Source organism: Arthrobacter sp. 9E16 (assembly GCF_002929435.1).
Taxonomy (GTDB): domain Bacteria; phylum Actinomycetota; class Actinomycetes; order Actinomycetales; family Micrococcaceae; genus Arthrobacter_B; species Arthrobacter_B sunyaminii.
Genome location: NZ_PJIU01000001.1, coordinates 437,649 through 494,407 on the forward strand (window position 1 = coordinate 437,649; position 56,759 = coordinate 494,407).

At 64.5% G+C, this 56,759-nt stretch carries 53 protein-coding genes, 1 tRNA gene and 1 pseudogene (1 of these 55 only partly in view); 17 read left to right on the forward strand and 38 right to left on the reverse strand.

The features are described 5' to 3' along the window. The 17 genes and pseudogenes from CXR00_RS02045 to rpoB form a co-directional block, all read right to left on the reverse strand. Nucleotides 1–3,110 (reverse strand): annotated as a pseudogene (locus CXR00_RS02045) (hypothetical protein); the annotation flags it as partial. 226 nt (nucleotides 3,111–3,336) lie between these two features. Next, nucleotides 3,337–4,527 carry an elongation factor Tu gene (tuf, locus tag CXR00_RS02050; RefSeq protein ID WP_104052739.1) on the reverse strand — a complete coding sequence of 397 codons (1,191 nt, stop codon included), beginning with the start codon at nucleotides 4,525–4,527 and terminating at the stop codon, nucleotides 3,337–3,339. 224 nt (nucleotides 4,528–4,751) lie between these two features. Next, complete coding sequence (gene fusA / locus CXR00_RS02055) at nucleotides 4,752–6,866, reverse strand: elongation factor G (protein WP_104052740.1); 2,115 nt, start codon at nucleotides 6,864–6,866, stop codon at nucleotides 4,752–4,754. 117 nt (nucleotides 6,867–6,983) lie between these two features. Then, entirely contained in the window at nucleotides 6,984–7,454 is a 471-nt protein-coding gene (rpsG, locus tag CXR00_RS02060; protein ID WP_104052741.1) for a 30S ribosomal protein S7, read from the reverse strand. A 1-nt stretch (nucleotide 7,455) separates the two neighbouring features. Further along, nucleotides 7,456–7,830: a 30S ribosomal protein S12 gene (gene rpsL / locus CXR00_RS02065; RefSeq protein WP_104052742.1), complete on the reverse strand. Its 375-nt coding sequence runs from the start codon at nucleotides 7,828–7,830 to the stop codon at nucleotides 7,456–7,458. A 310-nt stretch (nucleotides 7,831–8,140) separates the two neighbouring features. Continuing rightward, nucleotides 8,141–8,932, reverse strand: coding sequence for an IclR family transcriptional regulator C-terminal domain-containing protein (locus CXR00_RS02070; protein ID WP_104052743.1), 792 nt, complete (start codon nucleotides 8,930–8,932; stop codon nucleotides 8,141–8,143). A 28-nt stretch (nucleotides 8,933–8,960) separates the two neighbouring features. After that, entirely contained in the window at nucleotides 8,961–9,665 is a 705-nt protein-coding gene (locus CXR00_RS02075; protein ID WP_104052744.1) for a 3-oxoacid CoA-transferase subunit B, read from the reverse strand. Next, entirely contained in the window at nucleotides 9,662–10,345 is a 684-nt protein-coding gene (locus CXR00_RS02080) for a 3-oxoacid CoA-transferase subunit A (protein WP_104052745.1), read from the reverse strand. Before CXR00_RS02080 ends, CXR00_RS02075 begins: the two co-directional genes overlap by 4 nt. A gap of 8 nt (nucleotides 10,346–10,353) precedes the next feature. Further along, nucleotides 10,354–11,565 (reverse strand): thiolase family protein, encoded by a 1,212-nt coding sequence (locus CXR00_RS02085; protein WP_104052746.1) that lies wholly within the window; start codon nucleotides 11,563–11,565, stop codon nucleotides 10,354–10,356. Next, nucleotides 11,562–11,972, reverse strand: coding sequence for a 4-carboxymuconolactone decarboxylase (gene pcaC / locus CXR00_RS02090; protein WP_104052747.1), 411 nt, complete (start codon nucleotides 11,970–11,972; stop codon nucleotides 11,562–11,564). The genes CXR00_RS02085 and pcaC overlap by 4 nt, the downstream gene beginning before the upstream one ends. Before the next feature lie 5 nt (nucleotides 11,973–11,977). Continuing rightward, nucleotides 11,978–12,790, reverse strand: a complete 813-nt coding sequence (locus CXR00_RS02095) for an alpha/beta fold hydrolase (protein WP_104052748.1) — start codon at nucleotides 12,788–12,790, stop codon at nucleotides 11,978–11,980. Then, a complete protein-coding gene (locus CXR00_RS02100; protein ID WP_104052749.1) occupies nucleotides 12,787–14,208 on the reverse strand; it encodes a lyase family protein in 1,422 nt (473 codons plus the stop codon). The genes CXR00_RS02095 and CXR00_RS02100 overlap by 4 nt, the downstream gene beginning before the upstream one ends. Before the next feature lie 2 nt (nucleotides 14,209–14,210). Beyond that, nucleotides 14,211–14,777 (reverse strand): protocatechuate 3,4-dioxygenase subunit alpha, encoded by a 567-nt coding sequence (pcaG, locus tag CXR00_RS02105; protein ID WP_104052750.1) that lies wholly within the window; start codon nucleotides 14,775–14,777, stop codon nucleotides 14,211–14,213. Then, complete coding sequence (pcaH, locus tag CXR00_RS02110; RefSeq protein ID WP_104053680.1) at nucleotides 14,777–15,595, reverse strand: protocatechuate 3,4-dioxygenase subunit beta; 819 nt, start codon at nucleotides 15,593–15,595, stop codon at nucleotides 14,777–14,779. Before pcaH ends, pcaG begins: the two co-directional genes overlap by 1 nt. Before the next feature lie 120 nt (nucleotides 15,596–15,715). Continuing rightward, entirely contained in the window at nucleotides 15,716–16,954 is a 1,239-nt protein-coding gene (locus CXR00_RS02115) for a 4-hydroxybenzoate 3-monooxygenase (RefSeq protein ID WP_237685629.1), read from the reverse strand. A gap of 97 nt (nucleotides 16,955–17,051) precedes the next feature. Next, nucleotides 17,052–20,942: a DNA-directed RNA polymerase subunit beta' gene (locus CXR00_RS02120; protein ID WP_104052752.1), complete on the reverse strand. Its 3,891-nt coding sequence runs from the start codon at nucleotides 20,940–20,942 to the stop codon at nucleotides 17,052–17,054. A gap of 96 nt (nucleotides 20,943–21,038) precedes the next feature. Then, complete coding sequence (gene rpoB / locus CXR00_RS02125; protein ID WP_104053681.1) at nucleotides 21,039–24,539, reverse strand: DNA-directed RNA polymerase subunit beta; 3,501 nt, start codon at nucleotides 24,537–24,539, stop codon at nucleotides 21,039–21,041. A 489-nt stretch (nucleotides 24,540–25,028) separates the two neighbouring features. Here rpoB and CXR00_RS02130 point away from each other — a divergent pair, with 489 nt between their 5' ends. After that, nucleotides 25,029–26,249 (forward strand): acetyl-CoA C-acetyltransferase, encoded by a 1,221-nt coding sequence (locus CXR00_RS02130; protein WP_104052753.1) that lies wholly within the window; start codon nucleotides 25,029–25,031, stop codon nucleotides 26,247–26,249. Nucleotides 26,250–26,392: 143 nt separating this feature from the next. Here CXR00_RS02130 and rplL read toward each other — a convergent pair whose 3' ends face one another. The 8 genes from rplL to CXR00_RS02170 form a co-directional block, all read right to left on the reverse strand. Then, nucleotides 26,393–26,767, reverse strand: a complete 375-nt coding sequence (gene rplL, locus CXR00_RS02135) for a 50S ribosomal protein L7/L12 (RefSeq protein ID WP_104052754.1) — start codon at nucleotides 26,765–26,767, stop codon at nucleotides 26,393–26,395. Nucleotides 26,768–26,845: 78 nt separating this feature from the next. After that, on the reverse strand, nucleotides 26,846–27,409 hold the full coding sequence (gene rplJ, locus CXR00_RS02140; protein ID WP_104052755.1) for a 50S ribosomal protein L10: 564 nt from the start codon (nucleotides 27,407–27,409) through the stop codon (nucleotides 26,846–26,848). A gap of 285 nt (nucleotides 27,410–27,694) precedes the next feature. Beyond that, nucleotides 27,695–28,786 (reverse strand): GNAT family N-acetyltransferase, encoded by a 1,092-nt coding sequence (locus CXR00_RS02145; RefSeq protein WP_104052756.1) that lies wholly within the window; start codon nucleotides 28,784–28,786, stop codon nucleotides 27,695–27,697. A gap of 107 nt (nucleotides 28,787–28,893) precedes the next feature. After that, the gene (gene rplA, locus CXR00_RS02150; protein WP_104052757.1) at nucleotides 28,894–29,601 is read right to left on the reverse strand and encodes a 50S ribosomal protein L1; all 708 of its coding nucleotides are present in this window, start codon (nucleotides 29,599–29,601) and stop codon (nucleotides 28,894–28,896) included. A gap of 140 nt (nucleotides 29,602–29,741) precedes the next feature. Beyond that, entirely contained in the window at nucleotides 29,742–30,173 is a 432-nt protein-coding gene (rplK, locus tag CXR00_RS02155) for a 50S ribosomal protein L11 (RefSeq protein WP_104052758.1), read from the reverse strand. 129 nt (nucleotides 30,174–30,302) lie between these two features. Then, nucleotides 30,303–31,094: a transcription termination/antitermination protein NusG gene (nusG, locus tag CXR00_RS02160; protein ID WP_104052759.1), complete on the reverse strand. Its 792-nt coding sequence runs from the start codon at nucleotides 31,092–31,094 to the stop codon at nucleotides 30,303–30,305. 101 nt (nucleotides 31,095–31,195) lie between these two features. Further along, complete coding sequence (gene secE, locus CXR00_RS02165; RefSeq protein WP_104052760.1) at nucleotides 31,196–31,477, reverse strand: preprotein translocase subunit SecE; 282 nt, start codon at nucleotides 31,475–31,477, stop codon at nucleotides 31,196–31,198. An 81-nt stretch (nucleotides 31,478–31,558) separates the two neighbouring features. Beyond that, a tRNA-Trp gene (locus tag CXR00_RS02170) sits at nucleotides 31,559–31,631 on the reverse strand. A 320-nt stretch (nucleotides 31,632–31,951) separates the two neighbouring features. Between CXR00_RS02170 and CXR00_RS02175 the strand changes: the two genes are divergently transcribed. Then, nucleotides 31,952–33,172, forward strand: coding sequence for a pyridoxal phosphate-dependent aminotransferase (locus CXR00_RS02175; protein WP_104052761.1), 1,221 nt, complete (start codon nucleotides 31,952–31,954; stop codon nucleotides 33,170–33,172). Between the two features lie 22 nt (nucleotides 33,173–33,194). Here the strand turns inward: CXR00_RS02175 and CXR00_RS02180 are convergent, their stop codons facing one another. Together CXR00_RS02180 and CXR00_RS02185 are read right to left on the reverse strand one after the other, a co-directional pair. Further along, nucleotides 33,195–33,848 (reverse strand): response regulator transcription factor, encoded by a 654-nt coding sequence (locus CXR00_RS02180; protein ID WP_104052762.1) that lies wholly within the window; start codon nucleotides 33,846–33,848, stop codon nucleotides 33,195–33,197. After that, entirely contained in the window at nucleotides 33,845–35,197 is a 1,353-nt protein-coding gene (locus CXR00_RS02185; protein WP_104052763.1) for an ATP-binding protein, read from the reverse strand. Before CXR00_RS02185 ends, CXR00_RS02180 begins: the two co-directional genes overlap by 4 nt. Nucleotides 35,198–35,331: 134 nt before the next feature. Here CXR00_RS02185 and CXR00_RS02190 point away from each other — a divergent pair, with 134 nt between their 5' ends. From CXR00_RS02190 to CXR00_RS02210, 5 genes are all read left to right on the forward strand, one after another. Further along, nucleotides 35,332–36,654 carry a PspC domain-containing protein gene (locus CXR00_RS02190; RefSeq protein WP_181032453.1) on the forward strand — a complete coding sequence of 441 codons (1,323 nt, stop codon included), beginning with the start codon at nucleotides 35,332–35,334 and terminating at the stop codon, nucleotides 36,652–36,654. Beyond that, nucleotides 36,651–36,950: a hypothetical protein gene (locus CXR00_RS02195; RefSeq protein WP_258060247.1), complete on the forward strand. Its 300-nt coding sequence runs from the start codon at nucleotides 36,651–36,653 to the stop codon at nucleotides 36,948–36,950. Before CXR00_RS02190 ends, CXR00_RS02195 begins: the two co-directional genes overlap by 4 nt. A 4-nt stretch (nucleotides 36,951–36,954) precedes the next feature. After that, the gene (locus CXR00_RS02200) at nucleotides 36,955–37,194 is read left to right on the forward strand and encodes a PspC domain-containing protein (protein ID WP_104052767.1); all 240 of its coding nucleotides are present in this window, start codon (nucleotides 36,955–36,957) and stop codon (nucleotides 37,192–37,194) included. Between the two features lie 128 nt (nucleotides 37,195–37,322). Then, the gene (locus CXR00_RS02205; protein ID WP_104052769.1) at nucleotides 37,323–38,351 is read left to right on the forward strand and encodes a 6-phosphofructokinase; all 1,029 of its coding nucleotides are present in this window, start codon (nucleotides 37,323–37,325) and stop codon (nucleotides 38,349–38,351) included. 42 nt (nucleotides 38,352–38,393) lie between these two features. Continuing rightward, the gene (locus CXR00_RS02210) at nucleotides 38,394–39,113 is read left to right on the forward strand and encodes an N-acetyltransferase (RefSeq protein ID WP_104052771.1); all 720 of its coding nucleotides are present in this window, start codon (nucleotides 38,394–38,396) and stop codon (nucleotides 39,111–39,113) included. A gap of 28 nt (nucleotides 39,114–39,141) precedes the next feature. On the opposite strand, the gene CXR00_RS02215 is transcribed toward CXR00_RS02210, so the two are convergent. From CXR00_RS02215 to CXR00_RS02230, 4 genes are all read right to left on the reverse strand, one after another. Then, nucleotides 39,142–39,543 (reverse strand): ankyrin repeat domain-containing protein, encoded by a 402-nt coding sequence (locus tag CXR00_RS02215; RefSeq protein WP_104052773.1) that lies wholly within the window; start codon nucleotides 39,541–39,543, stop codon nucleotides 39,142–39,144. Between the two features lie 54 nt (nucleotides 39,544–39,597). Continuing rightward, on the reverse strand, nucleotides 39,598–40,689 hold the full coding sequence (locus CXR00_RS02220; protein WP_104052775.1) for a folate-binding protein YgfZ: 1,092 nt from the start codon (nucleotides 40,687–40,689) through the stop codon (nucleotides 39,598–39,600). Nucleotides 40,690–40,752: 63 nt separating this feature from the next. Beyond that, on the reverse strand, nucleotides 40,753–41,352 hold the full coding sequence (locus tag CXR00_RS02225; protein WP_104052778.1) for an FABP family protein: 600 nt from the start codon (nucleotides 41,350–41,352) through the stop codon (nucleotides 40,753–40,755). 219 nt (nucleotides 41,353–41,571) lie between these two features. Then, the gene (locus tag CXR00_RS02230; protein WP_146067196.1) at nucleotides 41,572–42,321 is read right to left on the reverse strand and encodes a hypothetical protein; all 750 of its coding nucleotides are present in this window, start codon (nucleotides 42,319–42,321) and stop codon (nucleotides 41,572–41,574) included. A gap of 144 nt (nucleotides 42,322–42,465) precedes the next feature. On the opposite strand from CXR00_RS02230, the gene CXR00_RS02235 reads away from it, so the two are divergent. From CXR00_RS02235 to CXR00_RS02280, 10 genes are all read left to right on the forward strand, one after another. Then, nucleotides 42,466–43,176, forward strand: coding sequence for a response regulator transcription factor (locus CXR00_RS02235; RefSeq protein WP_104052782.1), 711 nt, complete (start codon nucleotides 42,466–42,468; stop codon nucleotides 43,174–43,176). Between the two features lie 93 nt (nucleotides 43,177–43,269). Further along, nucleotides 43,270–44,235: a mycothiol synthase gene (gene mshD, locus CXR00_RS02240; protein ID WP_258060293.1), complete on the forward strand. Its 966-nt coding sequence runs from the start codon at nucleotides 43,270–43,272 to the stop codon at nucleotides 44,233–44,235. 92 nt (nucleotides 44,236–44,327) lie between these two features. Beyond that, complete coding sequence (locus CXR00_RS02245; RefSeq protein ID WP_104052786.1) at nucleotides 44,328–46,553, forward strand: RNA degradosome polyphosphate kinase; 2,226 nt, start codon at nucleotides 44,328–44,330, stop codon at nucleotides 46,551–46,553. Nucleotides 46,554–46,558: 5 nt separating this feature from the next. Next, nucleotides 46,559–47,569, forward strand: a complete 1,011-nt coding sequence (locus CXR00_RS02250) for an NUDIX hydrolase (protein ID WP_258060248.1) — start codon at nucleotides 46,559–46,561, stop codon at nucleotides 47,567–47,569. Nucleotides 47,570–47,646: 77 nt separating this feature from the next. Next, nucleotides 47,647–48,174 (forward strand): ferritin, encoded by a 528-nt coding sequence (locus CXR00_RS02255; RefSeq protein ID WP_104052788.1) that lies wholly within the window; start codon nucleotides 47,647–47,649, stop codon nucleotides 48,172–48,174. A 40-nt stretch (nucleotides 48,175–48,214) separates the two neighbouring features. Beyond that, nucleotides 48,215–48,754 (forward strand): DUF1648 domain-containing protein, encoded by a 540-nt coding sequence (locus tag CXR00_RS02260; protein ID WP_104052790.1) that lies wholly within the window; start codon nucleotides 48,215–48,217, stop codon nucleotides 48,752–48,754. Nucleotides 48,755–48,770: 16 nt separating this feature from the next. Next, nucleotides 48,771–49,574, forward strand: coding sequence for a thymidylate synthase (locus CXR00_RS02265; RefSeq protein WP_104052792.1), 804 nt, complete (start codon nucleotides 48,771–48,773; stop codon nucleotides 49,572–49,574). Nucleotides 49,575–49,585: 11 nt separating this feature from the next. Beyond that, complete coding sequence (locus CXR00_RS02270) at nucleotides 49,586–50,272, forward strand: dihydrofolate reductase (protein ID WP_258060249.1); 687 nt, start codon at nucleotides 49,586–49,588, stop codon at nucleotides 50,270–50,272. 9 nt (nucleotides 50,273–50,281) lie between these two features. Then, nucleotides 50,282–51,421 (forward strand): aspartate-semialdehyde dehydrogenase, encoded by a 1,140-nt coding sequence (gene asd, locus CXR00_RS02275; protein ID WP_104052794.1) that lies wholly within the window; start codon nucleotides 50,282–50,284, stop codon nucleotides 51,419–51,421. A 108-nt stretch (nucleotides 51,422–51,529) separates the two neighbouring features. Next, complete coding sequence (locus CXR00_RS02280) at nucleotides 51,530–51,964, forward strand: hypothetical protein (RefSeq protein WP_104052796.1); 435 nt, start codon at nucleotides 51,530–51,532, stop codon at nucleotides 51,962–51,964. Here the strand turns inward: CXR00_RS02280 and CXR00_RS02285 are convergent, their stop codons facing one another. The 7 genes from CXR00_RS02285 to CXR00_RS02315 all read right to left on the reverse strand — a co-directional run. After that, nucleotides 51,965–53,038: a UDP-N-acetylmuramate dehydrogenase gene (locus tag CXR00_RS02285; protein ID WP_104053685.1), complete on the reverse strand. Its 1,074-nt coding sequence runs from the start codon at nucleotides 53,036–53,038 to the stop codon at nucleotides 51,965–51,967. A 5-nt stretch (nucleotides 53,039–53,043) separates the two neighbouring features. Next, entirely contained in the window at nucleotides 53,044–53,475 is a 432-nt protein-coding gene (locus CXR00_RS02290; RefSeq protein WP_104052797.1) for a MaoC family dehydratase, read from the reverse strand. A gap of 4 nt (nucleotides 53,476–53,479) precedes the next feature. Then, on the reverse strand, nucleotides 53,480–53,929 hold the full coding sequence (locus CXR00_RS02295; RefSeq protein WP_104052799.1) for a MaoC family dehydratase N-terminal domain-containing protein: 450 nt from the start codon (nucleotides 53,927–53,929) through the stop codon (nucleotides 53,480–53,482). Then, on the reverse strand, nucleotides 53,926–54,156 hold the full coding sequence (locus tag CXR00_RS02300) for a hypothetical protein (protein ID WP_104052801.1): 231 nt from the start codon (nucleotides 54,154–54,156) through the stop codon (nucleotides 53,926–53,928). Before CXR00_RS02300 ends, CXR00_RS02295 begins: the two co-directional genes overlap by 4 nt. A gap of 69 nt (nucleotides 54,157–54,225) precedes the next feature. Continuing rightward, nucleotides 54,226–55,155, reverse strand: a complete 930-nt coding sequence (locus CXR00_RS02305) for a DUF2797 domain-containing protein (RefSeq protein WP_181032454.1) — start codon at nucleotides 55,153–55,155, stop codon at nucleotides 54,226–54,228. Between the two features lie 94 nt (nucleotides 55,156–55,249). Beyond that, a complete protein-coding gene (locus CXR00_RS02310) occupies nucleotides 55,250–55,816 on the reverse strand; it encodes a type 1 glutamine amidotransferase domain-containing protein (protein WP_104052807.1) in 567 nt (188 codons plus the stop codon). A 116-nt stretch (nucleotides 55,817–55,932) separates the two neighbouring features. Continuing rightward, nucleotides 55,933–56,759 carry the 3' portion of a ParA family protein gene (locus tag CXR00_RS02315; RefSeq protein WP_181032455.1) on the reverse strand. The gene runs 469 nt beyond the window's last position, so 827 of the gene's 1,296 nt are visible here — the last part of the coding sequence; the start codon falls outside the window, past its right edge — the gene reads right to left on this strand; it ends in the stop codon at nucleotides 55,933–55,935.

Sequence of the window (56,759 nt, forward strand, 5' to 3'; positions counted from 1 at the left end):
GCCAGGGGCAGCAAAGCCAGCACCGCAATACTCCCCCACTGAGCAACCGGCACCAGCTGACCCAGTCCCACACCGCCGAACCGGTCCTGCAACACCGTCCGCACCACCTGCTGAACGGCCACCGAAACAGCCACCGCAACAAACACCCCGTGCACGCTCAACTCCAGGTCCGCAACAACCAGCGCCGCCAACACCGTCAGCATCACCTGGGCTGCCAGCACGTACCGGCCCCGCACTTCCGCCCGCGCCCACCGCACGGCCATGAACCCGCAGTACGCCAAAGCCGCACCGACAAGCACCTCATACCCGCGCAGCCCCAGCACCCCGGCACCAACCAGCGCAGCCGCAGCAAACCCGCCAGGGCCCACCCACTCCAACCAGGAACTCGCAGCGAAGAACCGCCGCAGCACCACCGACGTCAGCACATTGACCGCCAGCGCACCGAACACCACGCACAACGTGAGCACAGTCCCCGGATCCTCCACGAACCGCAGCCACACCGTCAGCACCGGCACCAGCCCGGCCGCGCCGCCCAGCACGGCATCCGCAAACCGAACCGGACGGCCGGAAACCAGCCGTGCCGTTGCCGCTGCCTGCATAAAGAGAGTCATCCCGATGGCAATTCCCAGCAGCAGCACGTACGTGGACTTTTGGACCGGAACAGCAATGAGGAAGTAGGCCAGGGGCAGCAAAGCCAGCACCGCAATACTCCCCCACTGAGCAACCGGCACCAGCTGACCCAGTCCCACACCGCCGAACCGGTCCTGCAACACCGTCCGCACCACCTGCTGAACGGCCACCGAAACAGCCACCGCAACAAACACCCCGTGCACGCTCAACTCCAGGTCCGCAACAACCAGCGCCGCCAACACCGTCAGCATCACCTGGGCTGCCAGCACGTACCGGCCCCGCACTTCCGCCCGCGCCCACCGCACGGCCATGAACCCGCAGTACGCCAAAGCCGCACCGACAAGCACCTCATACCCGCGCAGCCCCAGCACCCCGGCACCAACCAGCGCAGCCGCAGCAAACCCGCCAGGGCCCACCCACTCCAACCAGGAACTCGCAGCGAAGAACCGCCGCAGCACCACCGACGTCAGCACATTGACCGCCAGCGCACCGAACACCACGCACAACGTGAGCACAGTCCCCGGATCCTCCACGAACCGCAGCCACACCGTCAGCACCGGCACCAGCCCGGCCGCGCCGCCCAGCACGGCATCCGCAAACCGAACCGGACGGCCGGCACCCAGCAGGTAAACGGACAGCACCTGGTTCACCAGTACGGCGGCAATAAACAGGGTCAGGGTCCACGCCCACACGGTCTGCCCGTCCAGACTGGCACTTTCCATTCCCGCCACGGACAGGACAGGCACCAGGCCGGTAGCGGCGCACCGCGCGCCGACGATAAAGTCCTGGCGCTGCACGCCGGACGAGGAGACAGCGCGCAGGACCAGGAAGGCCACTACCAACACGCCCAGCAGGACGGCCGTCCACAGCGATCCGTCCCAAGGGTCAAAGAGCCGGGGAATAAAGCCGGGCAGTGCCGCCGCTGCAACCGTTGCGGCGGGAATAAAAGGAACCTTCCAAGCTGCAACCATGAACGTGATCAGTACCAGCACGGACGTGGCGGTGAACGCGGCCAAGCTCCCGCTGCCGCCTTCGAAGGATGCTGCGATTCCTGCAGCAACTGCGGCAGCGGCTTGTTGGCACAGCAGGAGAACCAGATCGACGCCGAAGAATCGTTTTCCGCCAACGGCATTATAGTGACGGCGCCACGCCGCCAGTCCCGCCGTTTGGAGCGCCAGGAGCAGGGAAAGGACAAGGAGCGCGGTTCCAAGATCATCGCCAACCTCGTAGGACAGCACTGTCAGTCCTGCCGTGGCCGAGATCCGGAAACCGTAGCTGTTGATCAGGCGTTCCCGCCGCGGGCTCTGCAGGAACAGAACGGCGTAGTAGCAGGCGAACGACAGGAACAGGATGGAGAACTGCCATCCTCCCAGCTCTGCGGCTGTTAGGACCGCCACGGCTGCCGTGGCCGGAACCAGGAAGCGGTGGGAGCGGACAAAGGCGTCCAGATACAGGTTGTTCAGCCACGCCGGGCGGCGCATGGCCACCAGGGAGATCGCCGTCGCCAACAGGACAGTGAAGAGAAAGTACCAGACAATTCCGGAGCGCAGGGCGGCGCCTGAGGCCAGCGCTGTCGAGAGCAGGAAGGTTATGGACAGGTAGGCAACAACCCTGCTGTCCAGCTTTGCAGCTGCATAGCCAAACGCCATGGTTCCGACAAGCGAGGTGGCCAGCCAGGCCAGGGGCGCATCGCGGAGCACAAAGTTGTTCAATGCCAGGCCCACCACAGGGATGAGAGCCAAACCGGTTCCGGTAAAGGCCACGCCGGCTGGCCGCAGCCGCCGGCTTCGCGCATGCACAGCCAGCCCGCCCGCGTAAAACATGCCGGAAACAATGCTCACGCCCGCAAACCGTGCGGTCTGCGATATTGCCAAGCCGATGAAGAGTGAGGCGGCGGCAACCAGCAGGAGGCAGGCAGCGTACAGGGTGATGTTGATGTTGCGCAGGTCCCTGCGGTGTTTGCGGGCTTCCTCTTCCGCCTTCAGGGCCGCAAGTTGCTTGGGACCGGGAGTCACAGCCATAGGAGGCGCAGGCCGGGCGGGAGTCACAGCCGTAGGAGGCGCAGGCCGGGCGGGAGTGGACAGGGACGGAACCGGTCCGGCCCGGAGCGCCTCGGGCGGCGGACCGTCCAGGCGGGGAGTTTCCGGCGGTTTGGCAGTCTCCGGCGGTTTGGCAGTCTCCGGTGGTTTGGCAGTCTCCGGTGGTTTGGCAGTCTCGGGCGGCCTGGGAATTTCCAGGACGGGCTGCCGCAGCGCAGTCTCGCTGCCGGCCCCGTGCGCCGCAGAAGCGATGGTGTAGCCCGCCCGGTAACCTTCGTTGAAAGCCTTGCTGAGAGCCTCTGACGCCGCCGGCGCCGCCTGTGCCTGTGCCTGTGCCGGCACAGCAGGTTCCGAAGCCTGCGAGCCGTGGCCGCGGCAGAACCAGCCTATGGCGAAGCCGATGCCCATGAGCACCAGGACCGCCCCAACAACTATCTCCATTGCCCGTCAACCCCCATTAAGCGATGCAAATCTGCTTCACATCATAGAGGCCTTGTCGTTGGCTTCAGGACAGAGTGCACCGCGGATGGGGATAACTCCCCTGCCTGCCGGCCCACCGCCCGGTTAAAGCAAGATGTCCCCGCTGCGTGAGCAGCGGGGACATCTTTTCAGTTCGTATCCTTACCCGGAGGCAGGATCCTCACCGTGGATTCAGCAAGTAAGGAAATTACTTGATGATCTTGGTGACACGGCCTGAACCAACGGTGCGGCCGCCTTCGCGGATAGCGAAGCCGAGGCCTTCTTCCATGGCGATGGGCTGGATGAGCTCAACGGTCATCTCAGTGTTGTCGCCGGGCATAACCATTTCCGTGCCCTCGGGCAGGGTGATAACGCCGGTTACGTCCGTGGTGCGGAAGTAGAACTGCGGGCGGTAGTTCGAGTAGAACGGGTTGTGGCGTCCGCCTTCATCCTTGGACAGGATGTAGACGTTGGCCTCGAAGTCGGTGTGCGGGGTGATGGAACCCGGCTTCACGACAACCTGGCCGCGCTCTACGTCTTCGCGCTTGATGCCGCGGAGCAGGAGACCACAGTTCTCGCCTGCCCATGCTTCGTCAAGCTGCTTGTGGAACATCTCGATACCGGTAACCGTGGTCTTCTGGACCGGACGGATGCCGACGATCTCGACCTCGGAGTTGATGGCAAGGGTACCGCGCTCGGCGCGGCCCGTGACAACGGTTCCACGACCGGTGATCGTGAAGACGTCCTCGATCGGCATCAGGAACGGCTTGTCCTTGTCGCGGATCGGGTCCGGCACGTTGTTGTCAACGGCTTCCATGAGCTCTTCGACGGAAGCAACCCACTTCGGGTCGCCTTCCAGAGCCTTGAGGCCGGAGACGCGAACGACGGGAGCGTTGTCGCCGTCGAATTCCTGGGAGCTCAGCAGTTCGCGAACTTCCATTTCAACGAGGTCCAGCAGTTCCTCGTCGTCGACCATGTCGGACTTGTTCAGTGCGACCAGCAGGTAGGGAACGCCAACCTGGCGGGCCAGCAGAACGTGCTCGCGGGTCTGGGCCATCGGACCGTCGGTAGCGGCAACCACGAGGATTGCGCCGTCCATCTGAGCTGCACCAGTGATCATGTTCTTGATGTAGTCAGCGTGACCGGGGGCGTCTACGTGTGCGTAGTGGCGCTTCTCGGTCTGGTACTCGATGTGCGAGATGTTGATGGTGATACCGCGCTGGCGCTCTTCAGGTGCAGAGTCGATAGCAGCGAAATCGCGCTTTTCATTCAGATCAGGGTACTTGTCAGCAAGCACCTTCGAAATGGCAGCGGTCAACGTCGTCTTTCCATGGTCAACGTGACCAATGGTGCCGATGTTGACGTGCGGCTTAGTCCGCTCGAACTTTGCCTTCGCCACGGGTTCCTCCTAGAAAGGTTGAAGACTCAATCTCCAACAGCGCTTCTCGCTGCTGAAACTGATGTAAGTCTACTGGGGGCTGTTTATTTGATGAAATTGCCGTATATCCGCAGCAGCCTGGCGAGGCCGCTCAGTCTGGCTATGCAGCGGGCTTCCGGCCTGGGCCTTGGCCCGCTGCACACAGCTGGTGTTCCGAAGTTGCCCCCGGAACACCAACCAGGGTTTTATTCGCCGCGCGTCTTCTGGATGATCTCGTCGGCTACTGCCTTCGGGACCTCCGCGTAGCTGTTGAACGACATGGAGTACACGGCGCGTCCCTGCGTCTTTGAACGCAGGTCGCCGATGTAGCCGAACATGCCGGACAGCGGTACGTGAGCACGGATGACCTTTACGCCTGCGGCGTCTTCCATGGACTGCATCTGGCCGCGGCGGGAGTTGATGTCACCGATAACTTCACCCATGTATTCCTCAGGGGTGCGGACTTCAACATCCATCAGCGGTTCGAGCAGTACAGGGTTCGCCAGGCGGGCGGCTTCCTTGAAAGCCTGTCGTCCGGCGATCTTGAACGCCATTTCCGAGGAGTCAACGTCGTGGTAGGCGCCGTCAAGCAGGCTTGCCTTGACACCGACCACGGGATAACCGGCGAGCACACCTTCGGTGAGCGCGCTCTGGATACCCTGGTCAACGCTGGGGATGTATTCACGGGGAATACGGCCACCGGTGACCTTATTGTCGAACTCGTAGAACACGCCTTCCGACGTGTCCATCGGCTCGATCGCGATCTGGACCTTTGCGAACTGGCCCGAACCACCGGTCTGCTTCTTGTGCGTGTAGTCATGCTTGGCCACAGCGCGCTTGATGGTTTCGCGGTAGGCAACCTGGGGCTTGCCCACGTTTGCCTCGACGCGGAATTCGCGGCGCATGCGGTCAACCAGGATGTCCAGGTGCAGCTCGCCCATACCGGCGATGATCGTCTGGTTGGTGTCTTCGTCGAGGGAGACCTGGAAGGTCGGATCCTCTTCGGAGAGCTTCTGGATGGCCGTGGAGAGCTTCTCCTGGTCACCCTTGGTCTTCGGTTCGATGGCCACGGAAATCACGGGCTCCGGGAAGCTCATGGATTCCAGCACGATCGGGTTCTGAAGGTCGCACAGGGTGTCACCCGTGGTGGTGTCCTTCAGGCCAATCGCAGCGTAGATGTGACCGGTGGTGATCTCTTCGACCGGGTTTTCCTTGTTGGCGTGCATCTGGAAGAGCTTTCCGATGCGCTCCTTCTTCTGCTTGGTCGCATTCATGACCTGGGCGCCGGAAGCAGCGTGACCGGAGTACACGCGGATGTACGTCAGGCGGCCGAAGAACGGGTGCGTGACAACCTTGAACGCCAGGGCCGAGAACGGAGCGTTGGCATCAGCGGCGCGTTCGAGGATGACCTCTTCGTCGCGGATGTCGTGGCCCTTGATGTTCGGGACGTCCAGCGGGTTCGGCAGGTAGGCGACGACGGCGTCAAGCATCGGCTGTACGCCGCGGTTCTTGAACGCGGAACCGCACAGCACCGGGTAAACCAGCGAGTTGATGGTCAGGTGGCGGATGCCGGCCTTGATTTCCTCGGTGGTGAATTCTTCACCTTCGAGGTACTTGTTCATCAGTTCGTCGCTGGCTTCGGCAACGGTCTCGATGAGCGCGGCGCGGTACTCTTCAGCCTTTTCGGCCAGATCGGCCGGGATGGGCTCGACCTCGTACTTGGCACCCATGGTGACGTCACCCTTGGAGTCGCCGCGCCACGTCAGTGCACGCATCTCGACCAGGTCAACGACGCCTTCAAACTCGCTCTCGGCACCGATGGGCAGCTGGATAACCAGCGGCTTCGCGCCGAGGCGGTTGATGATCGTGTCCACAGTGAAGTAGAAGTCAGCGCCAAGCTTGTCCATCTTGTTGACGAAGCAGATGCGCGGAACGTTGTACTTGTCAGCCTGGCGCCAAACAGTCTCGGACTGCGGCTCCACGCCTTCCTTGCCGTCGAAAACGGCTACAGCGCCGTCGAGCACGCGCAGGGACCGCTCAACCTCGACCGTGAAGTCAACGTGACCCGGGGTGTCGATGATGTTGATCTGGTTGTTGTCCCAGTAGCACGTGGTAGCTGCGGAGGTAATGGTGATACCCCGCTCCTGCTCCTGTGCCATCCAGTCCATGGTGGACGCACCGTCGTGGGTCTCACCAATCTTGTGGTTGACACCGGTGTAGAACAGGATGCGCTCGGTGGTGGTGGTCTTGCCGGCATCAATGTGGGCCATGATGCCGATGTTGCGGACCTTGTTCAGGTCGGTAAGCACGTCAAGTGCCACGGTTTCTCCCTTAGTTGGTTTTTGCCGGTTCGACTGCGTTTATCTGCTTCGGGCCCCGCACCCCGCCGTAAGCGGAATGCAGGGCCTTGAAGGAGTGGCCGCCGTCGGCCTGGCTTATTACCAGCGGTAGTGTGCGAAGGCCTTGTTGGATTCAGCCATCTTGTGGGTGTCTTCGCGGCGCTTGACTGCTGCACCAAGACCGTTGGAAGCATCCAGGATCTCGTTGCGCAGACGCTCGGTCATGGTCTTTTCGCGGCGGGCCTTGGAGTAGCCGACCAGCCAGCGCAGGGCCAGTGCAGTTGCACGGCCCGGCTTGACCTCAACCGGAACCTGGTAGGTGGCGCCGCCGACGCGGCGGGACTTGACCTCAAGGCTGGGCTTGATGTTGTCCATGGCCTTCTTCAGGGCTGCAACGGGGTCTCCCCCGGTCTTCTCCTGAGCGCCTGCGAGTGCACCGTAAACAATGCGCTCAGCGGTGGACTTCTTGCCGTCGACGAGAACCTTGTTGATCAGCTGAGTGACCAGCGGGGAGCCGTAGACGGGATCCAGTACGAGCGGCCGCTTGGGGGCCGGACCCTTGCGGGGCATATTACTTCTTCTCCATCTTCGCGCCGTAACGGCTGCGAGCCTGCTTGCGGTTCTTGACACCCTGGGTGTCGAGTGCGCCGCGAACGATCTTGTAACGAACACCGGGCAGGTCCTTCACACGACCACCGCGAACGAGGACGATGGAGTGTTCCTGCAGGTTGTGACCAACACCGGGGATGTAGGCGGTCACTTCAATGCCACCGTTCAGGCGCACGCGGGCAACCTTACGCAGTGCAGAGTTCGGCTTCTTCGGGGTGGTGGTGTAAACGCGGGTGCAGACACCACGGCGCATCGGGCTGCCCTGGAGGGCAGGAGCCTTGGTCTTGGAGACCTTGGGTGACCGGCCCTTGCGGACCAGCTGCTGAATCGTAGGCACTTTCGTGTTCTCCGTTTTTTCTCGAGATAAGTTCTCTTGGTTGCTCCGCCCCGCTGTCAGCTGTTGGAACAGCCGAGGCGACGCGCTTTAAGTCGTCGTTTCCGCAATGCCCCGAGAAGCTCCGATAGTCTCGCCGAAAGCGACCGTAGGCGTGCAAAAGTGTGGCATTCGTTGCACAGGAACCCTGCAACCCGGAAACAGGCCCGCTACGATAAGCGTCCTTCATCCACTGCCACACAAACAATTGATTATTAGTCTAACAGACTTAAGCTTCCCCGCCTGACGATGCGGCAAGAATCACATCCTGAGGCTAGCTCCCGGCAACCAGCGCGGCGGTAATCTTCGCCGCAGTCTGCTGCAGGTGCGGCAAGACCTCCGCAACAGCTTCCTCCAGAGTACTCCCGCCTGTCCCCAACGAAGCCTGCATGGAGGTATTGATGGCTGCAATCACATCCCCGCCCGGCCCTCGGACCGGGACGGCAACGGAGCGCAGCCCCGCTTCGAGCTCCTGGTCCACGACGGCCCAGCCGGCTTCCCTCACCCTGGTTATCTCTTCCCGGAGGTCCGTGACGGAGGTGAGGGTCCGTTCCGTCAGCGGCCGGGGCTGGACCTGAGCCAGGTACTGCTCCAGCTCCGCGTCCGGCAGGCCGGCCAGCAGGACCCGCCCCATGGAGGTGGCATAGGCGGGGAACCGGGTACCGACGGCGATGCCAACGCGCATCAGCCTCCGGGTATGGATTCGGGCGACGTAGACAATGTCCTGGCCGTCAAGGATGGACGCGGACGTGGACTCAGAGATGGTGCGGGAGAGGTCTTCCAGTAGGGGCTGCGCCAACTGCGGCAGGGTCTGGCCCGAGAGGTAGGAATATCCCAGGCCCAGCACCTGGGCGGTCAGCTCAAAATTGCGGCCGTCAGTGCGCATGTACCCCAAATCCACGAGGGTCAGCAGGAACCGCCGGGCGGTGGCACGGGTCAGCCCGGTCCGGCGGGAAACCTCGCTCAGGGTCATGCTGACGTGGTCGGCATCGAAGGACCGGATCACGCTTAGGCCGCGCGCCAGCGACTGGACGTGCTGGCCGCTTGCGGCGGAGGTCTCGCTCATTTCTCCCTCGTGGATAACGGTGCCGGCCTTAGGTGCCGGCCGGATCGCGGATCAGCGGAACATCCATCACGGCGGCAAGCTCCTCGAAGCTGATGCCGTGGGTTTCCCGCACGTGCACGCCGTCCTCCTTCAGCAGGAAGACCGCTTCATTAGTGTAGACGCGGGTCACGCAGCCCACTCCCGTCAGGGGGTAGGTGCACTGGCGGACGAGTTTGCTCAGGCCTTCCCGGGTGAACAGGGACATCATGACGTAGACGTCCTTGGCTCCGGTTGCCAGGTCCATGGCCCCGCCCACGGCGGGAATGGCGTCGGCGGCGCCGGTGTGCCAGTTGGCCAGGTCTCCTGAGGCCGAAACCTGGAAAGCGCCAAGCACGCAGACGTCCAGGTGACCGCCGCGCATGATGGCGAAGGAATCGGCGTGATGGAAGTACGCCGCTCCCGGCAGCTCGGTGACCGGGATCTTTCCGGCGTTGATCAGATCGCCGTCGATCTGGCTGCCCTGCGCTTGGGGCCCCATTCCCAGCATTCCGTTTTCGGTGTGCAGGGTAATCTTCTGCTCCGGCACCAGGTAGTTCGACACCAGGGTGGGCTGGCCGATCCCGAGGTTGACGTAGGAACCGGGTGCGATGTCCCGCGCCACCAGTTCCGCTAGCTGGAACTTATCCAGGCGGTCCCCGGTTTCCGTCCCGTCTGCTGTGCCTTCTGCTCTCGTGCCTTCAGTTGAAATGTTCATGCTGCTGCCGGCTCCTTTTCCTCTGCCACGCGCACCAGCGTGTTCACGTAAATACCCGGTGTGACGACGTGCTCCGGATCCAGGTCCCCCGGGTCCACGACGTCGCGGACCTGGACAATGGCGTTCGTCGCCGCGGCGGCCATGATGGGACCGAAGTTGCGGGCGGTCTTGCGGTAGACGAGGTTCCCTGCCCGGTCGGCACGCAGTGCCTTGACCAGCGCAAAGTCCGCCGAAAGCGGGGATTCGAAAACGTAGCCCCGGCCGTCGATGATCCGGGTCTCCTTGCCCTCAGCGAGCATCGTTCCGTACCCGGTGGGCGTGAAGAAGCCGCCGATGCCCGCCCCTGCGGCCCGGATCCGCTCGGCAAGGTTGCCCTGCGGCACCAGCTCGAGTTCGATCTCCCCCGCACGGAACTTCGCGTCGAAAATCTGGGAGTCGGACTGCCGCGGGAAGGAACAGATGATTTTCTTCACCCTGCCGGCGCCAATGAGCGCTGCCAGGCCGTGTTCACCGTTGCCGGCGTTGTTATTCACCACTGTCAGGTCCGAGGCTCCCTGCCGGAGCAGCGCCTCGATCAGTTCCACGGGCTGTCCGGCCTTGCCGAAGCCGCCGATCATGACGGTTGCCCCGTCGGTGATGGACGCAACAGCTTCGTCGACGTCCTGCACGATGTTGAGCACAGTTTCCCCTAGTTCGCGGTGGTTGTTGAGTTTTCGAGCACTACGGCCAGTCCCTGGCCGACGCCGATGCAGATCGCCGCGACGCCCCACCGCTCGCCGGAGGCTTGGAGCCGGCGAGCCAGCGTTCCCAGGATGCGGGTGCCGGAGGCACCGAGCGGGTGTCCGATGGCCACCGCACCTCCCCACGCATTGACGATGTCCGGGTCGATGTCCCAGGCATCGAGGCATGCCAGGGACTGGGCGGCGAAGGCTTCATTGAGCTCGACGGCGCCCACGTCACCCCAGCTGATCCCGGCACGCTTAAGGGCGAGATTAGCGGCTTCGACCGGCGCGTAGCCGAAGTACTGCGGTTCGTTGGCGGCGGCGCCGCGCCCGGCAATGCGGGCCAGCGGGGGCAGCCCGAGAAGACGCTCGGCTGCCTCGCTTCCCAGCCAGGCGGCCGAGGCACCGTCATTCAGCGGCGAGGCGTTGCCGGCGGTAACAGTGCCGCCGGAGGCATCGTTGCCGGCGGGGCGGAACACGGTGGCGAGGGTGGACAGTTTCTCCACCGTCGAACCGGCACGGATGGATTCATCCCGGTCCAGGGCAACACCGTCGACGGCGACGGTCAGGTTGGCGTAGTTGCCTTCGTCCCAGGCCTTGGCGGCCAGCACATGGGACTTTGCCGCAAACTCGTCCTGGCGGTCCCGGGTGATGTTGTACTTTTCGCGCAGCTGCTCGGTCGCTTCGCCCAGCGACACGGTCCACTCCGCGGGCATGGCGGGGTTCACGAGCCGCCAGCCCAGCGTGGTGGAGGCGAGCGTCTGGTTCCCTGCGGGATAGGCCTTCTCGTTTTTCGGGAGTACCCAGGGCGCACGGCTCATGGACTCCACGCCGCCGATGAGCATAAGGTCGGCTTCCCCGGTGTTGATCTGCCGGGACGCGATGATCGCGGCGTCAAGGGAAGAGCCGCAGAGCCGGTTCACCGTGGTTCCCGGGACCGACGTGGGCAGCGAAGCCAGCAGTGACGACATCCTGGCGACGTTGCGGTTCTCCTCGCCTGCGCCGTTGGCGTTGCCGAAGACCACTTCGTCCACGGCCGCGGGATCCAGGTCAGGTGCGCGGTCCACGGCCGCACGGATGACCCGTGCTCCCAGGTCATCCGGCCGCACTCCGGCCAGCGCACCGCCGAATTTGCCGAACGGCGTGCGGACTGCGTCGTAGATGTACGCCTGATTCATCGCTTCTCCAGCCCGTCGAGTTCTGCGAAAACCTGCTGCGCCGTCTTGAATGCCGAATTGGCAGCCGGAACGCCGCAGTAGATGGCCGACTGCAGAATGATTTCCTTGATTTCGGCCCGGGTCAGCCCGTTGGTCAGCGCTGAGCGGACATGCATGGCGAACTCCTCCGTGTGCCCGTGGGCAATCAGTGCGGTGAGCGTGATCGCGCTGCGCATGGTCCGGGGCAGTCCGGGCCGGGTCCAGATACTTCCCCACGCATACTTGGTGATGAGCTCCTGGAAGTCCTCGGTGAATTCGTCCTTGGCGGCGTTCGTGCGGTCCACGTGGGCAGCACCGAGCACCTCGCGGCGGACGGCCATCCCCTCGTCGTAGACGTCCTGCTGGGTCTTGTCTGCATCCTCAATCATGGAACCTACAGTCCTTCCTGATATGCGGCACCAAAGAAGCTGCGCAGCAGGTGAGCGGTTTCTTCCGGCTTTTCGGCGGGAAGCAGATGGGCGGCGCCGCCGACGGCGGCACTGGTGCCGTTGGGCGTGCGCTCGGCAACGTACTCGGCGAACGACGGCGGGGTGACCGCGTCCTGCTCGCCCGCCAGCGCAAGCAGGGGAAGGGTGATGTCGCCGAGCCTGCCGCGGACGTCGAATTCGGCCAGGGCCTCACAGCAAAACGCATAAGAGAACCGGTCTGCGTCCTGGAGGGAATGCAAAAGGGCAGCGGAGGCGGCCGGTTCACGGTCGATAAAGCCGGGGGCAAACCAGCGCTCAGCGGAGCCGGCCAGGACTGCGGGAGTGCCCTGGTTCCGGACCGTATCGGCGCGCTCTGCCCAGCCTTCGGCGTCGCCGATTTTTGCGCCGGAGCACAGAATCGCCAGTCCCTCGAATTCCGGGGAGTGGTCCAGCCCCAACTGCAGTCCCACGGCCCCGCCCAGGGACACTCCGGCGTAGTACACGCTCTGCTGCGCTGTGATGTCGCCGCCGGCACGTGCTGCGGCAACCAGGGCCGCAACACTGTCGGACAGGTCGGCCACGCTGAACGGCTCGGTGGCTGCGGGGCTGAGGCCGTGTCCGGGAAGGTCCCAGGCGATCACGGTGAAGGGTTTCAGCACGGCTGCGGCCGGGGACCACAGCGCCGCGGCGGAGGTCCCCAGCGACGGGCCGGCGATGAGGACGGGAGCATTCGCGCCGGCGGCGCTGAGGAGGCTGGCTTTGAGGACGGGCTGGCTCACCGGGAGCTCCTTACGGGATAGGCGGCAAGAATGCGGTCAATCAGGGCGGAGGCCTCGCCCACGTAGTTGGCGGGATCCAGCTGGGCGGCAAGCTCGGCATCGCTCAGCACATCGGCGGATACTGACTCGCGCAGCATTTCGCCCAGAGAGCTCCCCGTGGTCTGGGCGGCGGTGACCAGCTCCTGAAGGCGGGCCTTGCCGCTGCCGGGTCCGCCGTCGTCGTCCAGCAGCGGGGCAACCGTGGCCATCAACCGTTCACTGACCACCAGCGGTCCGGCGGCGAGCAGGTTGTCCCGAAGCACTGCGGTGTTTACGGTGAGCCCTTCGGTGAGTTCAGCGAGTTTCTCCGCAGCGCCCGAGGCCAGCCGCAGCAGGGAGCGCAGTGCCTGCCACTCGGTGTGCCAGGAGCCGCCGGGGCGCTCGTCGTCCGCAGCTCCGGCCGCGGTCTGGAGCGCCGCCCCGCAGCCCGGACCGGCCAGCGCGGCGCTGCGGATGAGCACGGACAGCACCGGGTTCCGCTTCTGCGGCATGGCCGAGGATCCCCCGCGGCCAGCCGCCCGCGGCTCGGAGACCTCCGCTACCTCGGGCCTGCTCATCAGCAGGACGTCATTGGCGATCTTGCCGGCGGCAGACAGCAGGTCCTGCAGGGCGGCAGCCACCGCAGTGACGGGCAGCCGGTTTCCCTGCCATGGTGCGGCCGGCGCTGCCAGTCCCAGCCGGAGTGCCAGTTCGTCGGCAAGCTCCAGAGGCGTTGCCGCTGATCCGCTGGCATCCACGACGGTGCGCAGGGCCGCAAGCGTGCCCGAGCCGCCGCCCCACTGCAGGGGCAGACGGGATGCTGCTGTTTCGAGGGCCTCCGCCGCCTGCCCGATCCCGTGCAGCCACTGGGCGGCGCGGAGACCGAAGGTGGAGGGCAGTGAATGCTGGGTGAGGGTCCGGGCCACGCAGAGGGTATGCCGGTGCTCGACGGCGAGACCGGCCAGAGCAGACATGGTCCGCCGGGTATCGGAGGCAATGCCTGCCAGCGTGTCCGCGGAGACCAGCATCAGGGCCGTGTCCAGGACGTCCTGGCTGGTGGCTGCAGTGTGCACCGCTTCGGCGGCAGCGGGCGAAATATCGCGCACCTTGGCGCGCAGGTCAGCCAGCAGGGGGATCACCGGGTTGCCTCCCCCGGCGGACCGGGCTGCCAGGGACGCCGGGTCGTAGAGGTCGGCGCGGAAGGCGGGGGCGGCCTCGTCGGGCAACTGCGGTGCAATGACGCCCGCGCCGGCCAGGACGCGCAGCCATTGGAGTTCGACGTCCAGCAGTTTCTGAACAATCCGGCGGTCACCAGTCCGGCCCGCACCGGTGGTGCCTGCCCACACCGGGGACAACAGCCCGTAGTCTGCGGTGTCCGCTGCGCTTACTGATCCGGTCATCGTTAGGCTCCGGGGAAGGACAGGAAAACGGTTTCATCCCGGCCCTGCAGGCTGATGTTCCAGCGCAGACCGCCGTCCGCCTCACGGGTGGCGATCAGGGTCCGGCGGCGTTCCTCGGGCAGCGAGGAGAGCAGGGTATCCCGGGCCAGGGCCTCTTCGTCGTCCGGCAGGTACATCCGGGTGTGCAGCTTGTTCAGCAGGCCGCGGGCAAAAATGACGAAGGAAATGAAGGGTGCCGCTCCTTCTTCCGCGGGACCGGGGTTCACCGTGGTGAAGGTGTAGTTGCCGGCATTGTCGACTGCGGTGCGGCCCCAGCCGGTAAAGGTGTAACCGTCACGGACCAGGGAACCTGCCCGCTGCGGGATGTTGCCGTCGGCGTCGGCCTGCCAGATTTCCAGCAGGGCGTCCGGGATGGGATCCCCGGCGCCGTCGGTCACGGTACCCTGCAGCCGGACGCTCCCGGGCACGCCCGGGGACAGCAGCTGGTTGTCCTTCTCGAAGGGGAGGGCATAGCCGTAGAACGGGCCGATGGTCTGGCCCGGCGTGGCTGTCAGCTTCTGCTCGCTCATTACTCTGCGTCCTCTTCTTCCATCCAGGTGCGGTTGCTGCCGGTGAGCACGATGTCCCAGTTGTAGCCGGTGGCCCACTCGTGCGAGGTGATGTTGTGGTCGTACGCGGCCACGAGGCGGTTCCGTGCTTTCTGGTCGGTGATCGACTGGTAGATCGGATCCAGGGCGAACAGCGGATCCCCGGGAAAATACATCTGGGTGATCATGCGCTGGGTGAAGTCGGTGCCGAAGAGCGAGAAGTGGATGTGCGCCGGCCGCCAGGCGTTGTAATGGTTCTTCCACGGGTACGGTCCGGGCTTGATGGTGGTGAACTCGTAGAAGCCGTCCTCAGTAGTGAGGCAGCGGCCGACGCCGGTGAAGTTGGGGTCGATCGGAGCCGGGTGCTGATCCCGCTTGTGGATGTAGCGTCCCGCCGAGTTCGCCTGCCAGATTTCCACCAGCTGGTTACGGACCGGATGCCCGTCGCCGTCGAGGACGCGTCCGCGGACAATGATCCGCTCCCCCAGCGGTTCGCCGTTGTGCTGGATGGTCAGGTCACTTTCCAGGGCGTGGACATCCTGGTGTCCGAAGGCCGGGGACCACAGCTCGATGGTTTCGGGGTCCGCGTGGTGCGGATCCTTGGTGGGGTGGCGCAGAAGGGAGCTGCGGTACGGCTGGAAGTCCACGCGGGGCTGGGTCTCCTCCGTGCCGCCGTCGTCCACCGTTTTGCGGTAGGCGGCATGGATCGAATCGATCTCCGCGGAAATCTGGTCCTGCGAGGCTTCCGCAGCATCCAGCCGTTCGATCACATGGCTGTCCTGGAACAGGCCTTCTTCCATTTCCATGGTTCTCCCTTGTCGATGTTTCCCCTCTGCCCGTACCGCTGCCAAGCATCTTGAGGATGGGACCACCCTACGTCAATGTTCACTTTGTGTACAGGTGTTCACTATACGAACTTTCTATTTCGGGGTTGTCGCCGGCCAGCCTGTGTAGGCCTCCGCAAGGTAGGCGCTGCCGTGCCGGGAGGCAACGACGCCGGCCAACTCCCCCAGCGCACGCTTGCGTTCAAAGGGGCTGGCATCGGCCCGGGTATGCAGCATGGAAGTCATCCAGTAAGAGAAATTCTGGGCCCGCCACACCCGTGCCAGTGCGCGCTCGCTGTATCCGTCCAACAGGTCTGTTTTTCCGGTGGCATACAACGATTCAACGGCCTCAAACAGAACCTGGACGTCGGCCAGGGCAAGATTGAGCCCCTTGGCTCCCGTGGGCGGCACGGTGTGTCCTGCATCGCCGGCAAGGAACATCTTCCCGTAGCGCAGCGGCTCGCAAACATAGCTGCGGAACTTCAACAGCGTCTTTTCAAAGATCGGACCGCGTTTGAGCTCAAAGCCGTCGGGGCCGTCCACCCGCCGCTGGAGCTCATCCCAAATCTGCTCCTCGGACCAATCGTCGGGGTTCTCATCAGGGTCGGCCTGAAAGTACATCCGCTGGATAGTCTGGCTGCGCTGGCTGATCAGCGCGAAGCCCCGGCCGGAGTTGGTGTAGATCAATTCAGGTGCACTCGGCGGTGCCTCTGTAAGGATCCCGAACCAGGCAAAGGGGTACTCAATGAAATTCTCCCTGCGCTGTCCGGCCGGGATGGCCCGCCGGCAAATGCCCTGCGAACCGTCCGCGCCCACCAGGATGTCGCAGTGGACCTCGAAGGCGGCACCCTCCGCGTCGGTGAACCGGATTTTGGGCGTATCGGAGGAAAGGTCAAGAACCTCAGTGTCGGAGACCGCCCACCGCACGTCCCCGCCGTCGCGCTCCCTGGCAGCAGCCAGGTCCACGAACACTTCATTCTGCGGATAGAGCCAAACGGACTCCCCCACCAGATCCTGGAAATCTATCCGGTGGCTGACGCCGCCGAAGCGAAGGTCAATACCGTCGTGGCGGTGCCCGTCGGTGAGGACCCTGTTGCTGACACCGCCTTCGGTGAGCATCCGCACCGACCCGTGCTCCAGGATTCCGGCACGGTGCGTGGTGCGGATGGTGTGATAATCCCGTTTCTCCACCACAATGCTCTCAATGCCGGCTTGAGCCAGCAGATGCGAGAGCATCAGTCCGGCAGGACCGGCGCCCACGATGCCGACCCGGGTCTTGAGAACGGTGCGTGCTGCGCCCATGCAGTACTCCTTGGAAAGCTGCCTGTCGGCCATTCCCAAAGTCTGGCACAAACGCGAAAGGTCCCGCACCAAACGGTGCGGGACCTTTCCTTACTGCGGCATGCCGTGTGGCGGGCCGCAGCGTTGCAGGTTAGCGGAAGTCGCTGCCCATGTCGTAGTCATCCAGCGGGATGGCATGGAACTCGGGGCTCAGGCCGCCGTCCACTCCGGCGTAGTCGAAGTCGCTGAAGGCGCTCGGGCCGGTGAACAGGTTGGCCTTTGCTTCTTCGGTCGGCTCGACAGTGACCTCGGTGTAACGGGGAAGGCCCGTTCCGGCCGGGATCAGCTTACCGATGATGACGTTTTCCTTGAGGCCGAGCAGCGGATCGCTCTTGCCTTCCATGGCCGCCTGCGTCAGGACGCGGGTGGTTTCCTGGAAGGAAGCAGCGGACAGCCAGGACTCGGTGGCCAGCGACGCCTTGGTGATACCCATGAGCTCGGGACGGCCGGAGGCCGGCTTCTTGCCCTCGGATACCACGCGGCGGTTCTCGTTCTCGAAGCGGCGGCGCTCGGCCAGCTCACCCGGGAGCAGATCCGAATCGCCGGACTCGATCACGGTCACGCGGCGCAGCATCTGGCGGACGATGACTTCCACGTGCTTGTCGTGGATGCCTACACCCTGGCTGCGGTACACGCGCTGGACTTCGTCCACCAGGAATTCCTGTGCCTTGCGCGGGCCGAGGATACGGAGGATCTGCTTGGGATCCACCGCACCGAAGACCAGCTGCTGGCCAACCTCAACGTGGTCGCCGTCGGCAACCAGCAGGCGGGCACGGCGCAGGACCGGGTACGCGATTTCCTCGGAGCCGTCATCGGGAGTGACAACCAGACGCATCTGGCGGTCGGTCTCTTCGATGGTGACCCGACCCGCGGTCTCGGAGATCGGAGCAACACCCTTGGGTGTGCGTGCTTCGAAGAGCTCCTGGATACGGGGCAGACCCTGGGTGATATCTTCCGCGGAAGCAACACCACCGGTGTGGAAGGTACGCATGGTCAGCTGGGTGCCCGGCTCACCAATGGACTGTGCGGCGATGATGCCGACGGCCTCGCCGATGTCCACGGTCTTACCCGTGGCCAGGGAGCGGCCGTAGCACAGTGCACAGGTACCGACGGCGGACTCACAGGTGAGTACGGAGCGGACCTTGATGTTGGTAACTCCGGCTTCGAACAGCTTCGCGATGAGGACGTCGCCCACATCGTCGCCGCCCTTGGCCAGGACATTGCCCTGGGGGTCGACGACGTCGGTGGCCAGCGTACGGGCGTACGCCGAGTTCTCGACCTCTTCGTGCAGCTGCAGTTCACCGTTGGAGTCCGGCACTGCGATGGTGACATTCAGGCCGCGCTCGGTGCCGCAGTCTTCCTCGCGGACAATGACGTCCTGGGAGACGTCCACCAGACGACGGGTCAGGTAACCCGAGTTGGCGGTACGCAGAGCGGTATCGGCAAGACCCTTACGGGCACCGTGGGTGGCGATGAAGTATTCCAGCACCGACAGGCCCTCGCGGTACGAGGACTTGATCGGGCGGGGAATGATCTCACCCTTAGGGTTGGCCACCAGACCACGGATACCGGCAATCTGGCGAACCTGCAGCCAGTTACCACGGGCACCGGAAGACACCATGCGGTTGATGTTGTTTTCCTTGGGCATGTTCGCACGCATGGCCGCAGCAACTTCGTTCGTTGCCTTGTTCCAAATGTCGATGAGCTCCTGACGGCGCTCGTCTTCTGCGATCAGGCCCTTGCCGTACTGGCTTTCAACCTTGGCAGCCTGTGCTTCGTAAACCTCCATGATGGCCGGCTTGTCGATCGGCGCGGAGATGTCCGAGATGGCAACGGTGACGCCTGAGCGGGTGGCCCAGTAGAAACCGGCGTCCTTCAGGTTATCCAGCGTTGCCGCCGTCATCACCTTCGGGTAGCGCTCTGCCAGGTCGTTCACGATCGTGGACAGCTGGCCCTTGTCTGCAACCTTCTCAACCCACGGGTAATCCGCCGGCAGGGTCTGGTTGAAGATGACCTGGCCCAGGGAGGTCTGGATGAGGGCAGGAGTGCCTTCTTCCCAGCCTTCCGGAGCCGGACGGTCGGCGGAGGGCACAAAGCCTTCCAGACGCATGCTGACCTGAGCGTTCAGGTCCAGCTCACCGAGGTCGTACGCCATCAGGGCTTCGGACGGTGTCGTGAAGAACCGGCCCTCGCCTGCTGCGCCTTCCTTCTTGGTGGTGAGGTGGTGCAGGCCGATGATCATATCCTGCGAAGGCAGGGTTACCGGGCGGCCGTCCGAGGGCTTCAGGATGTTGTTCGAGGACAGCATCAGGATGCGTGCCTCGGCCTGGGCCTCCGGGCTCAGCGGCAGGTGAACTGCCATCTGGTCACCGTCGAAGTCAGCGTTGAACGCGCCACAGACGAGCGGGTGCAGCTGAAGCGCCTTGCCTTCAACGAGCTGCGGCTCGAATGCCTGGATACCCAGGCGGTGCAGGGTGGGTGCACGGTTGAGCAGCACCGGGTGTTCGGTGATGATCTCTTCCAGCACGTCCCAGACCTGCGGGCGGAAACGCTCGACCATACGCTTGGCGCTCTTGATGTTCTGTGCGTGGTTGAGGTCAACCAGGCGCTTCATCACGAACGGCTTGAAGAGCTCCAGGGCCATCTGCTTGGGCAGACCGCACTGGTGCAGCTTCAGCTGCGGACCAACAACAATGACGGAACGGCCGGAGTAGTCAACGCGCTTACCCAGAAGGTTCTGGCGGAAACGACCCTGCTTGCCCTTGAGCATGTCGGAGAGCGACTTCAGCGGGCGGTTGCCCGGTCCGGTGACCGGACGGCCGCGGCGGCCGTTGTCGAACAGGGAGTCAACAGCTTCCTGGAGCATGCGCTTTTCGTTGTTCACGATGATCTCGGGGGCACCGAGATCCAGCAGGCGCTTCAGGCGGTTGTTGCGGTTGATGACGCGGCGGTACAGGTCGTTGAGGTCGGACGTCGCGAAACGGCCGCCGTCGAGCTGGACCATCGGGCGCAGTTCCGGCGGGATGACCGGGACAGCGTCCAGGACCATGCCCAGCGGGCTGTTGGTGGTGGTCAGGAATGCGTTGACAACCTTCAGGCGCTTCAGGGCACGCGTCTTGCGCTGGCCCTTGCCGTTCTGGATGATGTCGCGCAGCAGCTCGGACTCAGCCTGCATGTCGAAGTCCTCAAGGCGCTGCTTGATGGCTTCGGCACCCATGGAGCCTTCGAAGTACAGGCCGTAGCGGTCCCGCAGTTCGCGGTACAGGCCTTCGTCGCCCTCCAGGTCGCCGACCTTGAGGTTCTTGAAGCGCTCCCAAACCTGCTCGAGGCGCTCGATGTTGTTGTCGGCGTCGCGGCGGACCTTGGCCATCTGGCGGTCGGCGGAGTCGCGGGCCTTCTTCTTGTCTGCTGCCTTGGCGCCTTCACCCTCAAGGCGAGCAATTTCGCCCTCAAGGTCCTTGGCGATGGCAGCAATGTCAGCGTCGCGCTGGTCGACGAGGTGCTTGCGCTCCAGGTCGTGCTCGGCCTGCAGGTTCGGAAGTTCCGCGTGGCGGTTTTCTTCGTCCACCGAGGTGATCATGTAGGCAGCGAAGTAGATGACCTTTTCGAGGTCCTTCGGAGCCAGGTCCAGCAGGTAGCCCAGGCGGGACGGAACACCCTTGAAGTACCAGATGTGGGTCACGGGAGCGGCAAGCTCAATGTGGCCCATGCGCTCGCGGCGCACCTTGGCACGGGTGACCTCGACGCCGCAGCGCTCACAGATGATGCCCTTGAAGCGAACTCGCTTGTACTTACCGCAGTAGCATTCCCAGTCGCGGGAAGGACCGAAGATCTTTTCGCAGAAAAGACCGTCCTTCTCCGGCTTCAGGGTTCGGTAGTTGATGGTTTCCGGCTTCTTGACCTCGCCGTAAGACCAACCGCGGATTTCATCCGCGGTGGCAAGGCCGATTCGCATAAGGCCGAACGTGGAATCGTTGGACATGGGTCCCTGTTCTCTCTTGTTCTCTAAATCTGAATGTCTCGGGTACGGGAAGGGGCTGCCGGAGGCCGGCCCGCTGATGCGGGCCGGCCGGCTCGGCTAAACCTCTTCTACGGAGCTGGGCTCTGCGCGGGACAGATCGATACCCAGTTCTTCCGCGGCCCGGAAGACTTCTTCATCCGAGTCACGCATTTCAATCGTGTTGCCCTCGGTGGAGAGTACTTCCACATTCAGGCAGAGCGACTGCATTTCCTTGATGAGCACCTTGAAGGACTCGGGAACACCCGGCTCCGGGATGTTCTCGCCCTTGACGATGGCTTCGTAGACCTTCACGCGGCCATGGATGTCATCGGACTTGATCGTCAGCAGCTCCTGCAGCGTGTAGGCGGCGCCGTACGCTTCCAGGGCCCAAACTTCCATTTCACCGAAGCGCTGGCCACCGAACTGTGCCTTACCACCCAGCGGCTGCTGCGTGATCATGGAGTACGGACCGGTGGAGCGTGCGTGGATCTTGTCATCAACAAGGTGGTGCAGCTTCAGGATGTACATGTAACCCACGGAGATGGGCTCCGGGAACGGCTGGCCGGAGCGGCCATCGTACATGCGGGCCTTACCGGAGGCGCCGATCAGGCGGTTGCCGTCACGGGTCACGTTGGTGGAATCGAGCAGGCCGGTGATTTCATCTTCACTGGCGCCGTCGAACACCGGGGTGGCGACCGTGGTGGGGCCGGATTCGCGCGGCAGTTCCGGCAGGTTCTTGACCCAGTCGGGGTTGCCGTCGATCTTCCAGCCCTGCTTGGCAGCCCAGCCGAGGTGGATTTCCAGGACCTGGCCGACGTTCATTCGACCCGGAACACCCAGCGGGTTCAGGACGATGTCAACGGGGGTTCCGTCTTCCATGAACGGCATGTCCTCGATCGGAAGGATCTTGGAAATGACGCCCTTGTTGCCGTGGCGGCCGGCCAGCTTGTCGCCGTCCGTGATCTTGCGCTTGTGCGCCACGTAGACGCGCACCAGCTGGTTCACGCCCGGGGGCAGCTCGTCGTCGTTGTCGCGGTCGAAGATGCGGACACCGATGACCGTTCCGGACTCGCCGTGGGGCACCTTCAGGGAAGTGTCGCGGACTTCGCGGCTCTTCTCGCCGAAGATGGCGCGCAGCAGACGCTCTTCCGGGGTCAGTTCCGTTTCACCCTTGGGGGTGACGCGGCCAACCAGGATGTCGCCGGCTTCAACCTCGGCACCAATGTGGATGATGCCGCGCTCGTCCAGCTGGGAGAGCACTTCCTCGGACACGTTCGGGATGTCACGGGTGATTTCCTCGGCACCAAGCTTGGTGTCGCGGGCATCAACTTCGTGCTCCTCGATGTGGATGGAAGTCAGGACATCGTCGGAGACCATGCGCTGCGAGAGGATGATGGCATCTTCGTAGTTGTGGCCTTCCCATGACATGAATGCCACGAGCAGGTTCTTACCCAGAGCCAGTTCACCCTGGTCCGTGGAGGGACCGTCGGCGATGATGCTGTTGACCTCGACGCGTGCGCCTTCGGAAACCAGTACCCGCTGGTTGTACGCGTTGCCCTGGTTGGAGCGTGCGAACTTCATGATCGGGTAGTTGGACTCGGTGCCGTCGTCGTTCATGACGGTAACGAGCTCAGCGGAGACCTCGGTGACAACACCGGGCTTGACGGCGGTAACGGAGTCACCGGCGTCAACGGCGGCGTACTTCTCCATGCCGGTACCCACGACGGGGCGCTCGGAACGGAGCAGCGGGACAGCCTGGCGCTGCATGTTCGCACCCATGAGGGCGCGGTTGGCGTCATCGTGTTCCAGGAACGGAATCAGGGCCGTAGCCACCGACACCATCTGGCGCGGGGAGACGTCCATGTACTCGACGCCTTCGGGCTCAACGAGAACGGGCTCGCCGGAACCGCCGCGCGCACGGACGAGGACCAGGTCCTCGGCGAAGTGCTGGTCTTCGCGCAGCGGAGCGTTTGCCTGGGCAATGGTGCGCTCAACTTCGTCGTCAGCGGTCAGGTAATCAACCTGGTCGGTGACAACGCCGTCGATGACCTTGCGGTACGGGGTCTCGATGAAGCCGAACGCGTTGATCCGGGCGTAGGACGCCAGCGAACCGATCAGACCAATGTTCGGGCCTTCAGGGGTTTCGATGGGGCACATGCGGCCGTAGTGCGAGGGGTGGACGTCTCGGACTTCCATGCCTGCGCGGTCACGGGACAGACCACCCGGGCCCAGCGCGGACAGGCGGCGCTTGTGCGTCAGTCCGGCGAGCGGGTTGTTCTGGTCCATGAACTGCGAGAGCTGGGAGGTTCCGAAGAACTCCTTGATCGCTGCCACGACGGGGCGGATGTTGATCAGCGTCTGGGGCGTGATGGCCTCGACGTCCTGAGTGGTCATGCGCTCACGGACAACGCGCTCCATGCGGGACAGGCCCGTGCGGATCTGGTTCTCGATGAGTTCACCGACGGCGCGGATACGGCGGTTGCCGAAGTGGTCGATGTCATCGACCTCGACGCGGATGTCAACATCCTCGCCGTTGCGCTTGCCCGGGACGGTCTTCTCGCCGGCGTGCAGCGCCACCAGGAACTTGATCATGGCGACGATGTCGTCGTTGTTCAGGACCGAGGCGTCAGAATCCGTCAGCGGCTTGTCGATGCCCAGCTTGCGGTTGATCTTGTAGCGGCCAACCTTGGCCAGGTCATAGCGCTTCGGGTTGAAGTACAGGTTGTCCAGCAGGGTCTGGGCAGCCTCGACCGTGGGCGGCTCGCCCGGACGGAGCTTGCGGTAGATGTCCAGCAGGGCATCTTCGCGGGTTTCCGTGGGGTCCTTCTCCAGGGTGGCACGGATGGAGTCGTACTCGCCGAAGGTTTCCAGGATCTGGCCTTCGGTCCAGCCCAGTGCCTTCAGCAGCACGGTGACGGACTGCTTGCGCTTGCGGTCCAGGCGGACGCCCACCTGGTCGCGCTTGTCGATTTCCAGTTCGAACCATGCACCGCGGGAAGGAATGATCTTCGCGGTGTAGATGTCCTTGTCACTGGTCTTGTCAGCGGTGCGCTCGAAGTAGGCACCCGGGGAACGGACCAGCTGGGAAACCACGACACGCTCGGTGCCGTTGATGACGAACGTTCCCTTGTCTGTCATGAGGGGGAAGTCGCCCATGAACACGGTCTGCTGCTTGATTTCGCCCGTGTTGTTGTTCATGAACTCGGCTTTAACGTACAGAGGGGCCGAGTACGTGGCGTCCCGGTCCTTGCACTCAGCCATGGTGTACTTCGGGTCGGCAAACTCCGGCTCCGAGAAGCTCAGGGACATGGTGCCCTGGAAATCCTCGATCGGGGAAATTTCCTCGAAGATGTCGGCCAGGCCGGAGGTGGTGGCAATGCCCTGTTCCCCGGTCTGCTTGGCCTCTTCTACGCGCGCTTTCCAGCGCTCGTTGCCGACAAGCCAGTCAAAGCTGTCGGTCTGCAGGGCAAGAAGATTGGGAACGTCAAGCGGTTCGTGAATCTTTGCGAATGAAATCCGGGGAGCGATGTTCTCCGGGATGTTAGCGGTTGCATTATTAGAGGTGCTCGAGGCGACCAAGAGGGATCCTTCCACAGACCTTCAGGCGTGTTTCGCGCCTCCTTCTCTGCACAGAGCGGACCTGGTCCGCGTGCGTCCTTGCATCCGGCCGGGCGCGCAAAACGCTGCCTGGCACAGGACGGAGCCCACCGCTATATGAAGGCTGAAGGTTAAGAGAGGGAAGCAAATATCTACTATAGGGCATTATGGGCAGACAAGTCTACCCGGTCCCTGAAACCCTGCGTGGCTCAACCCGCCGGGCAAGGCAGGAATCGTGTTCCAGCCGGCCGCTTTACGGGGAGCTACAGGCAACACCGGCGCACCGCTGACGCATCGGATACAGATACCTTACCGCACGCGGCCCCAATTGTGCGCGCCGGTGCCCGGCCGCCCGCCGAGTGCGGTGTGACTCTTCTCTCCCCGCACCCGTGTCTTGGCGTACCCTTATTCCAGCGTGGTCCGCATCACCGGGCTCACAGCAGATTCGACGACGAAAGAGACTATTCCGCCATGAGCAACCGTCCAGACCAAGATGCAGCAGCCATGACCGAAGTGGTCATCGTCGGTGGTGCACGCACCCCGCAGGGACGACTGAACGGCCAGCTTGCCTCTTTTAGCGCCGTGGAGCTCGGCGCCTTCGCCATTGCGGGTGCTTTGGAGCAGGCCCGTGTGCCGGCCGCCGATGTGCACGCCGTCATCATGGGTCATGTGGTCCAGGCCGGCTGCGGACAGAACCCGGCCCGCCAGTCCTCCATCAAGGCCGGCATTGGCTGGGATGTCCCCACTGTCACGATCAACAAGGTTTGCCTGTCCGGACTGGCCTCCGTGGTTGACGCCGCCCGCCTGATCCGCGGCGGTGAAGCCACGGTGGTGGTGGCCGGGGGCCAGGAATCCATGACAAACGGGCCGCACCTGCTGCCCGGGTCCCGCCAGGGTTGGAACTACGGCAACATCAGTGCCCTGGATTCCGTGGGCCATGACGGGCTGACGGACGCTTTCGACCATGACTCCATGGGCATCTCCACCGAGCGCGGCAACACCAAGCTGGCCATCAAACGGCTGGAGCAGGACGAAGTGGCCGCCGCTTCACACCGTCGGGCCGCCGCCGCCATGGCATCCGGGGTGTTCGAAACCGAGATTGTGCCCGTCACTGTTCCGCAGCGCCGGGGCGAGCCGCTCATCCTTACCTCCGACGAAGGCGTGCGTCCCGCTACGACCACCGAAACACTGGCCGGCCTCCGTCCTGCCTTTGATCCCGAAGGCACCATCACGGCAGGCAACTCATCGCCGCTTTCCGACGGCGCCGCCGCGCTGATTCTCACCACACGCGCCTACGCGGAAGAGAACGGTCTCGATGTCCTGGCGGTGGTGGGTGCCCCGGGGCAGGTGGCCGGTCCCGACAACAGCCTGCATTCACAGCCCTCCAACGCCATCTTTGCCGCCCTGAACCGGGCAGGCTGGACCCCCGCGGACCTGGATTTCATCGAGATCAATGAAGCCTTCGGTGCTGTGGCCGTCCAGTCCCTGAATGAACTGGGAATGGATTTGGACCAGTGCAATCTGTACGGCGGTGCCATCGCCCTGGGTCACCCGATCGGAGCCTCGGGTGCCCGGCTGGCTCTGACCGCAGCCTTCGAGCTGCAGCGGCGCGGCACCGGCAAAGCTGCGGTTGCCCTGTGCGGCGGCGGCGGCCAGGGTGAAGCACTGCTGCTGTTCCGCGACGAGGCCTGACTAGCCCGTTCTCCCGCCGGCCAGAGGCTCCGTCCGCGCACCGGACAGCACCAGGCTGCGGCGGCCATCTAGACAGAAAGACCCCGTCCCAAGGGACGGGGTCTTTCTGTCTGCGCGGCGTCAAGCCGCGAAGGGAAAAACTACTACTTGACGGTAACCGTGGCGCCGGCAGCCTCGAGGGCTTCCTTTGCCTTCTCTGCGGCTTCCTTCGTAGCGCCTTCCAGGACAGCCTTCGGGGCGCTGTCGACAACGTCCTTGGCTTCCTTCAGGCCCAGGGAAGTCAGGGCACGAACTTCCTTGATGACTGCGATCTTCTTGTCGCCTGCAGCTTCGAGGATGACGTCGAATTCAGTCTTCTCGTCTTCGGCCTCGGCAGCACCGGCGGCGGGACCGGCAACTGCAACAGCAGCAGCGGTAACGTCGAAGGTCTCTTCGAAGAGCTTCACGAAGTCGGAGAGCTCGATGATGGACAGTTCCTTGAAGGCTTCAATGAGCTCTTCGTTGGTCAGCTTCGCCATGGTGTGGCGTCCTTCCTATAAGTGGTGCGCGGGCACCTTAGTGGTGCGACGGCACCGGAGTGTGGATTGGAAGAGCGATTACTCTTCGGTGGCTGCTTCAGCGGCCGGAGCTTCTTCTGCGGCGGCCGGAGCCTCTTCCGCGGCGGGAGCAGAATCGCTTCCCTCTTCAAGCTTGACGCGCAGGGCATCGACCGAGCGTGCCAGCATGGACATCGGTGCCTTGAGGACACCGGCGACGCGTGCAAGCTGGAGCTCACGGGATTCAAGGGCAGCCAAGGCGGCAACACCGGTAGCATCCAGGGCATTGCCCTCGAAGACACCGGTCTTGATGATCAGCTGCGGGTTGGTCTTGGCAAAATCCGTCAGGCTCTTTGCAGCTGCAACTGCGTCACCCTTGATGAAGGCAATTGCAGTGGGGCCGGAGAGCTGGCCGTCGAACGCGTCGATGCCGGCTTCCTTGGCTGCAATGCCAGTCAGGGTGTTCTTGACGACCGAGTACTTGGTGTCCTGGCCGAGCGAACGACGCAGCTCCTTGAGCTGTGCAACGGTGAGCCCGCGGTATTCGGTTAGGACAGCAGCGGTTGATTCCTTGAAATCTGTGGTGATTTCTTCAACTGCCGATACCTTTGTTGGCGTTGCCATAACCCTCCTTCCGGGGAATAGTGCCGGTGGATCGGGTCCCGAACATAAAAAACGCCCCGGGCAGATGCACGGGGCTTAGCAGCAGGTACGCATTGACGCGCACCGTTTGGCTGAGTTCGTTCACCTGCGCAGGCCGCCCTGTGAAGGGACTTTCGGATGTCCGATCAACCGGAGTCCACCCGCGGTCCCGGAGATCCAGGATGAGAGTGGGATTGAAAGCACATCGACCGACGGTCTTTGGTATCTCCAGCGTACGGGAGAATCCCGGGCAGGCCAAATCGGCCTTCAGAGAACCTTCTGCCACTCCCCCGAATATCCGACGGGCTCAAACCCCAGCTCCTCGTTGATGGCCAGCATGTGCACGTTCTCGGCGGCGTTCCAGGTCCAGACCCGGGCCGCGTCCGGAAGCTCCTGCCGCAGCCGCATCAGGTTTGCGGCCTTGAGCACCATGCCAAGTCCGTGCCCCCGGTGCTGCTTCAGGACCAGGGTGTCGTCCTGGAACGCCACCGCCGGGTTGCTGTTAAAGACCATCAGCACCGTGTGCCCGGCCAGCTGTCCGCTGGAAACATGGCGGACGGCGCTCACCAGCTCCTCGGCATCCATGTCACGCACCTTCGCCTCGCCTTCACGGACGCGTCCGGCGTCCCACCGCTCCTCCTCGACGTCAAGGCCGGCCATGGGGGCATCCGTGCTCATCCTTTGCCGCAGCAGCGCGTACGCATCCACAAGGTGCTCCGGGCAGGCACCCTGCCAGAACTCCAGGGCATAGTCCGGTCCGGCAGCCGCCGCGGCAGCGTCCAGCTTCCCCTGCCAGTCAATGCTGCCCGTCAAATCCAGGAGGCTGACCCGTTCCACCTGTTCCAGCTCAAAGTGCCGGTCCGCGGCAAAGCGTGCGGCACTGTCCGCAGGAATGGCTCCGATCCCGCTCTTCGGTGCCAGCACCGGGCCGGAATCAGAGCCCGGCCGCACAGGATGATCAGTTTCCCCCAAAAGGGTTCGGCGCCCGTCGGCCGCTGCAGCCTGCTCAACCGCCGCATACAGGCGCTTTCCCAGCCCGGTCCGCCGCATACCGGGAGCCACGGCCACATTCACCCATGCCGAGTGGATGTTGTCCAGCATCGGCAGCTTCAACGCGGCCACTCCCACCAGCTCGTCGCCGATCCGCGCACCCAGCAGAATCCGCCGCCGCATTGATGAAGGACGAAAGCCCGCCAGCTGCGTCTGGGGCGCGTCCCGGAAGTCGTCATTGCCCCACGTCTCGCGCAGGGCGTCATTCAGAAGCTCAACGGCGGCGATGAAATCCGCCGAAGCAGGATCCGAAGAATCCAGGCTCCCGGGGATGGGCAGCGGAGCGATAACCGCAGAGTCAGGTGTCATGGATCACATCCTGCCGCAACCTGCTGCAGGGCACAAAAAAGCGGCCGCAGCGAGATGCTGCGGCCGCCTTTGAGACGGAATCGGAACGCTGGCGCCCCTAAGCCGAATTATGCGTCGGCGAGAACCTTCGTGACGTTGGGGTCAACGGAGATGCCCGGGCCGAACGTGGTGGAAACGGTTGCCTTCTGGATGTAGCGGCCCTTGGAAGCGGACGGCTTCAGGCGCAGGACTTCCTCCAGGGCTGCGGCGTAGTTCTCGGCCAGCTTCTGCTGGTCGAAGGACACCTTGCCGATGATGAAGTGCAGGTTGGAGTGCTTGTCGACGCGGAAGTCGATCTTGCCGCCCTTGATGTCGGTGACAGCCTTGGCGACGTTCGGGGTAACCGTGCCGGTCTTCGGGTTCGGCATCAGGTTACGCGGGCCGAGGACGCGGCCCAGGCGGCCGACCTTGCCCATCATGTCGGGGGTGGCAACGGCGGCGTCGAAGTCGACCCAGCCTGCTGCAACCTTTTCGATCATGTCATCGGAACCAACGAAGTCAGCGCCGGCTGCAATAGCCTGCTCTGCCTTCTCGCCCGTTGCGAAAACCAGGACGCGGGCGGTCTTACCCGTACCGTGGGGCAGGTTAACCGTGCCGCGGACCATCTGGTCGGCCTTGCGGGGATCGACGCCCAGGCGGAATGCGACCTCTACGGTGGCATCAAACTTGGACGGGTTGGTTTCCTTCGCCAGCTCTACAGCCTCAACCGGTGCGTACAGCTTGTCCGCATCGATCTTGGCTACAGCTGCTTCATATGCTTTGCTGCGCTTTGCCATCTGCTTTTTCTCCTTGTGCAGTTGTGGTCTGTCGGACCGCGCTCGGCCCTGCCACACGCCGTCGTACCCTATGGCACGAGCAGCTTTTTGAGTGTAAATGTTTGTTCGGCGGGCGAACCCGCGTCACGGAAAAGGCGTTATTAGCCTTCTACGGTGATACCCATGGAGCGGGCGGTGCCGGCGATGATCTTGGCAGCAGCCTTGACGTCGTTGGCGTTGAGGTCTTCCATCTTCATGGTGGCGATCTCTTCGACCTGAGCCTGGGTCAGGTTGGCAACCTTGGCGGTGTGCGGGGTTGCGGAACCCTTGGCAACACCGGCAGCCTTCTTGATCAGCTGAGCAGCCGGAGGAGTCTTCGTGATGAAGGTGAACGAACGGTCTTCGTAAACGGTGATTTCAACCGGGATAACGTTGCCGCGCTGGGATTCCGTTGCAGCGTTGTACGCCTTGCAGAATTCCATGATGTTGACACCGTGCTGGCCAAGTGCCGGACCAATCGGAGGAGCCGGGTTGGCGGCACCTGCGTTGATCTGCAGCTTGATGAGGCCGGTGACCTTTTTCTTGGGGGCCATGAAAGGGTCCTTCTCTAAATTATGTTCCCGGGGAACAGGAGCGTCCGTCCGGGTTGGTGGCCGCCATGGCGTGGCGGCCGGACGCTGCCGGCAGGGTAAAGCGGACCTGCAGACAACGAAGTCTTTGTGTTACTGCAGCTTGGTGACCTGGCCGAAGCCAAGCGTAACCGGAGTCTCGCGCTCGAAGATGGTCACGAGGACCACCAGCTGCTGGGACTCGGGCTTGATCTCGGAGATCGTGGCCTGAAGCGTCTCGAACGGTCCTTCGTTGACCGTAACGGGCTCGCCGACCTCGAAGTCCACTGCGTAGTTCGAAGATTCCTGCGCGGGCTTGCCGGCTTCGATCTTCGGGGAAACCACGGTGTGCTCCAGCATGGAGTAAACCTCTTTGAGGCTCAGCGGCACCGGGTTGTGGGCGTTGCCCACGAAGCCTGTAACACCGGGGGTGTGTCGCACAACACCCCAGGAGGCGTCGGTCAGTTCCATACGGACCAGCACGTAACCGGGGATTCGGACCCGGTTGACGATCTTGCGGGTCGTGTTCTTGATCTCGACGACTTCCTCCATCGGGACCTGGATTTCGAAGATGTTATCTTCCATTTCCATGGTCTGGATGCGGGTCTCAAGATTGGCCTTGACGCGGTTTTCGTAACCTGCGTAGGAGTGGATGACGTACCAGTCACCCTCCTGGCGCCGCAGCTTGGCCTTGAAGGCTTCTGCGGGATCTTCCTCGGGCTCTTCTTCAGAGTCTTCGGAGTCTGCGGAATCAGAGTTCACGGCCTCATCGGCGGCGTCGGCATCCTCTGCCGGAACGTCGGCCTCAGCGGGCGCCTCGGCGACGTCTGCTGCGGTCGTTTCATCCTCGGCATCCAGATCAGCGGCATTGTCATTGATCTGTGATTCGAGTTCTTGCTCGGACACGTAGATTCCTGCTTTCTTCTTCAGAGCTCTATAGGGTTTGTCACTAGCTCCAGCTCAAAGGCCTGAGGTTCCTGCCCTTGGGGCGGGGCTCAAGGAAGGCGCTAGCTCTCGCCGCTGCCCTCACCGAAGATCCACAGTGCTCCCGCACCAAAGACAAAATCCAGAACTGTCACGATAACTATCATCACGACCACGAAGGCCAGGACCACGAGGGTGTATCTCAGCAGTTCCTTGCGGGTGGGGGTGACCACCTTTTTCAGTTCTGCAATGACCTGACGCAGGAAGAGCGCAATGGCCGCGAAGAAGCCGCGCTTCTTGGGCCCGCTGGAGGGGTGTCCCTTGGAGCTGCCGGCAGCTGTCTCGGTCACCATCGCCTCACTCATCTGTTCGGTTCACAGCCGCAGCAAGTGCTGGGACTGCTGCTTCATGAAGGACTGCTGAGCTGCCGTGATGACAGCCGTGCGCAGGGCAGACAGGACTCGAACCTGCAACCTGCGGTTTTGGAGACCGCTGCGCTACCAATTGCGCCACTACCCTATGGAGGAAACCACTCTACCGGTAATAACCGTCGTCAGCGAACCGGCGACAGGCACAGACCAGTGTTGGGACTTCAACACGAAGATCAAGTCTACTCAATGTTTGCTGTTCCGTCGAACCGGCGTTTTACGACGGCGGATTGCCGTGCATTTTCCGATGCTCAGCACGCTGTTGGCCGCCTGGTTTTTCCGCGGCAGCACCGTAAGAAAAGGCGTGCACCGGCCCCTGCACCTAAACTGGAACCGGCAGCCGGATATCCGGCAGCCGCGTATGCCATAAGTCCCCTTCGGGAAATCAACGCAACCACAGACGGGAACGCCATGCCTTCCACCGGCCGAATTTCAGAGCGCATCGCTTCGATCGCGGAGTCCGCGACACTTGCCGTAGACGCCAAGGCGAAGGCACTCAAGGCAGCAGGGCGGCCGGTGATTGGCTTCGGTGCAGGCGAGCCGGATTTCCCGACCCCGGAGTACATTGTCGACGCGGCGGTCGAGGCCGCCCGCAACCCGCGCTTCCACCGCTACTCCCCCGCCGGCGGGCTGCCTGAACTGAAAAAGGCCATCGCGGAGAAAACGCTGCGCGATTCCGGTTATGCCGTGGACCCGAGCCAAATCCTGGTGACCAACGGCGGCAAGCAGGCGGTTTACGAGGCCTTCGCCACCCTGCTGAACCCCGGCGACGAGGTTCTGCTCCCCGCTCCCTACTGGACGACGTATCCGGAAGCCATCCGGCTGGCCGGCGGCGTTCCCGTGGAAGTGTTTGCCGGCCCCGAGCAGGGATACATGGTCACCGTGGAGCAGCTCGAGGCAGCCTGCACCGACAAGACCAAGCTCCTGCTGTTTTGCTCGCCGTCCAACCCCACCGGCGCCGTTTATCCCGCCGAGCAGGTTGCCGAAATCGGCCGGTGGGCTGCAGCCCGCGGCCTCTGGGTAGTCACCGATGAGATCTATGAACACCTGACGTACGACGGCGTGGAGTTCACTTCCATTGCGACCGCGGCGCCTGAGCTCGGCGACAGGGTGGTAGTGCTCAATGGTGTAGCCAAGACCTACGCTATGACCGGCTGGCGCGTGGGCTGGATGATTGCCGCCGCGGACGTGATCAAGGCTGCCACCAACCTCCAGTCCCATCTGTCCTCCAATGTGGCCAACGTTTCCCAGATGGCCGCACTTGCTGCTGTCTCCGGTCCGCTGACCGCCGTGGAAGAGATGAAAACAGCCTTCGACCGCCGCCGCAAAGCCATGGTGACGGCACTGAACTCGGTTGACGGCGTCGACTGCCCCATGCCGGAAGGCGCTTTCTACGCTTATGCCGACGTTCGGCAGCTGCTGGGCAAGGAGTTCCCCGGCTCTGACGGTCCGGTCCGGCCGCAGACCTCGGCCGAGCTGGCGGCGCTGATCCTGGAAACGGTGGAGGTGGCAGTGGTTCCCGGCGAGGCATTTGGCCCCTCCGGCTACCTCCGCCTGTCCTATGCACTGGGCGACGAGGACCTCGCCGAAGGCATGTCCCGCCTGACGGAATTCCTCGGCAAGGCCAGCTGACCCGGCCCCGGACTGCGGGGAACTAAAGAAGCCGGCGTGCCGCAGCCCAGCGGGTGAGTTCGTGCCGGTTGGAAAGCTGGAGTTTTCGCAGGACGGCCGAAACATGGGTTTCGACCGTCCTGGCGGAGATGAAAAGCTCCTTGGCCACTTCCTTGTAGCTGTAGCCGCGGGCGATCAGGCGCATGACCTCCAGCTCGCGGGCGGAGAGGCGGTCCAGCTCGTCGTCGACCGCGGCGACCGCAGCCGTTCCGAACGCATCCAGGACAAAACCCGCGAGCCGGGGCGAGAACACCGCGTCGCCGCCTGCCACCCGCACCACGGCATCGGAGATCTCGGCACCGGAGATCGTTTTGGTGACGTAGCCGCGGGCGCCGGCGCGGATCACGGTCACCACATCCTCGGCCGCGTCCGAAACGCTGAGCGCGAGGAACCGGGTGCTGCCCAGCAAATCGCGGCAACCGGCTATGACTTCGGCCCCGCCGCCTCCCACTCCGCCGGGCAGATGTACATCAAGGAGGACGACGGCGGGGCGGTGGGCGCGGATGACGGCGACGGCCGATTCCACGGTATCCGCCTCGGCCACAACGCGGAGCCGGGAGTCCAGGTCCGCTTTCAGGCCCGAACGGAAGATTGCGTGGTCATCAACCACTACGACGTCGATGGTGCCGGGAATCATTTGCGCTCCGATGACTGCTGGTTGTTCTCTGTGGTTTCCGTTGATGGGGCAGCTCCCGTTGCCGGGTTTGTTTCCGTTGCCGGGCGGGTCAGCGGCAGGGCCAGCCGCACTTCGGTTCCGTCCGGCCCGCTGCGGATGACGGCGGTGCCGCCGTGGCGCCTCATGCGGCCGACAATTGACTCGCGGACACCGAGCCGGTCTTCGGGCACTTCCTCGGGATTGAAGCCGGGTCCGCGGTCGCGGATGAAGACCTCAGCACGATCAGCGGTGCATTCCACGTAGACCGAGACCGGTCCGGGTGCATGCTGGGCCGCGTTGATCAGCGCCGCCCGTGCGGCCTGGACCAGAGCGTCCGCAGGCTGGTCCAGGGTCGCATCACCCACCGCCACCACCTCCACGGGGTACCCGTACTCGTCCTCAACCGAAGCAGCCACCGCTTTGAGGCGGTCCGACAGCTGTCCGGCCGTCCGCGGATCATCAGCGTAGAGCCACCGCCGCAGCTCGCGCTCCTGCGCCCGTGCCAGACGCAGAACGTCCTGCTCCGAGCCGGACCGGTTTTGGATCAGGGCCAGGGTCTGCAGAACCGAGTCATGCAGGTGCGCGGCAATTTCCGCCCGTTCCCGCTCCCGGATCCGGCCTGTCCGCTCCGTTTCCAAATCCCGCCAGTACTTTACGGCCCATGGCGCAAACACCAGTGCCACTCCGGCCAAAACAGCTGCCGAGGCAAGCAGGCCTGCCAGCAGGACGTCCCAGGTCAAGGCGCCGGACACCATGAGGATCACCCCCACAACCACCAGCAGGAGTCCGCCTCCCAGCCGGAGCAGACCGGTGCGGCGGTCTGCACCCGCACGGCTGAGCAAACCCGCCCGTCGTGTTTCATCAAGCTGGGACCAGGCCAGGACGGCTCCAACAATGATGGTCCCCGCGGGAAACAGGAGCTGCCAGTTCACATCGGCGCCGAACCGCTGTGCAATGACCGCTCCGGCCACGGCAAGCAGTGCCAGCCCGGCGAGGACCTCCCTGTTGGACGCTGCTGCAATCCAGCGGGAATCTGCCGGTGCGGGTTCCCGGGCGTCGGACTCCCCGGACGGTTGCTCGTTCAGATAGGCAGCAAAGTTCCGGGCCACACTCCTCGGGTCGCGGTTGGACTGCACCTTGTCGGCGGCTTCATCCGCCGTGGGGACCAGCACCCACAACCAGGCGTACAGCACCAGGCCTGCGCCTCCGGCCAGCGCCAGCAGAACCATGACTGCCCGGACCAATCCGGCTGACCAGCCCAGGTGCCCGGCCAGCCCGGAACAGACCCCTGCCACCACGCGGTCATCTGTTCTCAGAAGCGGATGCAACATGTCCTAATCCAAGCACGTTCGCTGTCCCGGAACGTCCCGGGGGCCAGTCCCCGGTCTGTTTTCAGGGCCATCTCAGGGTTCCCTCAGGGCCGTCCCGGATGTTTCAGCAGCCTGCAGCCGGCCAGAATGGAAACATGACCCCGCAACCCCCAGTCCCGGACCCGGCCGGCTCCCCCACGGAACCCCTGCCGCCCTTTGACTCCGCTGAGAATCCCACCCGCCCGCTGCCCCGTCCCAACGGCTTCTTCACGTGGTTGCGTTCCCTGGGCATCGTCCGCGGAGAGGACCGCTGGGTGGGCGGTGTCTGTGAGGGAATCGCAACCCGCACCGGACTGGATCCGGTCCTGGTCCGGGGGCTGTTCATTGTCCTCGGCCTGTTCGGCGGCGGACTCCTGCTCTACGGCCTGGCTTGGGCCCTGTTCCCGGAGCCCGACGGACGCATCCATGCAGAGGAAGCCCTGCGCGGCTCTTGGACGTCCGGGACCACCGGAGCCCTCACAGCCACCATCCTCGGCACGGGGCCCAGCATCTGGTGGGCCGGCGATGGGCTGTTCGGCGGCCTCTTCTGGACGCTCTTCTCCATTGCGGGTGTTGGCCTGATTATTTACTGGCTGGTGACCCGTTCCGGCGGCGGCGCCGCGCGCGGCACCTCCTCTGCCTCGTCGACGCCGTCCATGCCGCCGACGTCCCCGGCTCCCTATGCCGCGGCCTCCACCCCGGGCACTGCCCCCTACACCGCGCAACGGGACACCATGCAAATGCCGGCGGGATCATCGGTCCGGCCCGCTGCGGTCCCGCCCCGCCGGCGGACCACGCCCGGAGCCGCCGAAACCGCGGTTGTCCTTGGAGCGGTGCTGCTGACCATCGGCGTCATCCTGACCCTGGATTACGCCTCGGTTATCGACATCGAAACCCCGGTGGCCGTTGCCCTCGCGGCGGGGGCGGCAGTCAACGGACTTGGCATCGTCATCCTCGGGACCCTTGGGCGTTCCTCCGGAATCCTTGGCCTGACCGCCATCGCCGCAGTGGCCGGTGCCGGCGTGGCGGGCAGCAACCTTGGCACTTTCGACACCGTCGTCGTCGCCAATCAGGGGAACTGGACACCCACTGCTTCCTCTCCGGCCACCGGGGGTTACACGCTTGCGGCCGCCGACGGGAACCTGGACCTGCGCTACCTTGCGGATGAGACAGACCCGGCCGTTGAGATCCCGGTCAACGTGGCTGCCAGCGACCTCACCATCCTGGTGCCGGACGATGTCCCCGTCCTCGTCCGCGCGGACATGTTTGCGGGCAACGTCCAGATTGACGACGGCGTCACCCTCACCGAATCCGGGGGGTTATGGAAAACAGCGGATGAACGAATGAATGACACGGACGGCGACCCCCTAGTAGTCCGTATCAAGGGAGTTGCCAGCAATGTCCTGGTGACCGTAAACGAAAGCGACCTGGACCGATGAATGCTTCCGCGTACCCCCAGGGTTCCTCCGAGCACTTCCCTGAAGATTCCCCCGCCAAGCGGCCGGTCCGGACCGGCACCATTGTCTGGGGACTGCTGATCATCGCAGCTGCGGTCCTGCTCCTGGCCTGGCTGCTGACCGACATCAGTTTCGACCCCCTGGCAGTGCTGCTGGGCCTGTTGCTGGGCAGCGGCACCGCCCTGCTGATCGGCGGCGCAATCTCCGCTTTCGGCGGCCGCAACCACTTCACCAGCGGCGGAAACGACACCCGTCGGCCCACCGGACAGGCAGACTAATACCATGAACCGTTTCTTTGACATTCTCCGTTCCTCCCCCGTCCGCCGGACCCGCGGCTGGGCCGGCGGGGTCTGCGCCGGGGTGGCAGCACGGTACGGCTGGGACGTCTCAGCGGTCCGGATAGCCGTCCTGCTCAGCTTCCTGCTGCCTTTTGTCGGAGTGTGGACCTATCTCGCCGCATGGCTCCTGCTGCCTAAGGATGACGGCACCATTGCGCTGGAGCAGCTGATCGGCAAACGCTAGCAGTCTGCAGGCTTGTTTTGGCTCCTCGGGGCCGGCTGGACCCTCCGGGCGATGGCCGGCAGCCCGGCGGTGGCTAGAATCAAGGCTGAGGATCCACCAGCTGCCCAACTGAACCAGAGGTTTTAACAATGAAGATCGGCATCCTAACCAGTGGGGGCGACTGCCCCGGACTCAACGCGGTGATCCGCGGAGCCGTCCTCAAGGGCATCAAGGTCCACAACCAGGAGTTTGTCGGGTTCCTGGACGGATGGCGCGGCGTGGTGGACGGCGACGTCATCGACCTCCCCCGAACCAGCGTCCGCGGCATTTCGAAACAGGGCGGAACCATCCTGGGGACCTCCCGCACCAATCCCTTCGAAGGACCCAACGGCGGGCCGGAAAAAATCAAGGCCACCATGGACCGGCTCGGTGTCGACGCCATCATCGCGATCGGCGGTGAGGGCACCCTGGCGGCCGCGCAGCGCCTCACAGATGCGGGCCTGAACATCGTAGGCGTTCCCAAAACCGTGGACAACGATCTGGACGCCACCGACTACACCTTCGGTTTTGACACCGCTGTGCAGATCGCCACCGAAGCGATTGACCGGCTGCGGACCACCGGTGAATCCCATCACCGCTGCATGGTCGCTGAAGTCATGGGACGCCACGTCGGCTGGATCGCGCTTCACTCCGGCATGGCTGCCGGCGCGCACGCCATCCTGATTCCGGAAAATCCACAGAGCCTGGATCAGATTGCCGAGTGGGTCACCCATGCCCGTGACCGCGGCCGCGCCCCGCTCGTCGTCGTTGCCGAGGGTTTCGTCACCACTGACATGGAGTCCCCGCACTCAGAACGCGGGCTGGACGCCTTCGGCCGGCCCCGGCTCGGCGGCATCGGAGAGCTGCTGGCCCCGGAGATCGAAGCCCGGACCGGCATCGAAACCCGTGCCACCGTCCTGGGACACATCCAGCGCGGAGGTGTTCCCACCGCTTATGACCGGGTACTGGCCACACGGCTCGGCATGGCTGCCATTGATTCCGTGATCGACGGGCTGTGGGGAACCATGGTGGCCCTGCACGGCACGGACATTGTGCACGTGGGCTTCGAAAAGGCGCTGGACAATCTCAAGACAGTTCCCCAGCACCGCTACGACGAAGCGTCCATTCTCTTCGGCTGACGGCCCTGAGCCACAGACGGGACCGGGTGTAGGTTGAAACGTATGAATTTGGATCCGGGAACGATTGCGATCATTCAGCTCGCCTGGTCCCGCCGCTTAGGCCTGGCCGATGATGCCCTGTCTGCCGCCGGGGACGGAACGCGGATCTACAGCGTGCAGGACGAGTCCCGCAGCGTATCCTTCATGCGCCTTTTTGGCCGGGAGGTCTTCTGCGGGCCCGAATGGGCGGCTCGGCGTGCCCGCGGCAAGAGCGCAGCGGAACTCAGCCGCCAAACCTCTCTCGCCGGCCTTTCCGTGGAGTACGGCGGAAGAACCGTTGGCTCCGAACATCTGTGTTTTGCCGATGCGTTCCCGGAGCCCATGGAACCGGCGGAGGAACTGGCTGTCTCCGAGGACCCGGAGATTGCCGTCCAGCTGGAGCGTCTGTGCCCGCCCGACGACGTCGCTGAAGCAGGCTTGGCGGGCAAGGAAGCGCTGTTCATAGTCGTGGATGACAGCGCAGAAGTTCCGGTTCCGCTGGCGGGCGCCGGCTACAACATCCGGGACGGCATCCTGGCTGACATCTCCACGCTCACCGCTCCGTCCAGCCGCCGGCACGGACTGGGACGCTATGTCACGTCCATTGCAGTGGAGGAGTCCATGGCGGCTGGCCTGATCCCGCAGTACCGCACGCCCCTGGACAACATCGGGGCGGCCCGGACGGCGGCCGGAGCAGGTTTCCTTGCCGTCGGGATCCGCTCCGAAGTCCAGCTGACGGCCTAGCCTTTCGGGGCAGGGTGTGGACCTGCAGTTATGGCAGCAGGGCCAGCATTTCCTGCCGCTGAAAGAATCCTGCCGTGTCCCGTGCACTCGGCGAACCGGCGTCAGGGTCCGCTCCCCCTTCAACCAGGATGCGGAAGATACCGGTGTAGCCCTTGAAGACGGCACCAGCCAGCGGGGTCTGGCCCCGGTCATTCTGGGTGTTCACATCCGCGCCCCGCTCAACCAGCAGCGCGGTCAGGCTCTCGTGGCCATGGTAGGAGGCCAGCATCACCAGTGTGTCGCCGGAGCCGTTGGTCAGGTTCACGGGCACTCCGGCATCCAGGTAACCCCGGATCCCCTCCGTATCACCGGCGCGCGCAGCATCGAACACCAAACCGGCCAGTTCGATGATGTCTTCGTCAATCTCCGGGCGGGATTCCGGGGTGCTCATGGGGATTCCTTTCAAGTGCGTACATCGGTCTAACGTCTTTGGCGCTGAACTCCGCTATGCCCGGGGCGGGCGCAGGAATCCGCCGGCACGGCCGACAACCTGGCCGGCATCCGGGGCAACAATGATTTCCTGCGCGGCAGCGTAGGGCTCGCCGTCGTCGTCCACCACCAGCTCTGCCGCGGGATCCACGGAGCGCTTAATCACGGCCAGCGCAACGGCGCCCATTTCATAGTGCTGGGCAACCGACGTCACCGCTCCCACCCTGCGTTCTCCCAGCATCACTGCACTGCCCGGCGCGGGAAGCGTGTGCTGGGAACCGTCCAGCTGCAGGAACACGAGCCGGCGGGGCGGATGCCCCAGGTTGTGCACACGGGCCACGGTTTCCTGGCCCTTGTAGCAGCCCTTGGCCAGATGAACCGCTGTCCGGATCAGATCCAGCTCATGCGGAATGGTTTTGTCGTCGGTCTCGGCGCCCAGCCGCGGACGCCAGGCCGCAATCCGCAGGGCTTCGGAGGCCATGGTGCCGGCAAGGGTGCGCCCTGAGTCCGTAACGGCCTGTTCCAGCTCCGCTGCCGGGATCAGATACTCATGCCAGGGGCGGTCGCGTCCCGGATGGGAATCCTCAGGGACGCCGGTGTAGGCGAAACCGCCGGCACCAATGTTCGGCCAGGGATCGGTCCAGACGGAAAAGTTGCCCCAGGCCTCCACTGGCGTCACTGATCCGACAACGGCCCAGTCCCTGCTGACATCGGCTACCTCGACCCGGAGCATGAACTTCATCCGTTCCAGGAACTGGGCCAGGACGGGCGCCTCAGCGGCTTCCACGATCAGCCACGCGGTGTTCCCGTCGTCCAGGATCCGTGCGTCGTGCTCAATGCGTCCCTGGACGCTGAGCAGCAGCAGCTCCGAGCTTGTGCCTGGCTGCAGGTCGCTCACGCTTTGGGAGGACAGGGTGTTCAGCCAGCTGAGGCGGTCGGGGCCGGTGACGGTGACAACACCGCGGTGGGACAGGTCCGTGACGGCATTGCCGCGGGCCAGTTCCCGCTGCTCGCGCAGGGGATCGCCGTAGTGGGCTGCAACACCGGCGTCTAGGCCGCCGGCTTCCACCGCACCGTGGCGGGACAGGAGGGGGCTGAGGTAAGTCATAACGGGTGCAACGTCCTTGCGGGGGCGGCTATTCCGTGCTTGGTTTCCGCAGCGCCGGAAGGCTTAGGAGGTTTTCTTCAGGATGGCGGAGGCGTGGGCCTTCAGCGCGTTGCCGCCCTCAGCTACATCCCAGCGCCAGTACAGGTCACCGTTGACCAAACCGAAGATGCGCGTGGCGGCGGTGTACTCCTTGGAGTTCACGCCCCGCATGACCAGATCGGTGGTCAGCTGAATTTGAGGGCCCTTGATTTGGCCGTAGTACAGCTCTGCGATGCCGCCGGGATGGACGATGGTGGCGGTGATGTCAAAGCCGCCGCTGTCATTGCGGAGCTTTTCGACTTCGTCGGCGCTGCGCAGCGCCGGAACAATGTCCGCCGGGGTCAGCCCGGGGCCTCCGTCGGCGTCGTTCAGAGGGCGGTCCAGCGCCCAGAATCCCGTCTCAACGGCGAGCGGGCGCAGAACGGTGCCGTCTTCGTCCGTGAGCCAGCTTTCGGCGTCGTACTTCAGGTACGGCAGGCCATTTTGGCTGAAAGTCACACGCTGGCTGAAGTGCTCGGAATCGGCTTCACCCTCCCCCAGCCTGCCGGAGCCCTCCCAGACTCCAAGGAGCCAGGACAGCGGCACGAGCTCAGGGGTCAGATCGGTGGGGATCTCCATGGGCATGGCGCTGACCTCTTCCTTCGGTTGCTCTTGGGCGGGCTACTTCTGGCCTTTGTACAGGCGGCTGATGACCAGGCCGGCGAATGCGGCCATGCCGACGCCGGTGATGCCAAGCAGGACGATAAAGAAGATTTCAAGGGCTACAAGCGAATCCATAGCTACATCCTAACCCGGAGCCGCGGACGTTTCGTCCCATGACCTGCCGGCCGGGATAGGAAGAGGTCAGGGGACGAGCAGGCTGGCCAGGAAATAGACCACGGAGCCCAGCGCCACGATGGGTGCCAGGGCCAGGGCCAGCCGCCCCCTGCGGGTGGAAATATCATCGCGGGAGAGGATCAGCCGGCGGACCGCCATGACGACGGCGGCACCCGCGGCACCCATTAGCGCAGCAGCGGCAGCATGCACTCCGGCTTCCGGCTGCAGGACTCCGGCCAGCGCACCGGCCAAGGCGCCGGCGGCTACGCCCAGCGGGGCGGTAATCCTGTCCGGCAGGGGGATCAGGGACACAGCGAGTGCGGCGAGGATGCCGGCTGCACTGATGGTCAGGCCTGCCGGGCTGCCGTCGGCACCGGCCAGCCGGTCCGCGGCCACCCAGCCTGAACCCATCACCGTCAGGAGGACACCTGCGATGTTGCCGATGGTTGATTCCAGCCGGTGGGCCTGTCCGGTTCCGCGCAGCAGCTGGATCAGGAAGATGGCGCCTACGCCTACTGCCGCCACCCCGGGCAGCCAGGTCAGTAATGCCGTGGACGGTGCCACCAGCGCGGCGGCACAGGCGGCTGCGCCTGCGAGCGCCAGTACGGCGCCCTGGGTTTTTTTGGCCGGAACATCCAGGAGGTGCGGCCAGCCGATCCCCACCACGATGCAAAGAATGCCGGTAACCACTGCCACGGCCCCAACGGACCAGTACGAAGCACCGACGATGCCAATGAGGGCTGCTGCCGCCAGCACCGCTACGCTCCAAAGTTTCACCTAAGCCATCCTGCCTTATTACGTAGTGCAGATGAAAGCTACGGGTCCGGCGAGGCCCCGTGGGTATACTTTCAACACCTTCGCCCCGCCTGCGGACGCGGCCCAGCTTGTGCCCGATGATGTGCGCCCAACCTTGGAGGATCCATGTCGCACATTTTGCTGCTGACCAACAGTCCGGGACCCTCTGTTGAGGTCCTGCCGGCCCTCGGTCTGCTCAACCACAAAGTGCAGGTTGTTCCCGCCGAACCCACGGCACTGCTCGACACAGAGCCCAGCGACGTCGTGCTTATTGACGCCCGCAAGGATCTGGTCGGCGCCCGTTCACTCACCCAGCTGCTGAAGGCAACGGGACTGGACACGCCGCTGATCCTTATTCTTACCGAAGGCGGAATGGCTGCCGTGGCGGCAAACTGGCGGGCCGACGACGTCATCCTCGATTCGGCGGGACCAGCCGAGCTGGAGGCCCGGCTGCGGCTCATGTCCGCGAGGATCAACTCGTCCTCGGAAGCTGCCAGCACCGAGATCCGTGCATCCGGCGTCGTCATCGACGAAGCGAGCTACACGGCCCGGGTGAACGGCACTGCGCTGAACCTCACCTATAAGGAGTTTGAGCTCCTGAAGTACCTGGCGCAGCACCCCGGCCGTGTCTTCACCCGCGACCAGCTGCTGCACGAGGTGTGGGGCTACGACTATTACGGGGGCACACGGACGGTGGACGTCCACGTCCGGCGGCTGCGGGCCAAGCTGGGTGCGGACCATGAAAACCTGATCGGCACGGTCCGCAACGTGGGCTACCGGTTCACCCGGTCCCGTCTGGCCGGGGATCCCGCGCAGCCCGCGAGCCAGGAAGCCTGACCTGCTGCGACACTGCCTGCGGGAACTTTGGACGCCTCCGCTTGTCCGGTGCCCTCCGGGCGCTAGGCTTCTTCAATGAGAGACGAACGCGTAATGCCCTGGCCCGTCACAGTCACCAAGGGAACCCCGGAGCCCGATGAGCTGGACCGGATCCGCGAATTGGCCGCTGCCGCCGCCGACGCGGACGGTAACCCGCCGCTCTCCGAACAGACCCTCGTTGATCTGCGTTCCGGTGACACGGACCCGGACTCCCTGCTGGTTTTCGCCACCTATGCCAATGATGAGTCCTCGGATCCGTCGGCTACCCAGGCGCTGGCCGGCGTCGCTGTGCTGATCAGTGACGGTCCGAAAGAACCGGGTGTGCTGGAACTGGTGGTCCATCCTGCCTACCGCGAGAAGGGTGTGGGCACCGCCCTGGCGTCCTCCGTGCAGGAGCACGTTAGCGCCGGCACCGTCCCCGCACCCCAGGCATGGTCGCACGGCAACCATGACGCCGCCGTCGAGCTGGCCCGGCGTTTTGGCTACCGTCCGGTGCGCGAGCTGCTGCGCCTGCGGCTGAGCCGTGGCGCCGGCACGGACGGGCTGCCCGCCGTCGAGCTGCCCGAAGGCGTCTCGCTGCGGGCCTTTCATCCGGGGGCCGACGACGACGCCTGGCTGGCAGCCAACGCGGCCGCCTTTGCCCACCACCCCGAGCAGGGCGGCATGACCCGGAGCGACCTCGCCGCACGCATGGCGGAGGACTGGTTCGATCCCGAAGGATTCCTGCTGGCTGTGCGGGACGAGGACAATGCCATCCTCGGCTTCCACTGGACCAAGGTCCATCCCGGTGCCGGCGGACATCCGCCCATCGGAGAGGTGTACGTGGTGGGAGTGGTTCCCGAGGCCCAGGGCATGGGACTGGGCCGCACCCTGACCGTTGCCGGCATCCGGCATCTCCAGGACAGCGGCCTGCCGGCCATCATGCTTTACGTGGATGCGGACAACGCTCCGGCCATGGCGCTGTACCAGCGGCTGGGTTTCGTCCGCTGGGACGCGGATGTGATGTACGCGGCCGGATGAGCCGGAACAGCTTGTAATGTTGAATTGACGGCCCTGCCGCCCGGTCCTCCGGGAGGCACCGCCTGACCGCCGCCATACTGCAGGGAGAAACCATGGGATCCGATACCGCCGCCGAGCCGCACTCCACTTTCGGATCGGCTGAGTCCATGTCGGCGCCCCGGGCCACTGAGGACCGGATTGATATTCCGGACTTTGGTCCGGCACTCGTCCCGGAAGGGGACATCAGCCCCGAGCGTTTCCTGGACCGTGAAATCAGCTGGCTCCATTTCAACGCCCGTGTCCTTGAGCTCGCTGAGGACCCGGACCTGTACCTGCTGGAGCGGGTCAGTTTCCTGTCCATCTTCGCGTCCAACCTGGACGAGTTCTTCATGGTGCGGGTTGCCGGCCTCAAGCGCCGCATCGCCACCGGGTTGGCGGTTCCCTCCGCTGCCGGCCTGAGCCCGATGGAACAGCTGGAACACATCGTGGAGGCCGGCTACCGGCTCCAGCAGCGCCATGCCGAGGTCTTTGCCCGTCAAATCCGCCCGGCGCTGGCCGAGGAGCAGATCTATCTCGTGGGGTGGAACGAGCTCGATGACACCGCCAAGGCCTATCTGCACCGCCAGTTCGCGTCCAAGGTTTTCCCGATCCTCACCCCGCTGGCCGTGGATCCGGCGCACCCCTTCCCCTACATCTCCGGCCTCTCCCTGAACCTGGCCGTGGTGGTGCGCAACCCCGTGAGCGGCAAGGAGTTCTTCGCGCGCGTCAAGGTTCCGGACCAGCTGCCCCGGCTGATCTCCGTGGACGGCCCCAGGGCCGGAAATGTTGCCGGCCGGGTTGCCCGCTTCATTCCGCTGGAAGACGTCATTGCCGAACATCTGGACCAGCTGTTCCCCGGTATGGACGTCATGGAACACCATGCCTTCCGGGTTACCCGCAACGAGGATCTGGAGGTGGAGGAGGACGACGCCGAGAACCTGCTGCAGGCGCTGGAAAAGGAGCTCCTGCGTCGCCGGTTCGGCCCGCCCGTCCGCCTGGAAGTCACCACCGACATCAACCCCAGCATCCGCGAACTGCTGGTGCGCGAACTCGGCGTGGAAGAAGACGAGGTGTATGCGCTGCCCGCACCGCTGGATCTGCGCGGACTGGCCGGCATCAGCCGCATCGACCGCCCGGACCTGCACTACCCCAAGCAGGTGCCGCATACGTCCCTGCACCTGAAGGAGTCCGAAACCTCCAAGCCGGCGGATGTGTTTGCTGCAATGCGCCGCCGCGACATCCTGCTGCACCACCCCTATGATTCCTTCTCCACCTCCGTTCAGGCCTTCCTGGAGCAGGCCGCCGCCGACCCACGGGTCCAGGCCATCAAGCAGACGCTGTACCGCACGTCCGGGGACTCCCCCATTGTTGACGCGCTGATTGATGCCGCGGAGTCCGGCAAGCAGGTGTTGGCCCTGGTGGAAATCAAGGCACGGTTCGACGAGCAGGCCAACATTTCCTGGGCCCGCAAGCTGGAGCAGGCCGGCGTGCACGTGGTCTACGGCATCGTGGGGCTGAAAACGCACTGCAAGTTGTCACTGGTGGTCCGCCAGGAAGTGGACGGGCTGCGGCGCTACTGCCACATCGGCACCGGAAACTATCACCCCCGCACCGCCCGCTATTACGAAGACCTGGGGCTGCTGACCTCTAACGAACAGGTGGGTGAAGATCTGACGAAGCTCTTCAACCAGCTCTCCGGGTATGCCCCGAAGTCCACGTTCAAGCGCCTGCTCGTGGCTCCCCGGTCGGTGCGGTCAGGTTTGATTGACCGGATCGAACGGGAAATTGCCAATAAGAAGGCCGGTCTGGCCGCCCGGGTGATCATCAAGGTCAACTCGATGGTGGATGAAGCCATCATCGATTCGCTGTACCGTGCCTCCCAGGCCGGTGTCCGGGTGGATGTGATTGTGCGCGGCATCTGTTCGGTGCGCCCGGGCGTCCCCGGCCTGAGCGAGAACATTACTGTCCGGTCCATTCTGGGCCGGTTCCTGGAGCACTCGCGCGTGTTTGCCTTCGCCAATGCCGGAGATCCGGTGGTGTTCATCGGTTCAGCAGACATGATGCACCGCAACCTGGACCGCCGGGTGGAGGCCCTGGTGCAGCTTGCCTCCCGGGAGGACATCGCTGACCTCATCGCGCTGATGGACCGCTACATGGATCCGGCCACCGCAAGCTGGCATCTGGAGAAGGACGGCATCTGGACCCGGCACCACAAGAATGAAGGAGGGGAGCCGCTGCTGGATGTGCAGTCGTGGCTGCTCGCTTCCCGGTCCCGGCAGCGCGCCGCTGTCCGCCGTTGATGACCATGCCCACCGAACCGGGAGCTTCCATGGGTGAACAGGCCACTCTCCCCCGTCGCGGGCTGGAAACCGGTCCCGGGGATTCCGTGCCCGCAGACATCAAAGTGGTGGCTGCAGGCGCCATTTGCTGGCGCACCCGGAACGGCGAACTCGAGGTCCTCATGATCCACCGGCCCCGGTACAAGGACTGGTCGTGGCCGAAGGGGAAACTGGATGCCGGCGAGACAACTCCTGAGTGCGCAGTGCGCGAAGTGCAGGAGGAAGCCGGGGTCCGGATCAGGCTGGGCATTCCGCTGCCGGCCACCGTATATCCGGTGGCGTCGGGAATGAAGATCGTCCACTACTGGGCCGCCCGCATCGAGGAGGGAAAGCCCCGGCCGGACGGCAAGGAAGTGGACGGCGTCCGCTGGTACACTCCGGCGCAGGCCCATGCCGAGCTCAGCAATCCTTCGGACCGGCTGCCGCTGCGCATCCTGGAGGAGGCCCATGCCGAAGGCCGGCTCCGGACATGGCCGCTGATCGTGGTGCGCCATGCCAAGGCCAAGCCCCGGTCATCCTGGACCCGGGCTGAAGGGGACCGTCCGCTGGCGGCCACCGGCCTGCGCCAGGCACAGGCCGTGTCGCGGCTGCTGGCCGCATGGCTGCCCGACCGGGTGGTGTCCAGTCCCTGGGTCCGCTGCGTGCAGACTGTGCGTCCCTATGTGAAGGCACGGGCCGTGAAGTTCAAAACCGTCGATGCCATTACCGAGCACAGCGCCAAGCGCAAGCCCGGCAAGGCCCGCAACGCGGTGGAAGCATTGTTCGACAAGGCCAAACCAGTTGCCCTGTGCACGCACCGGCCGGTTTTGCCACTGACATTCGAGGTTCTGGCAGACCATATGCCGGCCGGCCTGTCCATTGGTTTGCCGGACAAGGATCCGTATCTGGCGCCGGGCGAAGCGATCATCTGCCAGGTCTCCTCCGCCGAGGAGGGGCGCATCGTGTCGCTGGAGCGGTTCCGGGCATTCGACGACTAGGTTTTCCGCCGCGCCGCACCGGATAGCTAAGCCTAACCGTGCTTTTTGGATCCCGGCCACCGCCCTATGGTGGGGCAATGACAACTTTCACCGAGCTCCTCGAAGCCCAAATCGGTAACGAATTCAATGCCTCGCAGCAGTACGTGGCCATGGCAGTGTTTTTCGACGGCGAAGACCTCCCGCAACTGGCCCGCCACTTCTATGCTCAGTCGGTTGAGGAACGCAACCACGCCATGATGCTGGTGCAGTACATGCTGGACCGGGACATGCCCGTGCGGATCCCCGGCGTCGCCGCGGTCCGCAACGACTTTGCCACCGTGGTGGAACCGATCCAGCTGGCTCTGGAGCAGGAGCGCCAGGTCACCCGCCAGATTGAGGCTCTCTTCGCCGCCGCACGTGCAGAGGGCGATGCCCTGGGAGAGCAGTTCATGCTCTGGTTCCTCAAGGAGCAGGTGGAGGAAGTCGCCTCCATGTCCACCCTCCTCACGGTGGCCAAGCGCGCCGACAACCTCTTCGACCTGGAGAATTTCATGGCGCGGGAACAGGTTGGCGACGGCGGCGGAAGCGACGCCGGCGCTCCCGAGGCTGCCGGCGGAGCCCTCTGACCGATACCTTCCCGGGGACCGGAAGCTACAGGGAGACCAAATGACAGAGACGGCGAAGAAGAACATCCCTCTGCCCGGCGTGCACCGCGGCTGGTATCTGGCCTCCGGGTTCTTGGTGGGTCTGGTGGCGGCCACGGGCTCGCTGGCCTGGTCCACGATCCCGCAGAGCCTGCCCATGCACTGGGACGGCGCCGGGAACGTGGACCGCTATGCGGAGAAGTCCTTCTGGACCGTGTTCACCGGACCCCTGATTTGCCTCGGACTGCTCCTGTTCCTCTATGCAACCGCCCTGATTATCCGGCGTTTTCCGCTCAACAATTCCGCCCCGTACGGCGTGGACGAGCAGGTGCACCAGCGGGCCGGCATGGACTCAACATTGTATTTCCTGGCACTGAGCGCGTTTGCGTTATCCCTGCTGATTGGCTGGATGACTCTGCGCAGCTGGTTCCTGCCCCCGGAAGCGTCGGATCTCCTGCTCGTACTCCCCACACTGGCTTTCCTGGGTGTGGTGGCCGTGGCCGGGCTGCTCGCCTGGCGACGCTACGGCCGTCTTGTAGCCGCCCTCTCCGCCGAGGACTGAGCTATAGACTAAAGGGGTGACTATCCCAACCCCGTACGAAGACCTGCTCCGCGACGTGATGGCCCACGGAACGCAAAAATCCGACCGCACCGGCACCGGAACCCGCAGTGTCTTTGGCCGCCAGATGCGCTTTGACCTTAGTGATTCCTTCCCGCTGATCACCACCAAGCGGGTGCACTTCAAGTCGGTGGCCCTCGAACTCCTGTGGTTCCTGCGCGGCGATTCCAACGTCCGCTGGCTGCAGGAGCGCGGCGTCAGCATCTGGAACGAGTGGGCGGACGACGACGGCGAACTGGGCCCGGTCTACGGTGTCCAGTGGCGCTCCTGGCCGGCCCCGGACGGCGGACAGATTGACCAGATCGCCAAGGTGGTTGAAAGCATCCGCACCAACCCGGACTCCCGCCGGCACATCGTCACGGCCTGGAACCCGGCCGAAGTGGACAACATGGCCCTGCCGCCGTGCCACGCGATGTTCCAGTTCTACGTGGCCGACGGGAAACTGTCCTGCCAGCTGTACCAGCGCTCGGCCGATCTGTTCCTCGGCGTCCCCTTCAACATTGCCTCCTACGCACTTTTGACGCTCATGGTGGCGCAGCAGACCGGTCTCCAGCCCGGCGAATTTGTCTGGACAGGCGGCGACGTCCATATCTACGACAACCATGTGGACCAGGTCCGCGAACAGCTCAGCCGCGCACCCTTCCCGTATCCGCAGCTGCGCCTGGCCCGGACGCCGGACTCGATCTTCGATTACGTCCTGGAGGATTTTGAGGTCCTGGACTACCGCCACCACCCCGGCATCAAAGCTCCGATTGCAGTCTGAGAGGCGTTCCCTTGAATGAACCCGCCGGCATCCGCTATTTCGCCACAAGCGGTGGAGATGCTTCTCCTGAGGGCATGGACCTGTTGGCGGCAGTGTCAGCGGCCAATCCCCTGGGGATGCCGCAGCCGCTGGTAGGCATGATCTGGGCCCAAACCGTGGACGGCGTCATCGGCCGGGACGGAGGAATGCCGTGGCACCTGCCCGAAGACCTGGCACATTTCAAGAACACCACGGCCGGACACCCGGTCATCATGGGCCGGCGCACCTGGGAGTCCTTTCCCGCCGCCTACCGGCCGCTGCCCGGCCGCACCAACATTGTGGTGAGCTCCAGCGAAACGCTGGCGGACGAGATTTCCCCGGCCGGCGCCGTCGTGGTTCCCACGCTGGAACAGGCAGTGGACACCGCCCGGCACAGCCCCGGCGGCAGCGAACAGATCTGGATTGTCGGCGGTGCCCGGATGTACGAGGCAGCTGCTCCCCTGGCGGACGCCGCCGTAGTGACGGTCATTGATGCGAGCACCGAGGGCGACACCTACGCGCCGCACCTCGGCCCCGACTGGGGGTTCACGGCGGTGAGCCCCGCCGAAGGCTGGCACACGGGAACCAACGGCACCTGCTACCGGATAGCCCTCTGGTCCCGGGTCCGGGATACGGACAGCGGCGTCACCAACCACCACGGCAGCGCGGCCCTGCCCTAAACTGAAACCATGACTTTCGCAGCTACCCCTGTACCCACCGCGGGCTTCATCGGCTGGCGGGGCATGGTCGGTTCCGTCCTCATGCAGCGCATGCAGGATGAAGGCGACTTTGACCTGATCAACCCCGTGTTCTTCTCCACCTCCAACGCCGGGGGCGCCGCGCCGTCCTTCGCTTCGGGTGCAGGAGAGCTCCAGAATGCCTACGACATTGAGACGCTGGCCAAACTGCCGATCATCGTCACTGCCCAGGGCGGCGGTTACACCTCGGAGGTCTATCCCAAACTGCGCGACGCCGGCTGGAACGGGCTATGGATCGACGCCGCGTCCACACTGCGGATGGAGCAGGACTCCATCATCGTCCTGGACCCGGTGAACCGGGACGTCATCGACGCCGGGCTGGCCCACGGGGTGAAGAATTTCGTGGGCGGCAACTGCACCGTCTCCTGCATGCTCATGGGGCTGGGCGGATTGTTCCGCAACGGCCTGGTGGAATGGGGCACCTCCATGACCTATCAGGCTGCCTCCGGCGGCGGTGCCCGGCACATGCGTGAGCTGCTCAATCAGTTCGGCTCCCTGAACTCCGTGGTTGCGGACCAGCTTGCCGACCCGGCCTCCGCCATCCTGGACATCGACCGCGCGGTGCTGGCCCAGCAGAAGAACCCCGCCATGGACTCCTCACAGTTCGGCGTGCCGCTGGCCGGTTCGGTGATCCCCTGGATCGACGCAGACCTGGGCAACGGGCAGTCTAAGGAAGAGTGGAAGGCCGGTGCTGAAACCAACAAGATCCTGGGCCGGGACACGGCCGGACGAATTCCGTTTGACGGTCTCTGCGTCCGCATCGGCGCCATGCGCTCACATTCACAGGCGCTAACCCTCAAACTCACCGAAGACCTTACAGTGGCGGAGATTGAGCGGATCATCGACGCCGACAACGAGTGGGCCAAGGTAGTGCCCAACACCAAGGAAGCCTCCATGGCGGAGCTGACCCCGGTGGCCGTCAGCGGAACCCTGGACATTCCGGTGGGCCGGATCCGGAAACTGGAAATGGGTCCGGAGTACATCAGCGCCTTCACCATCGGCGACCAGCTGCTCTGGGGCGCAGCCGAACCGCTGCGGCGTATGCTGCGGATTGCCACCGGCAACCTCTAACCCTGCCAGGCCGGTCCGAACCCGGCTGCAGCCAGCGGATCCGTTCCCTGCGGGACGGGTCCGCTTTTGCGTGCGCTGAGTGTCAGTGGCAGGTGGGAAGGTGGCGCTATGGACAAGTTCACCGTGGAAGAAATCCTCCGCACCTTCTTCACCCTCAGCGCCGAGGGCAAACAAACAGCCACCGCAGCGCGGTACGCCAGGGTTCTGGCACAGCTGCGGCTGTACCTGGAAACAGACGGCTGGATATACCTGACCCCGGACCGTGCCGTCCTGTTGGATTTGGAACGGAGCTTCAACCCGGAGCACGCCTTCGCGCGGATCTTCGACGCCGAGGACCTGCTCTATACGCTGCACGGCTTCCTGGACCCGCAGTGGCTGCTGCCCGGACTGCAGGACCGGCGAACCCAGGTGAGCCTGACGTCCCGGCTGGTGCAATGGCTGTGCAGCCGGGCACTGGTGGACCGGTCGTGGCACCGCGGACAGGTGCGCGAAGTCCTGGCCGCCGCCCAAATCATGCGCCGGAACCGCGGCGGGGCAGCCTGACTACAGCGAGCAGTTGATGAGCAGCGGCTCCGGGTGCAGGCGAAGGCCAAAGGCTTCATCCACGCCGTCTGCCACGGCCCGCGCCACAGCCAGCAGGTCCTCGGCCGAGGCGTTGCCGCGGTTGGTTACTGCAAGGGTGTGCTTGGTGGACAGGGAAGCCCGGCCGCCGGCCAGTTCGGCCCCCTGGCCGGTCTCCGGCAGGCCGAAGCCCTTGGGGAAACCGGAACGGTCAATGAGCCAGGCGGCGCTGAGTTTGACCATTCCGGGCTGTTCCACCGGGTAGCGCGGCGCCTCGGGCGGCAGATGCGCGGCCTCCTCCTCGGAAACCACCGGGTTCGTGAAGAAGGAGCCGGTGCTCCAGGTGTCTGGATCCTCGGGGTCAAGCACCATGCCCTTGCCGGCGCGCAGCCGCAGCACCTCGCGGCGGACGTCTTCGGCAGCGGCCCGCTCCCCCGCCTCCACACCGAGTGCCCGGGCCAGCTCGGCGTAGCGCACGGGCGCACTTTCCATGCCCCGGGTCAGGCCAAAGTCCACGGTCAGGACCACGTACCGCGGTGAACCGTTCACTGTGGCGCGTTTCAGCACCGAGTCCCGGTACCCGAACTGCAGCTCTTCATTGGTGAACTGCACTACGGTACGGGTTTCCCGGTCCCAGGCGCGGACGCCGGTAATGCTGTGCGAAACATCCGCACCGTAGGCTCCCACGTTCTGCACCGGCGTCGCACCGGCCAGGCCCGGAATGCCGGAGAGCGCCTCGAGGCCGGAGCAGCCCCGGCGCAGTGTTTCCGCCACCAGCTCATCCCAGGGATGACCGGCCTGCGCACGGACGGTGACCGTGTTTTTGTCCTCGGTGAATTCCAGGCCGCGGGTGGCAACGTGGACCACCGCACCGTCGAACCCGGCGTCGGAGATCAACAGATTGGAACCGCCGCCCACAATCAGCAGCGGTTCCTTCGCCTCATCGGCGGCACGGACCGCACCGATGAGTTCGTCCTCGGTTTCGGCGTTGATGTAGCGGCGGGCAGGCCCGCCCACGCGGGAGGTGGTCAGGGAGGCCAGGGGCAAAGAGGTCAGCGCACTCACCAGATCCGTACAACCGCCTGTGCCTTGACCAGCACCTTCTGGCCGTTAAACGTGACAGTAAGGTCCACGCGTGCGGTGGAATTGTCAGCGTCGAGCGCGCCAATTACTCCGGTGACTTCGACGACGGCGCCGGCCTCGCCGTCAACATCCTCCACCGGAACCGGCCGGGTGAAACGCGTCTGGTAGTCGATCACGGCACCCGGATCGCCGATCCAGTCGGTCACCAGCTGCACAGCGGCGCCCATGGTGAACATGCCGTGGGCGATGACGCCGGGCAGGTCCACGCTGCGGGCAAACCGCTCGTTCCAGTGGATGGGGTTGAAGTCTCCGGACGCTCCCGCGTAACGGACCAGATCGGCGCGGGAAATCTCCAGCGTGGCCGAGCCGATTTCCTGTCCGGCGGCGAGTTCGCTTAATGCAATCGACACGGCGTTACTGCCCTTCTCCGCGGACGAGGATGGATGACACGGCAGTGGCGACCTTTTCGCCCTCCGTGGTGGAGATTTCCGAGCGGGTGGTGAGCAGGGCGCCGTCGCCCATGGCCCGGACGGAATCCACGTGAAGTTCTGCAATCAGTTCATCACCGGCGACAATCGGCCGGTGATGCGTGAAGCGCTGGTCTGCGTGGACCACGCGGGTGAAGTCGATGCCGGCCTCCGGGTCGGAGATCAGCTGCGCATCGGCGCGCTGGGCCACGATGACGGCAAAGGTGGGCGGAGCCACCAGGTCCGAGTACCCCAGCTGCGCGGCCTCCGCTACGTCATAGTGCGCAGCATGGCCGGCTTTGACCGAGCGGGCAAACTCACGGATCTTCTCGCGGCCCACTTGATAGGGCTCACTGGCGGGATAGCTGCGCCCCTGCAGTTCGGGATTGATGCTCATTTGGTTCCCTTCATCCGGCGCCGGGCGTCCCGGGCTCGAACCACCATACCGCTCAGGTGCAGGCACATGCCCACCACAATCACGGGCGCGGCGATGTACATCAGCAGCGGGGAATCTCCGATCGCACCGAAAACGACCATCAGCACGCCGGCTCCGGAAACCACCAGGGCGGATACAACCAGCTTGCGATACAGGGCGGAACCGGTTTCCCACGGGGTGTTTAGCATGCCCCCAGAATACAGGCGGGGCACCTCCTGCCGCGAAACGGGGGTCCGGGGCCGGGAGCCTTCCTGACGCTAAAAGAGCGCAGTCTGCAGGGCAGGAAGCCGTGCCTGATAGGCGCCGAGGTTCAGCCGGCGGCCCTTCAGCCGGGCCAGATCGGCAAGGAGCGGTGTGTCCGAACCTTCCACCGTCACCAGTGCCGCTGCTCCCACCATGGCTTCAATGACCATGGCGTGCTCGCCGCTGCCCGGATCCAGCGGATAGGCAACAGCCCCGGCCGCGTCCAGCACCACCCGTGCCTGGGCCGGACGCTCCCAGGTTTCAGCCACCACGCTGAATCCGCGGATGCCCGCCCCGGCCAGCAGTTCCCGGACCTTCGCCGCGTGCAGGGAGTTGGTCCGGTCCAGGAATTCCTCCGCCAGCGGCTGCGTCAGGGCAGCGGCCTTGGTGCCGGCACGCACCGCCTGCACCAGTCCCGCTTCAGCTGTGACCAGGTCTTCAAGGATGCGCACCACCCGCCCGTCGTCTGCGCGGGCCACGTAGCGCGCGGCCACCGCGCCCTGTTCCACGAGGCGCAGGCGTTTCCTTCCGGCTGCAGCGGTCCCCACCTTGCTCGTGCCGTCCGCAAAGGTGGCAACGTACAGCCAGTGCGGCTGCTCGAGGTACAGCTGGAGTCCCGGCGACGCGATTCCGGACCGGTGGACGTTATGCACCAGCCGCCAGTCGTCGCGGGCGAAGCAGGGCCCGCACTGATAGCCGCGTTCTGCCGCCGAATGCTCAGGGCAGGGCTGGGCGATGCGGGTGTGCCGGTCCTGCACTTTCACCGACCCCAGGCAGTGCCGCAGCGCGCCGTCCTCGCCGGGAAGAACCCGGTAGGACAGGACGGTCCCGGCGTTGAGCCTCATCTGCAAGGACACGCCAACAGGCGAGCGCAGCGCAAGGTACGGACCGTCGTCGTCCCACGAAACTCCGGCGCTCAGATACCGGCCGGGGGCAGTCGTCACGGGTGAGTCTCCAGAGAAAAAAGGGAACAGGGCGCAAAGCGAAGGGCGGGGAGACGCCTGCGCGTGTCCCCGCCCCATTATCCCGCTTGACCGGTTAGGCGTGCTGTCCCTCGTGCTCGCCCTCGGCAATTTCCTCCAGCAGCTTGTCGTTGAAGGCCGGCAAATCATCCGGGTTGCGGCTGGTCACCAGGCCCTGGTCCACCACCACTTCCTCGTCGCTCCAGTTGGCGCCGGCGTTCTTGAGGTCCGTGGCCAGCGTGTGGTAGGAGGTCAGGTCACGGCCCTGGACGACGCCTGCCTCGATCAGCAGCCACGGTCCGTGGCAGATGGATGCCACCGGCTTGTGCGCTTCGAAGAACGCCCGCGTGAAAGCCTGGGCATCCTTGTCCACGCGCAGGAAGTCAGCGTTGACCACGCCGCCGGGGAGGACCAGGGCGTCGAAATCATCGGCGTTGGCGTCTGCCACGGCCAGGTCAACGGTAAACGTCTCGCCCTTGTCCATGCCGTCGAAGCCCTGGACCGTGCCGCTGGACGGTGAGACCAGGGTGGGGACGCCGCCTGCGGCCTTCACGGCCTCCCAGGGGCTGGTGAGCTCGATCTGTTCCACACCGTCGGTGAGGAGAAAAGCGACCTTCTTGCCGGAAATATCATGTTCAGACATGTTGCCTCCGTTTCGCAGACTTCTAGGGGCGGTATGTATCCGCCTGGAACCGAACGATTCCGTTGCCCCCACCCTAGGAAAAACCGGCGACAATAAGCAAGCTGACTAAATGCCCCTTAGCTGGCAGACAGGCCCTCGGCGACTGCGGCAGCAGCTGCCAGCCAGGCCCGCTGGGTGGCAGGGCGCAGTGAACCGTAGCGGATCTGGCCCTTGCGCAGCGCCGCATCGTAGGGAATGGTCACCGTGGCCCGGGCCAGCGGTTCGAAGCCGCGGGCAACGCCGCGGACCTGGGCATCGGTTCCGTTGCGGTCCGACTGGCTGACGATGACGACGGCGTTGGTGGCGAGTTCGGCGAACATTCCGCCGCGCTCCTGGAGGGCTTCGAGGAGCAGGGCCCCGGCCTCGGCGTGTTCCTCAACCGTGGTGGTGGCAATGACGAGCTGGTCGGTGTGGTGGATCATCCGCAGCCAGCGCTCTGCGCTTTCATCGTTGCCCGAGTCCACCAGGTTGAGCCGGAAGTACTTCGAGGCCACCTCATGCAGGGCGTCGAAGTCCGCCATGGTGATCTTCTGTTCGGAGGCCAGGACGTCGGGCTTGGAGCGCAGGACGTCAAACTTGTCCTCCGTCTGGTGATGCACGAAGCGGGCCAGCAGGGCTGACTGGGCCGACGGCGACAGCAGGTTGCCGGTGTTCGGCAGCAGGTCCATGACGGTGGAGTCATGCGGCCCCTGCTCGGTGCGCCAGCCCAGGGTTCCGCGGGTTTCGTTGTTGTCCCAGGCCAGGACCGGACCCCCGCCGTTGCGGGCGAATACGGCCGCCAGCATGACGGTGGTGGGTGTCTTGTTGGCGCCGCCCTTGCCGTTGACCACGGAGATGGTCCTTGGACCGGGCCAATGCTGGCTGACAGCCCGGATGTCACGGCGCTCGGCCTGCTCGGACTCGG

Excerpts from the sequence above, each read along its gene's own strand:
- CXR00_RS02200 (WP_104052767.1), top strand. The coding sequence starts at position 36,955 with ATGAACCGTTTCTTTGACATTCTCCGTTCCTCCCCCGTCCGCCGGACC.
- CXR00_RS02250 (WP_258060248.1), top strand. The coding sequence starts at position 46,559 with ATGCCCACCGAACCGGGAGCTTCCATGGGTGAACAGGCCACTCTCCCC.
- pcaC (WP_104052747.1), bottom strand. The coding sequence starts at position 11,972 with ATGATTGAGGATGCAGACAAGACCCAGCAGGACGTCTACGACGAGGGG.
- CXR00_RS02130 (WP_104052753.1), top strand. The coding sequence starts at position 25,029 with ATGAGCAACCGTCCAGACCAAGATGCAGCAGCCATGACCGAAGTGGTC.
- CXR00_RS02220 (WP_104052775.1), bottom strand. The coding sequence starts at position 40,689 with ATGACTTACCTCAGCCCCCTCCTGTCCCGCCACGGTGCGGTGGAAGCC.
- secE (WP_104052760.1), bottom strand. The coding sequence starts at position 31,477 with ATGAGTGAGGCGATGGTGACCGAGACAGCTGCCGGCAGCTCCAAGGGA.
- CXR00_RS02075 (WP_104052744.1), bottom strand. The coding sequence starts at position 9,665 with ATGAACATTTCAACTGAAGGCACGAGAGCAGAAGGCACAGCAGACGGG.
- CXR00_RS02245 (WP_104052786.1), top strand. The coding sequence starts at position 44,328 with ATGGGATCCGATACCGCCGCCGAGCCGCACTCCACTTTCGGATCGGCT.
- pcaH (WP_104053680.1), bottom strand. The coding sequence starts at position 15,595 with ATGGAAGAAGGCCTGTTCCAGGACAGCCATGTGATCGAACGGCTGGAT.
- CXR00_RS02145 (WP_104052756.1), bottom strand. The coding sequence starts at position 28,786 with ATGACACCTGACTCTGCGGTTATCGCTCCGCTGCCCATCCCCGGGAGC.
- CXR00_RS02310 (WP_104052807.1), bottom strand. The coding sequence starts at position 55,816 with ATGTCTGAACATGATATTTCCGGCAAGAAGGTCGCTTTTCTCCTCACC.
- CXR00_RS02300 (WP_104052801.1), bottom strand. The coding sequence starts at position 54,156 with ATGCTAAACACCCCGTGGGAAACCGGTTCCGCCCTGTATCGCAAGCTG.
- CXR00_RS02210 (WP_104052771.1), top strand. The coding sequence starts at position 38,394 with ATGAATTTGGATCCGGGAACGATTGCGATCATTCAGCTCGCCTGGTCC.
- rplA (WP_104052757.1), bottom strand. The coding sequence starts at position 29,601 with ATGGCAAAGCGCAGCAAAGCATATGAAGCAGCTGTAGCCAAGATCGAT.
- CXR00_RS02295 (WP_104052799.1), bottom strand. The coding sequence starts at position 53,929 with ATGAGCATCAATCCCGAACTGCAGGGGCGCAGCTATCCCGCCAGTGAG.
- rplJ (WP_104052755.1), bottom strand. The coding sequence starts at position 27,409 with ATGGCAACGCCAACAAAGGTATCGGCAGTTGAAGAAATCACCACAGAT.
- CXR00_RS02175 (WP_104052761.1), top strand. The coding sequence starts at position 31,952 with ATGCCTTCCACCGGCCGAATTTCAGAGCGCATCGCTTCGATCGCGGAG.
- CXR00_RS02085 (WP_104052746.1), bottom strand. The coding sequence starts at position 11,565 with ATGAATCAGGCGTACATCTACGACGCAGTCCGCACGCCGTTCGGCAAA.
- CXR00_RS02260 (WP_104052790.1), top strand. The coding sequence starts at position 48,215 with ATGACAGAGACGGCGAAGAAGAACATCCCTCTGCCCGGCGTGCACCGC.
- pcaG (WP_104052750.1), bottom strand. The coding sequence starts at position 14,777 with ATGAGCGAGCAGAAGCTGACAGCCACGCCGGGCCAGACCATCGGCCCG.
- asd (WP_104052794.1), top strand. The coding sequence starts at position 50,282 with ATGACTTTCGCAGCTACCCCTGTACCCACCGCGGGCTTCATCGGCTGG.
- CXR00_RS02235 (WP_104052782.1), top strand. The coding sequence starts at position 42,466 with ATGTCGCACATTTTGCTGCTGACCAACAGTCCGGGACCCTCTGTTGAG.
- CXR00_RS02280 (WP_104052796.1), top strand. The coding sequence starts at position 51,530 with ATGGACAAGTTCACCGTGGAAGAAATCCTCCGCACCTTCTTCACCCTC.
- CXR00_RS02120 (WP_104052752.1), bottom strand. The coding sequence starts at position 20,942 with ATGTCCAACGATTCCACGTTCGGCCTTATGCGAATCGGCCTTGCCACC.
- CXR00_RS02070 (WP_104052743.1), bottom strand. The coding sequence starts at position 8,932 with ATGAGCGAGACCTCCGCCGCAAGCGGCCAGCACGTCCAGTCGCTGGCG.
- CXR00_RS02255 (WP_104052788.1), top strand. The coding sequence starts at position 47,647 with ATGACAACTTTCACCGAGCTCCTCGAAGCCCAAATCGGTAACGAATTC.
- CXR00_RS02195 (WP_258060247.1), top strand. The coding sequence starts at position 36,651 with ATGAATGCTTCCGCGTACCCCCAGGGTTCCTCCGAGCACTTCCCTGAA.
- CXR00_RS02100 (WP_104052749.1), bottom strand. The coding sequence starts at position 14,208 with ATGACCGGATCAGTAAGCGCAGCGGACACCGCAGACTACGGGCTGTTG.
- CXR00_RS02185 (WP_104052763.1), bottom strand. The coding sequence starts at position 35,197 with ATGTTGCATCCGCTTCTGAGAACAGATGACCGCGTGGTGGCAGGGGTC.
- rplL (WP_104052754.1), bottom strand. The coding sequence starts at position 26,767 with ATGGCGAAGCTGACCAACGAAGAGCTCATTGAAGCCTTCAAGGAACTG.
- CXR00_RS02225 (WP_104052778.1), bottom strand. The coding sequence starts at position 41,352 with ATGCCCATGGAGATCCCCACCGATCTGACCCCTGAGCTCGTGCCGCTG.
- CXR00_RS02205 (WP_104052769.1), top strand. The coding sequence starts at position 37,323 with ATGAAGATCGGCATCCTAACCAGTGGGGGCGACTGCCCCGGACTCAAC.
- rplK (WP_104052758.1), bottom strand. The coding sequence starts at position 30,173 with ATGGCCCCCAAGAAAAAGGTCACCGGCCTCATCAAGCTGCAGATCAAC.
- CXR00_RS02115 (WP_237685629.1), bottom strand. The coding sequence starts at position 16,954 with ATGGCCGACAGGCAGCTTTCCAAGGAGTACTGCATGGGCGCAGCACGC.
- CXR00_RS02215 (WP_104052773.1), bottom strand. The coding sequence starts at position 39,543 with ATGAGCACCCCGGAATCCCGCCCGGAGATTGACGAAGACATCATCGAA.
- CXR00_RS02190 (WP_181032453.1), top strand. The coding sequence starts at position 35,332 with ATGACCCCGCAACCCCCAGTCCCGGACCCGGCCGGCTCCCCCACGGAA.
- rpsG (WP_104052741.1), bottom strand. The coding sequence starts at position 7,454 with ATGCCCCGCAAGGGTCCGGCCCCCAAGCGGCCGCTCGTACTGGATCCC.
- mshD (WP_258060293.1), top strand. The coding sequence starts at position 43,270 with ATGCCCTGGCCCGTCACAGTCACCAAGGGAACCCCGGAGCCCGATGAG.
- CXR00_RS02180 (WP_104052762.1), bottom strand. The coding sequence starts at position 33,848 with ATGATTCCCGGCACCATCGACGTCGTAGTGGTTGATGACCACGCAATC.